Annotated in this window: 47 protein-coding genes (1 of these 47 cut by a window edge); 30 read left to right on the top strand and 17 right to left on the bottom strand. The window is 71.3% G+C overall.

Annotation, left to right across the window (positions count from 1 at the left end; genetic code table 11):
• On the top strand, window positions 1-859 hold the 3' portion of the coding sequence (locus ACN269_RS09615) for a ferrochelatase (RefSeq protein WP_421472121.1). The gene continues 194 nt to the left of window position 1, outside the view; only the last 859 of its 1,053 coding nucleotides appear in the window; its start codon lies beyond the left edge, outside the window; it ends in the stop codon at window positions 857-859.
• Window positions 852-1,631: an HAD-IIA family hydrolase gene (locus ACN269_RS09610; RefSeq protein WP_421472120.1), complete on the top strand. Its 780-nt coding sequence runs from the start codon at window positions 852-854 to the stop codon at window positions 1,629-1,631. The genes ACN269_RS09615 and ACN269_RS09610 overlap by 8 nt, the downstream gene beginning before the upstream one ends.
• A gap of 161 nt (window positions 1,632-1,792) precedes the next feature.
• Here the strand turns inward: ACN269_RS09610 and ACN269_RS09605 are convergent, their stop codons facing one another.
• Window positions 1,793-2,587, bottom strand: coding sequence for a hypothetical protein (locus ACN269_RS09605; RefSeq protein ID WP_421472119.1), 795 nt, complete (start codon window positions 2,585-2,587; stop codon window positions 1,793-1,795).
• A gap of 305 nt (window positions 2,588-2,892) precedes the next feature.
• Here ACN269_RS09605 and ACN269_RS09600 point away from each other — a divergent pair, with 305 nt between their 5' ends.
• Window positions 2,893-3,705 carry a DUF3097 domain-containing protein gene (locus ACN269_RS09600; protein WP_421472118.1) on the top strand — a complete coding sequence of 271 codons (813 nt, stop codon included), beginning with the start codon at window positions 2,893-2,895 and terminating at the stop codon, window positions 3,703-3,705.
• 50 nt (window positions 3,706-3,755) lie between these two features.
• Here the strand turns inward: ACN269_RS09600 and ACN269_RS09595 are convergent, their stop codons facing one another.
• Complete coding sequence (locus ACN269_RS09595; protein ID WP_421472117.1) at window positions 3,756-5,057, bottom strand: serine hydrolase domain-containing protein; 1,302 nt, start codon at window positions 5,055-5,057, stop codon at window positions 3,756-3,758.
• Window positions 5,058-5,155: 98 nt separating this feature from the next.
• Between ACN269_RS09595 and ACN269_RS09590 the strand changes: the two genes are divergently transcribed.
• From ACN269_RS09590 to ACN269_RS09575, 4 genes are all read left to right on the top strand, one after another.
• Entirely contained in the window at window positions 5,156-5,629 is a 474-nt protein-coding gene (locus ACN269_RS09590) for an NfeD family protein (RefSeq protein WP_421472116.1), read from the top strand.
• Window positions 5,630-5,634: 5 nt separating this feature from the next.
• Window positions 5,635-6,741 (top strand): SPFH domain-containing protein, encoded by a 1,107-nt coding sequence (locus ACN269_RS09585; protein WP_421472115.1) that lies wholly within the window; start codon window positions 5,635-5,637, stop codon window positions 6,739-6,741.
• Window positions 6,742-7,048: 307 nt separating this feature from the next.
• Window positions 7,049-7,819 (top strand): hypothetical protein, encoded by a 771-nt coding sequence (locus tag ACN269_RS09580; protein ID WP_421472114.1) that lies wholly within the window; start codon window positions 7,049-7,051, stop codon window positions 7,817-7,819.
• 192 nt (window positions 7,820-8,011) lie between these two features.
• A complete protein-coding gene (locus ACN269_RS09575; RefSeq protein WP_421472113.1) occupies window positions 8,012-10,210 on the top strand; it encodes a transglycosylase domain-containing protein in 2,199 nt (732 codons plus the stop codon).
• A 135-nt stretch (window positions 10,211-10,345) separates the two neighbouring features.
• Here the strand turns inward: ACN269_RS09575 and ACN269_RS09570 are convergent, their stop codons facing one another.
• Window positions 10,346-10,708: a DUF1330 domain-containing protein gene (locus ACN269_RS09570; RefSeq protein ID WP_421472112.1), complete on the bottom strand. Its 363-nt coding sequence runs from the start codon at window positions 10,706-10,708 to the stop codon at window positions 10,346-10,348.
• A 126-nt stretch (window positions 10,709-10,834) separates the two neighbouring features.
• On the opposite strand from ACN269_RS09570, the gene ACN269_RS09565 reads away from it, so the two are divergent.
• A complete protein-coding gene (locus ACN269_RS09565) occupies window positions 10,835-11,434 on the top strand; it encodes a TetR/AcrR family transcriptional regulator (protein WP_421472111.1) in 600 nt (199 codons plus the stop codon).
• Between the two features lie 109 nt (window positions 11,435-11,543).
• Here the strand turns inward: ACN269_RS09565 and ACN269_RS09560 are convergent, their stop codons facing one another.
• On the bottom strand, window positions 11,544-13,391 hold the full coding sequence (locus tag ACN269_RS09560) for a thiamine pyrophosphate-requiring protein (protein ID WP_421472109.1): 1,848 nt from the start codon (window positions 13,389-13,391) through the stop codon (window positions 11,544-11,546).
• Window positions 13,392-13,500: 109 nt separating this feature from the next.
• Here ACN269_RS09560 and ACN269_RS09555 point away from each other — a divergent pair, with 109 nt between their 5' ends.
• From ACN269_RS09555 to ACN269_RS09545, 3 genes are read left to right on the top strand one after another with little or no spacing between them, the layout of a single operon-like run.
• A complete protein-coding gene (locus tag ACN269_RS09555) occupies window positions 13,501-14,313 on the top strand; it encodes a TrmH family RNA methyltransferase (protein WP_421472108.1) in 813 nt (270 codons plus the stop codon).
• A 28-nt stretch (window positions 14,314-14,341) separates the two neighbouring features.
• Window positions 14,342-15,793: an argininosuccinate synthase gene (argG, locus tag ACN269_RS09550; protein WP_421472107.1), complete on the top strand. Its 1,452-nt coding sequence runs from the start codon at window positions 14,342-14,344 to the stop codon at window positions 15,791-15,793.
• Window positions 15,794-15,836: 43 nt separating this feature from the next.
• Window positions 15,837-17,519 (top strand): PucR family transcriptional regulator, encoded by a 1,683-nt coding sequence (locus tag ACN269_RS09545; RefSeq protein ID WP_421472106.1) that lies wholly within the window; start codon window positions 15,837-15,839, stop codon window positions 17,517-17,519.
• A 329-nt stretch (window positions 17,520-17,848) separates the two neighbouring features.
• Here ACN269_RS09545 and ACN269_RS09540 read toward each other — a convergent pair whose 3' ends face one another.
• A complete protein-coding gene (locus ACN269_RS09540; RefSeq protein WP_421472105.1) occupies window positions 17,849-19,198 on the bottom strand; it encodes a hypothetical protein in 1,350 nt (449 codons plus the stop codon).
• Window positions 19,199-19,246: 48 nt separating this feature from the next.
• On the opposite strand from ACN269_RS09540, the gene murD reads away from it, so the two are divergent.
• The 7 genes from murD to ACN269_RS09505 all read left to right on the top strand — a co-directional run bounded on the left by murD (window position 19,247) and on the right by ACN269_RS09505 (window position 26,572).
• A complete protein-coding gene (gene murD / locus ACN269_RS09535) occupies window positions 19,247-20,596 on the top strand; it encodes a UDP-N-acetylmuramoyl-L-alanine--D-glutamate ligase (RefSeq protein ID WP_421472104.1) in 1,350 nt (449 codons plus the stop codon).
• A 71-nt stretch (window positions 20,597-20,667) separates the two neighbouring features.
• Window positions 20,668-21,432 (top strand): protein phosphatase 2C domain-containing protein, encoded by a 765-nt coding sequence (locus ACN269_RS09530; RefSeq protein WP_421472103.1) that lies wholly within the window; start codon window positions 20,668-20,670, stop codon window positions 21,430-21,432.
• Between the two features lie 206 nt (window positions 21,433-21,638).
• On the top strand, window positions 21,639-21,995 hold the full coding sequence (locus tag ACN269_RS09525; protein WP_421472102.1) for a hypothetical protein: 357 nt from the start codon (window positions 21,639-21,641) through the stop codon (window positions 21,993-21,995).
• Window positions 21,996-22,057: 62 nt separating this feature from the next.
• A complete protein-coding gene (locus ACN269_RS09520) occupies window positions 22,058-23,071 on the top strand; it encodes a UDP-N-acetylmuramate dehydrogenase (RefSeq protein ID WP_421472101.1) in 1,014 nt (337 codons plus the stop codon).
• 321 nt (window positions 23,072-23,392) lie between these two features.
• The gene (locus ACN269_RS09515; RefSeq protein WP_421472100.1) at window positions 23,393-23,689 is read left to right on the top strand and encodes a CATRA system-associated protein; all 297 of its coding nucleotides are present in this window, start codon (window positions 23,393-23,395) and stop codon (window positions 23,687-23,689) included.
• Complete coding sequence (locus tag ACN269_RS09510) at window positions 23,686-25,167, top strand: CATRA conflict system CASPASE/TPR repeat-associated protein (RefSeq protein WP_421472099.1); 1,482 nt, start codon at window positions 23,686-23,688, stop codon at window positions 25,165-25,167. The genes ACN269_RS09515 and ACN269_RS09510 overlap by 4 nt, the downstream gene beginning before the upstream one ends.
• Window positions 25,168-25,204: 37 nt before the next feature.
• The gene (locus tag ACN269_RS09505; RefSeq protein ID WP_421472098.1) at window positions 25,205-26,572 is read left to right on the top strand and encodes a hypothetical protein; all 1,368 of its coding nucleotides are present in this window, start codon (window positions 25,205-25,207) and stop codon (window positions 26,570-26,572) included.
• On the opposite strand, the gene ACN269_RS09500 is transcribed toward ACN269_RS09505, so the two are convergent.
• The 3 genes from ACN269_RS09500 to ACN269_RS09490 are packed head-to-tail and all read right to left on the bottom strand — an operon-like array spanning window position 26,565 to window position 30,894.
• Entirely contained in the window at window positions 26,565-28,892 is a 2,328-nt protein-coding gene (locus ACN269_RS09500) for a hypothetical protein (protein WP_421472097.1), read from the bottom strand. The two genes, ACN269_RS09505 and ACN269_RS09500, sit on opposite strands and share 8 nt — an antisense overlap.
• Window positions 28,889-30,052 (bottom strand): VWA domain-containing protein, encoded by a 1,164-nt coding sequence (locus ACN269_RS09495; protein ID WP_421472096.1) that lies wholly within the window; start codon window positions 30,050-30,052, stop codon window positions 28,889-28,891. The genes ACN269_RS09500 and ACN269_RS09495 overlap by 4 nt, the downstream gene beginning before the upstream one ends.
• Entirely contained in the window at window positions 30,049-30,894 is an 846-nt protein-coding gene (locus ACN269_RS09490) for an AAA family ATPase (protein ID WP_421472095.1), read from the bottom strand. Before ACN269_RS09490 ends, ACN269_RS09495 begins: the two co-directional genes overlap by 4 nt.
• Before the next feature lie 409 nt (window positions 30,895-31,303).
• Between ACN269_RS09490 and ACN269_RS09485 the strand changes: the two genes are divergently transcribed.
• The 5 genes from ACN269_RS09485 (at window position 31,304) to ACN269_RS09465 (ending at window position 36,751) form a co-directional block, all read left to right on the top strand.
• Window positions 31,304-32,188, top strand: a complete 885-nt coding sequence (locus tag ACN269_RS09485; protein WP_421472094.1) for a hypothetical protein — start codon at window positions 31,304-31,306, stop codon at window positions 32,186-32,188.
• Between the two features lie 69 nt (window positions 32,189-32,257).
• Window positions 32,258-33,142: a hypothetical protein gene (locus ACN269_RS09480; RefSeq protein ID WP_421472093.1), complete on the top strand. Its 885-nt coding sequence runs from the start codon at window positions 32,258-32,260 to the stop codon at window positions 33,140-33,142.
• On the top strand, window positions 33,139-33,855 hold the full coding sequence (locus tag ACN269_RS09475; RefSeq protein ID WP_421472092.1) for a hypothetical protein: 717 nt from the start codon (window positions 33,139-33,141) through the stop codon (window positions 33,853-33,855). Before ACN269_RS09480 ends, ACN269_RS09475 begins: the two co-directional genes overlap by 4 nt.
• Before the next feature lie 101 nt (window positions 33,856-33,956).
• The gene (locus tag ACN269_RS09470; RefSeq protein WP_421472091.1) at window positions 33,957-35,255 is read left to right on the top strand and encodes an aspartate aminotransferase family protein; all 1,299 of its coding nucleotides are present in this window, start codon (window positions 33,957-33,959) and stop codon (window positions 35,253-35,255) included.
• Entirely contained in the window at window positions 35,252-36,751 is a 1,500-nt protein-coding gene (locus ACN269_RS09465; protein WP_421472090.1) for a CoA-acylating methylmalonate-semialdehyde dehydrogenase, read from the top strand. Before ACN269_RS09470 ends, ACN269_RS09465 begins: the two co-directional genes overlap by 4 nt.
• A 130-nt stretch (window positions 36,752-36,881) precedes the next feature.
• Here the strand turns inward: ACN269_RS09465 and ACN269_RS09460 are convergent, their stop codons facing one another.
• On the bottom strand, window positions 36,882-37,868 hold the full coding sequence (locus tag ACN269_RS09460; protein WP_421472089.1) for an N-acetylglucosamine kinase: 987 nt from the start codon (window positions 37,866-37,868) through the stop codon (window positions 36,882-36,884).
• 205 nt (window positions 37,869-38,073) lie between these two features.
• On the opposite strand from ACN269_RS09460, the gene ACN269_RS09455 reads away from it, so the two are divergent.
• Genes ACN269_RS09455 through ACN269_RS09435 form a run of 5 tightly spaced genes read left to right on the top strand, consistent with a single transcriptional unit; the run spans window position 38,074 to window position 43,095 of the window.
• On the top strand, window positions 38,074-39,027 hold the full coding sequence (locus ACN269_RS09455; RefSeq protein WP_421472088.1) for a MurR/RpiR family transcriptional regulator: 954 nt from the start codon (window positions 38,074-38,076) through the stop codon (window positions 39,025-39,027).
• Window positions 39,024-39,773 (top strand): sugar isomerase domain-containing protein, encoded by a 750-nt coding sequence (locus tag ACN269_RS09450; protein ID WP_421472087.1) that lies wholly within the window; start codon window positions 39,024-39,026, stop codon window positions 39,771-39,773. The genes ACN269_RS09455 and ACN269_RS09450 overlap by 4 nt, the downstream gene beginning before the upstream one ends.
• A 26-nt stretch (window positions 39,774-39,799) precedes the next feature.
• On the top strand, window positions 39,800-41,239 hold the full coding sequence (gene ngcE, locus ACN269_RS09445) for an N-acetylglucosamine/diacetylchitobiose ABC transporter substrate-binding protein (RefSeq protein ID WP_421472086.1): 1,440 nt from the start codon (window positions 39,800-39,802) through the stop codon (window positions 41,237-41,239).
• An 18-nt stretch (window positions 41,240-41,257) separates the two neighbouring features.
• On the top strand, window positions 41,258-42,166 hold the full coding sequence (locus ACN269_RS09440) for a carbohydrate ABC transporter permease (protein ID WP_421472085.1): 909 nt from the start codon (window positions 41,258-41,260) through the stop codon (window positions 42,164-42,166).
• Entirely contained in the window at window positions 42,166-43,095 is a 930-nt protein-coding gene (locus ACN269_RS09435; protein WP_421472084.1) for a carbohydrate ABC transporter permease, read from the top strand. Before ACN269_RS09440 ends, ACN269_RS09435 begins: the two co-directional genes overlap by 1 nt.
• 6 nt (window positions 43,096-43,101) lie before the next feature.
• Here the strand turns inward: ACN269_RS09435 and ACN269_RS09430 are convergent, their stop codons facing one another.
• A complete protein-coding gene (locus ACN269_RS09430) occupies window positions 43,102-44,793 on the bottom strand; it encodes an ABC transporter ATP-binding protein (RefSeq protein ID WP_421476245.1) in 1,692 nt (563 codons plus the stop codon).
• 50 nt (window positions 44,794-44,843) lie between these two features.
• A complete protein-coding gene (locus tag ACN269_RS09425) occupies window positions 44,844-46,565 on the bottom strand; it encodes an ABC transporter ATP-binding protein (RefSeq protein WP_421476243.1) in 1,722 nt (573 codons plus the stop codon).
• Between the two features lie 123 nt (window positions 46,566-46,688).
• Between ACN269_RS09425 and ACN269_RS09420 the strand changes: the two genes are divergently transcribed.
• Together ACN269_RS09420 and ACN269_RS09415 are read left to right on the top strand one after the other, a co-directional pair.
• Window positions 46,689-48,374, top strand: a complete 1,686-nt coding sequence (locus ACN269_RS09420; protein ID WP_421472083.1) for a bifunctional 3'-5' exonuclease/DNA polymerase — start codon at window positions 46,689-46,691, stop codon at window positions 48,372-48,374.
• Between the two features lie 350 nt (window positions 48,375-48,724).
• The gene (locus ACN269_RS09415) at window positions 48,725-49,318 is read left to right on the top strand and encodes a nucleotidyltransferase family protein (RefSeq protein WP_421476242.1); all 594 of its coding nucleotides are present in this window, start codon (window positions 48,725-48,727) and stop codon (window positions 49,316-49,318) included.
• Between the two features lie 6 nt (window positions 49,319-49,324).
• Here ACN269_RS09415 and ACN269_RS09410 read toward each other — a convergent pair whose 3' ends face one another.
• The 6 genes from ACN269_RS09410 to ACN269_RS09385 all read right to left on the bottom strand — a co-directional run bounded on the left by ACN269_RS09410 (window position 49,325) and on the right by ACN269_RS09385 (window position 57,300).
• On the bottom strand, window positions 49,325-50,731 hold the full coding sequence (locus ACN269_RS09410; protein WP_421472082.1) for a GH1 family beta-glucosidase: 1,407 nt from the start codon (window positions 50,729-50,731) through the stop codon (window positions 49,325-49,327).
• Entirely contained in the window at window positions 50,728-52,968 is a 2,241-nt protein-coding gene (gene yicI, locus ACN269_RS09405; protein WP_421472081.1) for an alpha-xylosidase, read from the bottom strand. The genes ACN269_RS09410 and yicI overlap by 4 nt, the downstream gene beginning before the upstream one ends.
• Window positions 52,965-53,846, bottom strand: coding sequence for a carbohydrate ABC transporter permease (locus ACN269_RS09400; RefSeq protein ID WP_421472080.1), 882 nt, complete (start codon window positions 53,844-53,846; stop codon window positions 52,965-52,967). The genes yicI and ACN269_RS09400 overlap by 4 nt, the downstream gene beginning before the upstream one ends.
• A 1-nt stretch (window position 53,847) precedes the next feature.
• Complete coding sequence (locus ACN269_RS09395; RefSeq protein ID WP_421472079.1) at window positions 53,848-54,816, bottom strand: carbohydrate ABC transporter permease; 969 nt, start codon at window positions 54,814-54,816, stop codon at window positions 53,848-53,850.
• Window positions 54,817-54,883: 67 nt separating this feature from the next.
• Entirely contained in the window at window positions 54,884-56,188 is a 1,305-nt protein-coding gene (locus ACN269_RS09390) for an ABC transporter substrate-binding protein (protein ID WP_421472078.1), read from the bottom strand.
• Window positions 56,189-56,274: 86 nt separating this feature from the next.
• The gene (locus ACN269_RS09385; protein WP_421476241.1) at window positions 56,275-57,300 is read right to left on the bottom strand and encodes a LacI family DNA-binding transcriptional regulator; all 1,026 of its coding nucleotides are present in this window, start codon (window positions 57,298-57,300) and stop codon (window positions 56,275-56,277) included.
• Window positions 57,301-57,671 lie beyond the last annotated feature (371 nt).

Below are 57,671 nucleotides of genomic sequence, written 5' to 3'. Positions count from 1 at the left end.
CCGCGCCGACTTCGCGGCGCACGGTGTGGACCTGCCCGTCTACTGGGGCAACCGCAACTGGGACCCGATGCTCGCCGACACCGTCACCCAGATGCGCGACGACGGCGTGACCCGCGCGCTGGCCTTCGTCACCAGCGCGTACGGCGGCTACTCGTCCTGCCGCCAGTACCAGGAGGACATCGCCGCCGCCCGCGCCGCCGTCGGACCGGACGCGCCGGTGATCGAGAAGCTGCGGCAGTTCTGGGACCACCCCGGGTTCGTCGAGCCCCACGTCGACGCGGTCCGGGCCGCCCTCGCCCAGCTCGACCCCGCGAAGCGGGACACCACCCGACTGGTGTTCACCGCCCACTCCATCCCCACCTCGATGGCGGCCAACGCCGGCCCGCACGGCGGCCGCTACGAGGCACAGCTGCGCGAGACCGCCCGGCTGGTGGCCGCGGCCGCCGCCCCCGACCTGGCGTACGACCTGGTGTGGCAGAGCCGGTCCGGCCCGCCGCACGTGCCGTGGCTGGAACCCGACATCAACGACCACCTCGACGCGCTCGCCGAGAGCGGCGTCACCGCCGTGGTGGTCAGCCCGATCGGGTTCGTCTCGGACCACCTGGAGGTGGTGTGGGACCTGGACACCGAGGCCCTGGAGACCGCCAAGCAGCTCGGCCTGGACTTCGTCCGGGCCGGCACCCCGGGCACCGACCCGCGCTTCGTGACCATGGTCCGGGAGTTGGTCACCGAACGGACCGACCCGGACGGCGCGCAGCTGCGCCGCCACCTCGGCGACCTGCCCAGGTGGGACACCTGTCCCACCGTCTGCTGTGTACCGACCCGCCGACCGACGCCTGCTGGGGGCACCGATGCATGACCGCAAGCCCGTGCAGAGCTGGCTCACCGACATGGACGGCGTGCTGGTGCACGAGGGCCAGCCGGTGCCCGGGGCGCCGGAGTTCGTCAACCGGCTGCGCGCCTCCGGCAAGCCGTTCCTGGTGCTGACCAACAACTCGATCTACACGCCGCGTGACCTGACGGCCCGGTTGAGCCGGATGGGGCTGGACGTGCCGGAGGAGTCGATCTGGTCCTCGGCGCTGGCCACTGGCCAGTTCCTCGCCGACCAGCGGCCGGGTGGCACCGCGTACGTCATCGGCGAGGCCGGGTTGACCACCGCGCTGCACGCCGTCGGGTACGTGCTCACCGACTTCGCCCCGGACTACGTGGTGCTCGGCGAGACCCGCACCTACAGCTTCGAGGCGATCACCAAGGCGATCCGGCTGATCAACGACGGGGCCCGGTTCATCTGCACCAACCCCGACGTGACCGGCCCGTCCGTCGAGGGCGCGTTGCCGGCCGCCGGCTCGGTCGCCGCCATGATCTCCAAGGCGACGGGGGTGGAGCCGTACTTCGTCGGCAAGCCCAACCCGATGATGATGCGATCGGCGCTGAACACGATCAACGCGCACTCGGAGACCACCGCGATGATCGGTGACCGGATGGACACCGACGTCCTCTGCGGCCTGGAGGCCGGGCTGGAGACCATCCTGGTGCTCACCGGCATCAGCAGCCGTACCGAGGCCGAGCGCTACCCGTACCGCCCGTCCCGCATCGTCAACTCGGTCGCCGACCTACTCGACGAAATCTAACCCCCGCCCTCGCCCCGCGCTCCCGCTGTGCCTGTTCCCGCCGATCTTGCACTTGCTGTCGTCGGTATGGGGCGTTACGTCCTTTAGGTCGCAGCAGAAAGTGCAAGATCGACGCGGTGCGGGGCGGGGCGGGGCGGACGGGACGGCGCGCGGCGGGGCTGTTAGGGGCGTAGGGGGGCGTTGCAGGCGGCTACCAGGGCCTGGCGGCAGGCTGCGGTGAGCGGGCGGAGTGCCGCGTCGCGCTGCTGGGCCTCGTAGTTGTTGATCGCGCCGCCCGGGGCGGCGTGCCCGGCCAGCGCCAGTACACGGTCCAGCACGGCCGCTCGGGCAAACAGCCGGCGGGCCCGCGGATCGAAGCCCGGTGGCAGGTCTGTGGTGCCGTCGGGGCGGCGCAGCGCGGCCAGCGCACCGGCCAGCTCGGGCCGCCACTGGGCCACGTCGAGCCGGGTCAGCACGGCGGTCGTCTCGGCTAGCGCGGCGGCCAACTCGGCCTCCGCCTCGGCGGCCCCGGGCAGCGACAGCGAGGCGGCCGGCGCGTCGGCCGGCAGCGGGTAGACCCGCCACAGCACCGTCTCGAAACAGTCGCCGGAGCCGGAGGTGTGACTGCGTACCTGCGGAATCAGGCCCAGCCCGCCGGCCACCACCGCCTCGCCCGCCAGCAGCGCCGCTCCGGCGAAGTCCCCGGGACCGGGCAGGCCCCGTGGGTCACCCGGCGCGGGCAGCACCAGCCGGATCTCGTCGGGTGACAGCTTGGCCAGGGTGGGCAGCGCGGCACCTAGCGGGACGTCGGTCCAGGTGCCGGGGGCGTCCGCGACGAGGTGCTCCTCGTCACCGGCGATGGCGTCGGCGACCTCGTCGTACGGCACCAACCCGGCGCGCCACGCGCGCACCCAGGCAACGAACCGGCTCGACCGGCGCGGCGCAAGGGTGGCCGCGCCCGTTGCGGGGGTGGACATGCCGAAAGGGTACGTGGTGATCGGTGGCCCTGTCTCGGCTGCCGCTCCGGCCGCCCTGCCTGCCCCGAACTGCCCCCTTCGCCCCGTCCCATGCCTCCCTGCCCCACCCGCCTCCACCCCTGACCCCCCACCCCCAAGTAAGTCGATCAAGGAGTTCTGGTGCCCGATTGCCCGCGATTGGTGGCGCTACGTGCACCACCACAACTCCATGATCGACACGGTGGGGCGGGGTGGCGGTGGGTCGGGCGGGGTGGTGGCGGTGTGTCGGGGTGGGTGGGTCGGGGGTGCGGGTTAGCGTGATCGACATGGCGGGGCGATATGGCGAGGACGTGCTGGCGGGGGACTGGCGGCGACGGAAGGTCACTCCCGAGGTGGACGCCGAACCGGATCTCGTGGTGGAGGACGCCGACTCCGGCTTCTGCGGCGCGGTGGTGGGTTTCGAGGCCGGCGCGGTGGTGTTGGAGGACCGGCACGGCAAGCGGCGCAACTTCCCGCTGCTACCGGCGGCGTTCCTGCTCGACGGCCGGCCGGTGACGTTGCGCCGCCCGGCCCGCGCACCGGTGCCGGCGGCCCGTCGGCGGACCGCCTCCGGGTCCGTGGCGGTGGAGAACGTTCGTGCCCAGGTCGCCAAGGCCAGCCGGATCTGGGTCGAGGGCATCCACGACGCCGCGCTCGTCGAGCGCATCTGGGGCGACGACCTGCGGATCGAGGGCGTGGTCGTGGAGCCGCTGGACGGCATCGACGACCTGGACGCGGCGGTGCGGGACTTCGCCCCCGGTTCGACGCGACGACTTGGCGTGCTCGTCGACCACCTGGTGCCGGGCAGCAAGGAGAGCCGCATCGTGGCCCGGGTGACCTCGCCGTACGTGCTGGTGACCGGGCATCCGTACGTCGACGTGTGGCAGGCGGTGAAGCCGGCGGCGCTGGGCATCGCGGCCTGGCCGGTGGTGCCACCGGGGCGGCCCTGGAAGGAGGGGGTCTGCGCGGCCCTCGGGGTGGCGGAGCCGGCCGACATGTGGCGGCACATCCTGTCCCGGGTGAACAGCTTCGCCGACGTCGAGACTCCGCTGATCAACGCCATGGAGCGTCTGATCGACTTCGTCACCGAGCCGGCCTGACCGCTTGGTCCGCCGTGACCGCCCATCGGCGCCCAGGGCCGGGCGACGGGTCAGGGGGCCTGGTCCGGGCTGCGCGTGAAGACGAATGTGGCGATGTCGATGGCCGTCGCCCGTCCGGCGTCGTCGCGCAGCACCGACAGGATCTCGCCGTCCTCGGGGCCGGAGCGTCCCCGCCAGCGGTCCGTTCCCTCGGCGGTGAACCGGCTCACCCGCTCACCGCGTACGTGGGCGACCAGGTCACCCGCGTCCCAGCTCAGGTCCAGCGAGGTGCCCATCCACCACCAGCGACCGGTCAGTTCGGCCACGTCGGCAGCGGGCGCCGTGGTGGGCGGCCGCCATGGCTGGCCGACGGTCGGCTCGGCGTCCAGCACGGTGGTCAGCAGCCGACGGCCGAGTGTGGTGATCGGGAAGCCGTACGAGTTGGCGAAGCCGACCACGGCGGTCCGGGTGGACCGGTGGACCACGAGGGCGGCCACGTATCCGGGCATCGAGCCGCCGTGCCCGACGTACACGCGTTCGCCGTCGCGGTAGAGCTCCAGGCCCAGGCCGTGCCCGCCGGTCCAGGAGTCGAGGTCGCTGATCACCACGGGGGCGCACATCTCGGTCAGCGTCTCGGCGGCCAGTACCGACGGGTCGGGGTCGGCCAGGAACGCGGCCCAGCGGCCCAGATCCTCGATCGTCGACCAGAGTTGCCCGGCGGGGGCCATCGCGCCGGTGTCGGTACGGGGTTCCTCGCGCAACGTGTGGTGCCACGGGTGGACGACGTAGCCGCGGGCGTACGGCTCGGTGGCCGCGTAGGTGGTGCGGCGCAGAGACAGTGGGGTGAGGATCCGCTGGTCGAGCAGGTCTGCCCAGGGCGTTCCGGTGTGCCGTTCGAGCAGCCCGCCGAGCAGCCCGTACGCCAGATTGGAGTAGTGGTACGTGGTGTGCGGCGGGTAAGCGATCTTGTCGGCGGTGACCCCGGCGAGCAGGGTCGGCAGGTCGACGCCTTCGGCCCGCTCCCACCAGTCGCCCTCGGGTTCGCGTTGGATCCCGCTGGCGTGCCCGAGGAGTTGGCGCAGGGTGAGCGCGCCGAGGCCGGTGCCCGGCAGGTGCTGCTCCAGCCGGTCGTCGAGAGCCAGCCGGCCGGCGTCGCGCAACTGCATGATCAGGGTGGCGGTCATCGTCTTGCTGATGGAGCCCACCCGGTACTGCAGGTCCACGTCCGGCCGCGGGTGCTCGCCGGCGACGGCCAGGTGCGCCAGTGCGCCGTCGCGGACCACGCCCACCACCAGCGACGGGACGTGGCCGTCGGCCTGAGCCTGGGCGACCCGCGCGTCGATCTGTCGGGCGGTCTCGGGTAGCAGGGTCAACGGGTCTCCTCGGGTCGGACCGCCGCCGGATGGGCCTCGCCGAGCCTACTGATCTTCCTGGGGAGGCCGCGCGTGCATTTGCGTGTCACGATCGTGGGGTGGACGCCGTGGTGTGGATCGTGCTGGGTGTGGTGCTGGCGGTCGCCGAGATCTTCACGACGACCCTCTTTCTGATCATGTTCGGGGTCGGCGCGTTCGCCGCTGCGGGCGCTGCGGCCCTGGGCGCGCCGGTCGCCGTGCAGGCGCTGGTCTTCGCGGTGGTGTCCGCGCTGAGCCTGGTGGTGGTCCGGCCGGTGATCAAGCGGCACGGTCGGTCCGCGCTGGAGAGCGGTGAACAGCCGTTCGGCGTGGAGGCGATCGAGGGCTCCGCGGCGCTGGTGCTGGAGCGGGTGGACGCCGAGCACGGGCTCGTCAAGATCGACGGTGAGTTGTGGAGCGCCCGGTCGTACGACACGACGCAGACTTTCGAGCCCGGTCAGCGGGTGCGGGTGATAAAGGTCCGGGGCGCGACCGCCCTGGTGTGGCAGGACGACGTTTCTTCCGCCGGCGAGCTGCCGGAAGCGAGAGGGTGAACGGGATGACGATACTCGGGGTGCTGGTGATCGCGGTGGCGCTGATCGCCGTGATAACGCTGGCCAAGGCGGTGCGGATCGTGCCGCAGCAGCGGCATGACGTGGTGGAACGGCTCGGCAAGTACAAGCGCACCCTCAGCCCCGGTCTCAACCTGTTGGTGCCGTTCATCGACGCGGTCCGTACCAAGGTCGACATGCGCGAGCAGGTGGTCAGCTTCCCGCCGCAGCCGGTGATCACCTCGGACAACCTGGTGGTCTCGATCGACACGGTCCTCTACTTCAAGGTGGTCGACCCGGTCCGGGCGACGTACGAGATCTCCAGCTTCCTGCAGGCCATCGAGCAGTTGACGGTGACCACGCTGCGCAACGTGATCGGCTCGCTCGACCTGGAGCGGGCGCTGACCAGCCGCGACGAGATCAACCGCCACCTCTCCGGGGTGTTGGACGAGACGACCGGCCGCTGGGGCATCAAGGTGACCCGGGTCGAGATCAAGGCGATCGAGCCACCGGCCAGCATCCGCGACTCGATGGAGAAGCAGATGCGCGCCGAGCGGGACCGCCGCGCCGCGATCCTCACGGCCGAGGGACACAAGCAGTCGCAGATCCTCACCGCCGAGGGTGAGAAGCAGTCCGCGGTGCTGCGGGCCGACGGTGACCGGCAGGCCCGCATCCTCCAGGCCGAGGGTCAGGCGAAGGCGATCCGGACGGTGTTCGACGCGATCCACCAGGCGAACCCGAGTCAGAAGGTCCTGGCGTACCAGTACCTGCAAGCCCTGCCGCAGATCGCGCAGGGCAGCGCCAACAAGGTCTGGATCGTTCCGGCCGAGCTGACCAAGGCCCTGGAGGGCATGGGTGGCGCGCTCGGTGGGCTGAGCCAGATGGTGGGGGATCTGCCCGCGCCGGAGGCGGCCGACCACGCGAGCCAGGTCGAGCGCGAGGCCGCGGAGGCGGCGCAGGCCGCGGCGGCCGCCGCACAACAGATCCACGACGAGGTACGCGTCGCCGAGGCGCAGGCCACCGGCGGCAACAAGCCGCAGGGGTTGCCCGCGCCGGAGCCGGTCGCCCCGGAGAGCCTGGTCAACGACCCGACCGACCAGCGCGAGCGCGGCTGATCCGTCGCACGGTCCGCGTGGCGTGGGCCGCCGCGCGGAGCCGAGTGCCGGGTCAGCGCGGGCGGCGCCGTCGAGTGAGCGCGGCTGGCGGCGTCGGGGAAGCGCGGCTGGCGGCGTCGGGGAAGCGCGGCTGGGCCGGCGCGGGCAGGGCCGGGTTCCGGACGCCGGCCGGCTGCCGAGGTAAATGCGAGAAAGGCTCATGGGGCGCTCCGACGCCTGCCACGATCGGTCCTAGGACGGGTGGTGACCAGGCAATCGGGGCGCCCCGGCGCGTCTCGCACCGCTCGTGGACGAGCGAGGTGAACGCATGAAGGATCCGGCGAATCGGATGTGGTCCTCGGCACCGGTGCCCGGCGCGCACGATCCGGTCGCGCCGCTGGGCTCCCGGCGCAGCGGCGGCGGCTTCGGCGTACTGCCCTTCGTCGGCGAGCCCACTCCGCTCGCGCCCGCCACGAACGCCAGTTGGGCCTGGTCGGTACGTCGGTTCGCCCGGGCCGCGGTGTGGCTGCTGCCCGCGTACGCCATCCTCTACGGCGTGGTGGCGATGGCCAGCGACGGTGGGGTGGGCAACGACCCCTATCCGGCGGACGGCCAGGCGGTGTACCTGATCGGCTGGGTGGCGGCGGTCTGGCTCGGCCTGCTCGCGCTGCTGGCCCTCACCGGCCTGCTGGCCGCGACCCGCAGCCGCCGGGTGGCCGCCGCCGGGCTGCTGGTCAGCATCGCCGGCACGGTGCTGATGCTGCCGTTCGCCGGCTTCGAGGAGCAGACGCCGGTCTTCGGCACCACCGCGCGGTCGCTGGTCCTGCTCGGCGCGACGTTCTACAGCGTGGGGTGGTTCCTCACCGGGTGGGCGGTGGCCCGCTCGGGCACCTTCAGCCTCGGTGACGGGGTCATGCTGATCATCGCCGCGCCGCTGCTCGGCCTCGGCGGCGCCCTGATCGGGTCGCTCCAGACCTTCGGCGCGATCTTCGTGCTGATCGCCGGCATCGGCATCGGCTACCGCTCCGGCCGCCTGATGCCCCGCGAAACCGCGAGAGACGCCGCCTCAGCAAGCGTAACGACAACCCCAACCCCCTGACCCACCCACCCACCCACCCACCCACCCACCCACCCGGGTGATCATGAAGTTATTGCCCTCGATCTCGGCGAGTCGGGGCAATAACTTCATGATCAACGGGGTGGAGGGCTGGGGGACGCCTGGTGGTGGGGGGCCGTGAAGTTCGTAACAGGGGGTGGTCGGTTGGCGTTATTTGTGGCAATCCTGGGTTGCATGGCCGCCCCCCGCTCGCCGCTGTCGCGGCTGTTCACCGTGCTGCTCGCCGGCGTGTTGGCCGGGCTCGTCCTGGCCGTCGCCGCGCTGCCGGGCAACCTGCTGGTCGGGTTCACCGCCCGCGCCGCGCTCGGGTCGTACGCCGCGCTGCCGGCCTCGCTGAAGACCCCGGCCACGCCGCAGCGTTCGTACCTGTACGCCAACGACGGCAAGACGCTGCTCACCACGTTCTACGACGTGAACCGGACGGATGTCGCGTTGGCGGACATCGCCCCGGTGATGCGGCAGGCGATCGTGGCGGCGGAAGACCGGCGGTTCTACGACCACGGTGGCGCGGACCTGCGCGGCCTGGCCCGGGCGCTGGTCGCGAACGTCAAGGGCGGCGGCACCGAGCAGGGCGGCTCGACGCTGACCATGCAGTACGTCCGGAACGTCCTCAAGACCGACCCGACCCGTACCGCCGAGGAGCGTGCCGCGGCGACCGACCCCACCATCGGTCGGAAGATCCAGGAGATCAAGTACGCGAGCGCGCTGGACAAGAGCCTCGGCAAGGACGAGATCCTCGACCGGTACCTCAACATCGCCTACTTCGGCTCCGGCGCGTACGGGATCGCGGCGGCCAGCCAGCGCTACTTCGGCAAGGCGCCGGCGCAGTTGACCCTCGCCGAGTCGGCCCTGCTCGCCGGCCTGGTGCAGTCCCCGGACGCGTACAGCCCGATCGGCGGCGACAAGGACCAAGCACTGGCCCGCCGGTCGTACGTGCTGGACTCGATGGTCGCCACCTCGGCGATCACCGCCGCGCAGGCCGCCCAGGCCAAGGCCGAGCCGCTGGCCCTGCACCCCACCGCCCAGCCCAACGGCTGCACCGCCGTCGCCCAGGGGCACGACGACTGGGGCTACTTCTGCGACTACCTGCGCCGGTGGTGGCTGACCCAGCCGGCCTTCGGGGCCACCCCCGCCGAGCGGGAGCAGGCCCTGCGCTCGGGCGGCTACACCGTCGTCACGTCGCTCGACCCGAAGATCCAGGCCACCGCGCAGCAACAGGCCACCAAGGTCTACGGGTACGACAACAAGCGCGCCCTGCCGATCGCGGCCGTCCAGCCGGGCACCGGGCGGGTGCTCGCCATGGCGGTCAACCGGCACTACAGCCTCGCCGACAATCCGGCCGGGCAGGCCAACTACCCCAACACCGTCAACCCGCTGATCTCCGGTGGCGCCAGCGTCGACGGGTACCAGGCGGGCTCGACGTTCAAGCTGTTCACCATGCTCGCGGCGCTGGAGTCGGGCCGCACCCTCTCCACCGGGTTCGACGCCCCCGCCAAGCTCCCCACCCGGTACCCGGCCGAGGGGCCGGGCAGTTGTGACGGCCACTGGTGCCCGGCCAACGCCAACCCGGACTGGATGGACGGCTACCGGATGATGTGGGACGGCTTCGGTCGTTCGGTGAACACGTACTTCGTCTGGCTGGCCGAGCAGGTGGGCCAGGACAAGGTGGTCGAGATGGCGCAGCGGCTCGGCATCACCTTCCGCGCCGACACGGACGCCGCCTTCGCCAAGAACAACGCCGCGAACTGGGGATCGTTCACCCTGGGCGTGGCCGCCACCACCCCGTTGGACCTGGCCAACGCGTACGCCACGGTGGCCGCCGAGGGCACCTACTGCACGCCGGTGCCGGTGGTCTCGGTGACCGACGCGAAGGGCACGAAGGTGCCGGTCGGTGAGCCGTCCTGCAAACGGGTCCTCGACGCCGACGTGGCGCGCGCCGCGACCGACGCGGCCCGCTGCCCGGTGGGTCAGCAGTCGCCGTACGGGCAGTGCAACGGCGGCACCGCCACCGGGGTGAACGACATCCTCGCCGGTCGACCGGTGGCCGGTAAGACGGGCAGCTCGGAGGAGAACGCCACCGAGACGTTCGTCGGCTTCACCCCGCAGGTGGCCGTCGCCGGCATCGCCGCCAACCCCGACGACCCGACCGACTCGGTGGGTTCGGCGGTGCAGAGCAAGGTGATCGACGCGGTCGCCCGGGTCATCGCCACCGCCGTCAAGGGTCAGCCGGAGAAGGCGTTCACGCCGCCCAGCAAGGAGTTGGCCGGCGAGCCCCGCCGCCCGGTGGAGCGCCCGGCGGTCCCGAAGCGTGAGCAACCCCCGGCCGAGGACCCCCTGTCCCCGCTGGAGCGCTGGCTCAACCGCCGGGGCTGACCCCCGGATTCAGCGGCGGCCTGGCCCACCTCGGGCCGGGCCGTCGTGCTCCGTCCACCGGTCCGGGGGTCACGACACTCCGAGGTCACCGCCAGGCTCGGCGGTGACCTCGGAGTGACCGGCGTCTGAGCAGCCTCAGATGTTGGCGGAGGCCGCCGAGATCGCGGCGCGCACCTGCTGGGCGAAACCGGCGACGGTGAAGTCCGGAGCCAGGCTGTCGACCAGGATGATGTCCGAGACCGCGTTGTTCGTGCGGAGCGGGAGGATCGCCCGGTATTCCGGCGAGTTGTACCACTTCTCGGCGTCGGCGCGGGTAGGGAACTCCATCAGGACGACGGAGCCGGGCCAGGCCCCCTCGACCACGTCCACGTCGCCCTGGGCGAGCCACTTGCCGCCGTACGGGTGCACGGTGGCCTCGACCTGCTCCAGGTACGACAGCCCCTCCTCGTTCGGGATGCCGCCGGGGATGCGCAGGTGGTTGATCAGGTAGGTGCTCACGGGGTGTCTCCAACCCTCGAAATTAAGATGACGCGCATAATCTAACCGAGGTCGGCGGCTGCGACAAGTTTTGGATTAGGTTCATCTTCTATAATTCAGGGGTCGACCGGTGGGAGGGGAAGCGCGATGGGCAGGACGTCACGTGCCGAAGCGGCGCGGCACCGCGAGGAAGTGGTGGCCGCCACCTCGAGACTGCTCCGGGAACGCGGCGCGGCGGGCATGAGCGTGCAGGACCTCATGGGTGCCGCCGGGCTGACCCACGGGGGGTTCTACAAGCACTTCAGCTCGAAGGACGAGTTGTTGGGCATCGCCGCCACGACGGCCTTCGGCGAACTCCTGGCCCTGCTGGACCAACTCTCCGCCGACCTTCCCGATCGGTCGGAGGCGCGGACCGCGCTGCTGCGGCACTACCTGTCACCCGAGCATCGCGACACACCCGGCACCGGATGTGCCAACACCGCGCTGGCCGCCGACGCCGCCCGGTCGCCCGCCGACAGTCCGCTCCGCGCGTCGTACGCGGTGGGTGTCCAGGAAACCGTCAGGCGATTGGCGGACATCGAGGACGCGCCCGGCGAAGACGCGTCCGAGGCCCGCCGGATGGCGCTCGTCGATCTCGCGACGATGGTCGGTGCGCTCACGCTGGCGCGCGCGACGGCCGACACACCCCTGTCCGACGAGATCCTCCAAACCGCCCAGGAAGCCCTGTCCACCCCGCCCAACCCCTAACGCCCCACCACCCCGCGATCTTGCACTTTCGGTTGCCGATCCGTCGCTTCTGTAGCGCTCTGTCCCCGCAGAAAGTGCAAGATCGCGGGGGAGTGGGGTGGGGGCGGGGTCAGCGTTCGCGGCGGCGGGGGCGGTAGCTGGCGATGGTCGCGGGTAGGCCGCGGCGGATGATGCCGGCCCAGTCGGTGTCGCCGCGCAGCACCGCCGCCGCCGTCTTGCGGGCCTGCTCGGCGGTGAAGTGCGGCGGCAGCATCAGCTCGGCCGGGTCGACCAGCGCGTTGATGACCACCGGGCGGTCGGCGGCGAGTGCCCGCTCCCAGACGCCCGGGACCTGATCCGGCGAGTCGACCAGCTCACCGCGCAACCCGAGCACCTCGGCCCACTGGTGGTAGCCGATGTCCGGGAGCTGCTGGCTGTCCGGGAACATCGGCGTCCCCTCCGAGGAGCGCTGCTCCCAGCTGACGAACGCCAGGTCCCGGTTGTTGAGCACCAGCACCACGAACCGTGGGTCGGCCCAGCTGCGCCAGTACTTCGCCACCGTGATCAGCTCGTTGACGCCGTTCATCTGCATCGCCCCGTCGCCGATCATCGCGATCAGCGGCCGGTCCGGGTGGGCGAACTTGGCGCTCAGCGCGTACGGCATCGCGCCGCCCATGGACAGCAGGGTGCCGGAGAGGCTGGCCAGCATCCCGGGCCGGACCTGCACGTGGCGGGCGTACCAGGCGGTCGCCGTGCCGCAGTCCACGGCGAGCATCGCGTCGTCGGGGAGCCGGTCGCTGAGGGTGCTGAACAGCAGTTGCGGGTTGACCGGGTCGGCGCTCTGCTCAGCCAGGTCACGCTGGGCGCGTCGCCAGGCCGAGGTGGCCTCGGCGATCTCGGCCCGCCAGGCGGTCGGGCCCGGACCGGGGCCCAGCTCGTCCAGCAGCGCCCGCAGGGTGGGGCGGGCGTCGCCGGTCAGGTTCACCTCGGTCGGGTAGCGCAGCCCGAGCTGCGTACCGTCCAGGTCGATCTGCACCGCGCGGGCCTGGCCGGGCGGCGGGTAGAACTCCGAGTACGGCATGTTGCTGCCCACGATCAGCAGCCGGTCGCAGCCGGTCATGAGCTGCCAACTCGGCCGGGTCCCGAGCAGCCCGATCGCGCCGGTCACCCACGGCTCGCGGTGGTCGACGGTGGCGAAGCCGAGCAGCGCGGTGGCCACCCCCGCGCCGAGCCGGTGGGCGACCTCACGGACCTCCTCCTCGGCTCCGAGCGCGCCCTGCCCGACCAGCATGGCCACCCGCTCGCCGCCGCGCAGCACCTCGGCGGCGCGGCGTAGGTCGGCCGTCGGCGGGACGGTGGGCGTGCTGCTCGGCACGTTGCTGGTCTGGTAGTAGCCGTGCGCGTGCGGGGGATCCACGATGGCCGGCTCGTCCTGGATGTCCGAGGGGAGCACCAGCGCGGTGACGGTCCGCCGGGCCAGCGCCGTGCGGCACGCCCGGTCGACCAGGTGGCGTACCTGCGCGGGGTGGTCGAGCTGGGCCAGGAACGCCGCCGCCACGTCCTTGTAGAGGGCCAGCAGGTCGACCTCCTGGTAGTAGCCACCGCCCTCGGCGGTGACCGCCGTGTGCCCGACCAGGGCGACCACGGGTTGGTGGTCGAGTTTGGCGTCGTACAGGCCGTTGAGCAGGTGGATGGCCCCGGGGCCGCTGGTCACCAGCGCGCAGCCCAGCGGCCCGCCGCCGTACTTGACGTGCGCGGACGCGGCGAACCCGGCGGTCTCCTCGTGCCGCACCTGGACGAACTGGGCGCGTTCGTTGGTGCGTTGCAGGGCGGAGGTGATGCCGTTGATGCCGTCTCCCGGGTAGCCGAAGTAGCGGCGTACGCCCCAGCTGAACAGGCGGGAGACGATGTGGTCCGCGACGGTCGGACGGCGGGGCAGGGTGCCCCCTTCGGCCGCTGCCGTGTCCTCTGCGCTCACCTGGCTGGTCCTTCCCGTCGAGTCCGGTTACCCGACCGGTCGTTCCCTTTCTCGACCGGACAAAACACCACGTCCGGGCGGCTGTCGCCCCGTCCGGCAGAATCGTCGGGTGCCCGTCCACCAGATCACCGACCCCGACGACGACCGGATCGCCGACTACCGCGCGCTCACCGACGTCGAGCTGCGCACCCGCTGGGAGCCTCCGCACGGCCTGTTCATCGCCGAAGGCGAGCTGGTGCTGCGCCGGGCGTTACGTGCCGGCTATCCGGCCCGGTCGTACCTCGTCGACGCCAAGCGCGTCGACCAGCTCGCCGACCTGGACACCGGCGACGCGCCCGTCTACGCCGCCACCCAGGACGTGCTGGAGAAGGCCACCGGCTTCCACGTACACCGGGGGGTGCTGGCGTCCTTCCACCGCCGTCCGTTGCCGACGGCGGCCGAGGTGCTCGCCGACGCGCGCCGGGTGGTGATCCTGGAGGACGTCAACAACCACACCAACCTGGGCGCGATCTTCCGAGGGGCCGCCGCGCTGGGCGTCGACGCGGTGCTGCTGTCACCGTCCTGCGCCGACCCGCTGTACCGGCGCAGCGTGCGGGTGAGCATGGGCGAGGTGTTCGCGCTGCCGTACGCCAAGCTGGACCGCTGGCCGGCCGGCCTCGATGAGGTACGCCAGGCGGGGTTCAGCGTGCTGGCCATGACGCCCGCGCCGGACGCCGTACCCATGCAGCTGCTGACCCCGGCGCAGCGCGAGCGGGCCGCGCTGCTGCTGGGCGCCGAGGGTCCGGGCCTGACGGCGGCGGCGCAGGCGGCCAGCGACGTGCGGGTGGTCCTGCCGATGCGGCGCGGGGTGGACTCGTTGAACGTCGCCGCGGCGGCGGCCGTGGCGTTCTGGGAACTGGGCCGCGGCGATCCGCTTGCATGACCATGCGTCTTGTTGAATAATCTTCCCCGTGTCCAAGGTTCTCACCTCCCTGCCCATCGGCGAACGTGTCGGCATCGCCTTCTCCGGCGGCCTCGACACCTCGGTCGCGGTCGCGTGGATGCGCGACAAGGGCGCCGTCCCCTGCGCCTACACCGCCGACATCGGCCAGTACGACGAGCCCGACATCGGCTCGGTCCCCGGCCGTGCGCTCAGCTACGGCGCCGAGGTCGCCCGCCTCGTCGACTGCCGCGCCGCCCTGGTCGAGGAGGGCCTCGCCGCGCTGACCTGCGGCGCCTTCCACATCCGCTCCGGCGGCCGGGCGTACTTCAACACCACCCCGCTGGGTCGGGCGGTGACCGGCACCCTGCTGGTCCGCGCGATGATCGCCGACGACGTCCAGATCTGGGGCGACGGCTCGACCTTCAAGGGCAACGACATCGAGCGGTTCTACCGCTACGGCCTGCTGGCCAACCCGATGCTGCGGATCTACAAGCCGTGGCTGGACACCGACTTCGTCACCGAGCTGGGTGGGCGCAAGGAGATGTCCGAGTGGCTGCTCGAGCGCGGCCTGCCCTACCGGGACAGCACCGAGAAGGCGTACTCCACGGACGCCAACATCTGGGGCGCCACGCACGAGGCGAAGACCCTGGAGCACCTCGACACCGGCATCGAGACGGTCAGCCCGATCATGGGCGTGCGGTTCTGGGACCCGTCGGTGGAGATCCCCACCGAGGACGTCACGATCGGCTTCGACCAGGGTCGCCCGGTGACCATCAACGGCAAGGAGTTCGGCAGCGCCGTCGACCTGGTGCTGGAGGCCAACGCCATCGGCGGCCGGCACGGCCTGGGCATGTCCGACCAGATCGAGAACCGGATCATCGAGGCCAAGAGCCGGGGCATCTACGAGGCCCCCGGCATGGCGCTGCTGCACGCCGCCTACGAGCGGCTGGTCAACGCCATCCACAACGAGGACACCCTGGCCAACTACCACAACGAGGGCCGGCGCCTCGGTCGCCTGATGTACGAGGGCCGCTGGCTGGACCCGCAGGCGCTGATGCTGCGCGAGTCGTTGCAGCGCTGGGTCGGCACGGCGGTCACCGGTGAGGTGACGCTGCGGCTGCGCCGGGGCGAGGACTACTCGATCCTGGACACCACCGGCCCGGCGTTCAGCTACCACCCGGACAAGCTGTCCATGGAGCGCACCGAGGACTCGGCGTTCGGCCCGTCGGACCGGATCGGCCAGCTCACCATGCGCAACCTCGACATCGCCGACTCGCGGGCGAAGCTGGAGCAGTACGCCTCCCTCGGCATGGTCGGCGGCGCGGGCAGCGAGCGGATGATCGGGGCCGCGCAGGCGGCCTCCACCGGACTGATCGGCGCGATGCCGGAGGGCGGCGCGGAGGCGATCGCCTCCCGGGGTGTCGCCACCGCCGAGGACGAGGCGCTCGACCGCGCCGCCATGGAGTTCGGCGTCGACTGATCCGGTACCCGGCTGGTCGGGGTCCGAGGTCACGCACGGTAGCGTGTCGGCCGTGTTCCCTACCGTCCGTGAGGTTCTGGCCCTGGACCCCGTCCGCCACGGCGCTCCGCGCGTGGTGGCCGGGGACGCCGGGCTGGACCGACCGGTCCGCTGGGTGCACGTCGCCGAGGTCCCCGACATCGCCACCCTCCTCGGCGGCGGTGAGCTGGTACTCACCACCGGCATCGGCCTGCCGGCCGACGACGCGGGACTGCGCGCGTTCATCGGCGACCTCGCCGACGTCGGCGCCTTGGGGCTCGTCGTTGAACTGGGCCGCCGCTACGTCAGCGGCGTACCCCGGGTGATGATCGCCGCCGCCGAGCGGCGCGGCCTGCCCCTGGTCGAGCTGCGCCGGGCCACCCCGTTCGTGCGGATCACCGAGGCGGTGCACGCGCTGATCGTCGACGCGCAGCTCACCGAGCTACGGGCCGCCGAGGAGATCCACCAGCGGTTCACCGACCTCTCCGTCGAGGGCGCCGACGCGGCCGAGGTGATCCGCCAGGCCGCCGAGCTGTCCGGCTGTCCGGTCGTGCTGGAGAACCTGTCCCGGCAGGTCCTCGGGTACGACCCGGCGGGGGAGAGCGCGGAACTGCTGCTGGACGGCTGGGAGCAGCACTCGCGGCGCGTCCGGCCCGTCGGTCGCACCGCGTACGACCCGGACAGCGGCTGGCTGGTGACCGTCGTCGGCGCCCGGGGCCAGGACTGGGGACGGCTGCTGCTGCGTTGGCCGGCGAGCGGCGACCCGCCCAACGCCGCGCCGCCCAACCGGCTGAGCATCCTCGTCGAGCGGGCGGCGTCTACCCTCGCGCTGGGCCGCCTGATCCGCCGCGACGCCGAGGGGCTGGAGCGGCAGCTGCACCGCACCCTGCTCACCGCCCTGCTCGACCACTCCCGGCCGGTGGACGAGGTGGCGTTGCGGGCCAAGGCGCTCGGGGTGACGCTGGACCGCCGGCACCTGGTCGGCGTGCTGGTCCGCCACCGCGCCGACGACCCGGTCGCCGACGGTGGCCCCGAAGCCGGCCAGGCCCGGCTCCGCGACCTGTCCGAGGCCGTCGGCCAGGCGCTGCGGGAGGCCAAACTGACGGCGCTGACCAGCGCCGTCGACGACAACTCGGTGGGCGCGCTGCTGGCCCTGACCGACCCGGCCGCCGAGGACCGCGCACTGTCCGCGTTCGCCGAGGCCCTTCGTCGGGTACGCCTCGACGCCGCCACGGGCCGGGCCGCGTCCTTCGCGTCGGCCGGCGTGATCGTGGCCGCCGGGTCCGGGGTGAGCAGTCTGCGCGAGGCCCGCCGGTCGCTCGTGGAGGCGCGGCAAATCGCCGAGGCCGCCCGCCGGGATCGGCGTGACCTGCCCGTCTTCCGGCTGCCGCACGTGGGTCTGGCCGGTCTGCTGCACCTGCTGCGGGACGAGCCCCGACTCCAGACCTTCGTCGAGCGGGAACTCGGCCCACTGCTGGAGTACGACGCCCAGCATCCCCGGGAGCGGCTCCTGGACACCCTGCGCGCGTACCTGGAGCAGGGGCGCAACAAGTCAGCCGGCGCTGCCGCCGCGCACCTGTCCCGACCGGCCTTCTACGAACGCCTGGCCCGGATCGCCCGCATCCTCGACGCGGACCTGGACTCGGTGGAGACCAGCCTCTCGCTGCACGTGGCCCTGCTGGCCCTGGAAGCAGTCCGCACCCCGTGACTCGGACGTAGACCTACTTCCTCCCGGTCAGGGTCGCTTCGCGTAGTGGCGCGACAGGGACTACCCCCACACACGCATCCTTTGCTCTGCTTCAACCCAGGCAACAAGAATCTCCGGAACTGTTGCGTCCGCTGAAGCAGAGCAAAGGACGTGGGTGAGGGGTGGCCTACCCGGCTGCGGGCTGCGGGCTGCCGGCTGCGGGGCCTGCCCCGCCGCGCCACCGCCCCAAGCCGGCGATCAAGAGGTTGGCGTCAGGAAACTCGTCTTCCGTGACGCCAAGCTCTTGATCACCGCGAGCAAGCGGGGGCTGGGGCAGAGGGGTGGGTGGGTTAGGTGAGGGAGGTTAGGGCTTTTGCGTAGGTTGGGGGGATGTGGTTGGGGCCGCCGGGGGTGAAGACGTCTGACGTCGCCACGGCGGACCAGGCCGTTTCCGGGACGGCCTCCACCAGGGCCTTGATCACCGGGGCGTCGCGCCACTGGTCCTGCTCGGCGAGCAGGCCGAGGGCCACCACCGACTCCTCGACCTCGCCCACGCACTCGAACGGCTTGTGCCCGTCCACACCCAGCAGCTCCCGGTAGCCGGGGATCTGCTCCGGATCGGCGAGCATGTCGCCGCCGAAGATGTGGGTGACCCGCTCCCGGGGCATGAACGGCGCCATGGCCAGGAAGACGAACCGGCACTTCGGGCAGTCGCGGCACCAGCGCTCGGACGCGTCGCGCAGCTTGAAAGCCTGGTTGCAGCTGGTCACCACGTCGTCGTACCGGGTGAACTCGGCGAACAGCCGGGCGATGTGCAGCTCGGACAGCGACCGCAGCAGGGAGAAGTACGGCTCGGTGAGCCCGGCGTGCTCCGCCAGCGCCCCCCGCAGCAGCCCCTCGGCCTCGACGCCCTTGGACCACTGGTGGTTGATCTCGTGACCGTCCCAGATCAGGTTCGGGTCGGACGCGGAGCGCTCGTTGGACATCACCACCGGACCCAGCCCGTGCAGCACGGCGGTCGCCACCGCGATCAGGGAGTTGATGGCGGTCACCGGGATGTGGCCGTTCAGCGCCCCGGCGGCGTTGAGGTCGAACAGCACCGGGTCGATCCGCCGGCGGGCGGCGAGCGGGGTCAACCCGGACGCCTCGTTCACGGAGACGATCACGTGGTTCGGGTTCACCGAGAACGGCACCGGGTCCAGCTCGGCGCGGCGCAGCGCCTCCAAGCTCACGATCGAGTCCTTGCCACCGCCGACCGCCGAGAGCGGGCGACGGTCGGAGTTGTCGTACACCCGGGCCGGCGTCACCTCACCGGCCGGCACCTCCGGACGCAGTTCCAGCACGTACGGCAGCTCGTTGCGGTACGCGTACTCGGCGAGGCCCTTGGTGTAGACGGCCGTGACGTAGTCGACGGTGGCCGCGCCCAGCGGCGCCGGCAGCACCAGCCGGGGCGGCGCGGCGGCCTTGTAGTAGCTGACCCCGGCGACGAGGTGCAGCACCTCCAGCACCCGGTTGAGGGTCGCCACCGTCTCGTCCGACGGCGGCTCCGCCGGCAGCGGAAGCGTGATCACCTCGGTGAACCGCTGCTCACCGGCCGGGCCGGTCAGCGCGTAGTCGAACAACACCTCGCCGGTGGCGAAGTCGATCGAGTAGGACGGGAAGGTGAAGGCGTCCATCCGCCGCAGTTGTCCGTTAGGCACAGGTCATACTAGTCCGAGCCCGCCCGCACACGAGCAAGGAGATCACAGGTGCACCTGGCTGACCTGCGCGGACGCTCGGTGGCCGTCTGGGGTACAGGCCGTGAGGGCGTGGCTGCGGTCACCGCCGTCGCCGCGCACGGCCCGGCGAGCCTGGTCGCCGTGGACGACCGGACGAACTTCCTGTCGCTGCCGTGGGAAGGGTCGGTTGCCCAGGCCGCGCCCCTCGTGACCGGCGAAGAGGGCCTCGCGCGGCTGATCGCGGCGGACGTGGTGGTCCGCTCTCCCGGGGTGCCGCAGACGCACCCCTGGATAGCTGAACTGCGCCGACGTGGCATTCCCATCACGCAGGGCACCGCGCTGTGGATGGCCGATCACGCGGCCCGCACCGTCGGGGTCACCGGCAGCAAGGGCAAGAGCACCACCTCGAGTCTGATCAGTCATCTGCTGAACGCCGTCGAGCGGCCGAACCTCTTCGGTGGCAACATCGGTGTGCCGACGCTGGAACTGCCGGACGCCGATCTCTACGTGCTGGAACTCTCCAGTTACCAGTGCAGTGACCTCACCGACTCGCCGCGCGTCGCGGTCGTCACCGCGCTCTTCCCCGAACACCTGGACGCGCACGGCGGCGAACGGGAGTACTACCGGGACAAGCTCAACCTGATCGCGCACCGCCCGGAGACCGTGGTCGTCAACGGCTCCGACCCGCGGCTCAGCGCGGAGCTGGGTGACCGGCCGGTGGTACGGGCCTGTCTGCCCGACACCACCCACGTCGACACCGGTCCGGACGGTACGCCCTGGTTCCAGTTGCGCCGCCAACCGCTGTTCCCGCGCGCCGTACTGCCGCTGGTGGGGCGACACAACGAGAGCAACCTGTGTGTGGCGCTGGCCGCGCTCGACGCGCTCGGGGTCGACGTGGTCGCCCGTAAGGACACGCTGGCCGTGGCGATCGCCGAGTTCCAGGGCCTGGCGCACCGGCTCGCCGAGATTCCCGACCCGTCCGGCCTGACGTTCGTCGACGACACCCTGGCCACCAGCCCGTACGCCGCGATGCACGCGATCGACGCGTACGACGGGCGGCCGTTGACGGTGATTGTCGGGGGCAACGACCGGGGGGTGGACTACACCCCGCTGCGCGATCACCTGGCGGAGCGGGAGATCGCCGTCATCGGGATTCCCGACAGCGGCCCCCGGATCGTCCACGCGCTTGACGGGCTGCCCGGCGTGCGCTGCGAGATCGCCGACGATCTGACGGCCGCCGTCCGGCAGGCGCGGAAGATCACCCCGGCCGATGGCGTCGTGCTGTTGTCGCCGGCCGCGCCCAGCTATGGTCAGTTCCGCAACTACGAGCACCGTTCGGAGGTGTTCCGCGAGGCCATCGCGGAAACCCTGGCCGGCTGAACGGAGATCCTCCCGACGTCCGTCAGCTTGAGCGGGCTGCCGTCCCCGCGCGGCCCTGGGATGAGGACGTCTTGGACTTCGCTGTCGCCACCGCCCCCGGGTCGGACCGGCCGAACGAGGACCACGTGGTCGTGGCGGCCGACCATGCGATCGTGCTGGACGGGGTCACGCAGCTGCCCGGTCTCGACACCGGCTGCGTGCACGGCCCCGTGTGGCTCGTGCGGCAGTTGGGCGATCGCCTGTCCCGGGCATTGACGGCCGGTCCGACGGAGCCGCTGGCCCTGATCTTGGCGACCGCCATCGAGCAGGTGTGTGACCAGCACTCGGACAGCTGTGACCTGTCCAATCCGCACAGTCCGTCATCGACCGTCGCCATCGTGCGCGCCCAGGGTGAGCAGGTGGACTACCTGGTGCTGTGCGACTCGTCGGTGGTGTTCGAGAACAGGGACGGCCTCACCGTCGTCCATGACGACCGCACCGACACTCTGCCGGCGTACGACCGGCACACGGTGGGCCGCGTCCGCAATCGGCAGGGCGGCTTCTGGGTGGCGTCGACCGACCCGGCCGCGGCGGCCGAGGCCGTGACCGGCAGCGTGGCGTCGTCGGGGCTGCGCCGGCTGTTGCTCTGCACTGACGGGGTCTCGCGGCTGACCGAGTTCTTCCAGCTCAGCTGGGCCGACGTGTTCGGTATCGCCGAGCGGTCCGGACCCCGCGCGGTGATCGATGCCGTCCGCGCGTACGAGACCGGTAGGCCGGATCTGCTGGTGCGCCCGGGACGCGGTCCGGTCAAGCAGCACGATGACGCCACGCTCGCCGTGCTCCGCCGTCCGGCCTGATCGGACTGTCCGTTCGCGTCATTCGTATTGACGGATTTACGACGCCATCATTGCGGGAAAAGGCGGGCGACGATGCAATACTGCGGTTCTCACCTGTGGGGGACCATCACCCCGCGACATCCGCCGCCCACGCGAATGTCTCGGCATCGTGGTCCAGGCCGGTTCGACGGGATGTGCCAGCTGTGATCGAGGAAACGGGCAGTCCGATGTCCTCCGACGACCTGTACCGGATGGCGGCGATGGACGCCAAGACGTTGCAGGACCGGATCTTGACGGCGGCCGGAAATGGCATCGACGTCAGCGATGGACGTCCTGCGGCGCGGGCGCTCGCGGAGGGCCTTCTCGCTGTCGTGCAGGACTACCTCGAACGGACCTCGAACGAGCACGACGTGGAGCTGTTCCTCGAAGTGAACGGCACCGAGCCGAGCGATGTCACGTCCTGGCCGGTCACCATTCTGGCGGGCCTCATGATGCGACGGATCCCGGTGGCCGACCGGCATGCGATGGGTGAGCGGGCGGTGCAGATCGCCGGCCGCCGACTGCGGGCGGCGTTCGGGTCCTGACCTACCCGGGCGACCCGAGGCAAGTGACAGGCCTCGGTTGAGCGGGTCAGTAGGCTGGCACGGTGACTACCACGTTTGCGGATCTGACCACGATGCGGGTCGGTGGTCCGATCGGTCGCCTGTACGTCCCCACGACCATCCCCGAGGCGGTGGACCTCCTCCAGCGGGTCGCCGCCACCGCGGATCCGCTGCTGGTGATGGGCGGCGGATCGAACCTGGTGGTGGGCGATGTCGGCTGGGACGGAACGGTCATCAAGATGGCCACCTCGGAGTTCGACATCGACGGGGAACTGCTGACCGCCGCCGCAGGGGTCGAGTGGGACCGCGTGGTCGCGGCCGCCGTCGACGCCGGGCTGGCCGGCCTGGAGGCGCTGTCCGGGATTCCCGGCCTGGTGGGTGGGACGCCGGTGCAGAACGTCGGTGCGTTCGGCACGGTGACCTCGGACGTGCTGCACTCGCTGTCCGTCTACGATCGGCAGACCGGCCAGGTCGAGCGGTGGACCCCGGACCGCTGTGGTTTCGGCAGCCACCGGCAGTCCGTCTTCAAGCACAGCGACCGGTGGGTGGTGCTGGAGGTGACGTATCGCCTGCGCCGCGGTGGGCAGTCCGGGCCGATCGAGTACGCGGAACTGGCCAGCCGGCTGGGCATCGCGCCGGGCGGCACCGCCGCCCCGTCCGACGTACGCGAGGCGGTGCTCGCCCTGCGCCGTGGTCGCGCCATGGTGCTCGACCCGGACGATCACGACACCTGGAGCGTGGGCTCCTTCTTCATCAACCCGGTGCTTCCCGAGGTGCCGGACAGCGCGCGCGGCTGTCCCCGCTACCCCGACGTCAAGGGCGTCAAGTTGACCGCGGCGTGGCTGATCGAGCGGGCCGGCTTCCCTCGCGGATACGGCACCGAGTGGGGCGACGGCACCGTCGCCCTGTCCAGCCGGCACACCCTCGCGGTGACCAATCGGGGCGGGGCCACGACGTCGGAGATCATGAAGTTCGCCGCGCACATCCGGGCCGGGGTCGAGGCGCGTTTCGGCATCCGCCTCAATCCCGAATGCGATCTGGTGAACTGCTCCTTCTGAATGCTCGGAGCGGACGCGGTGTCGGTTAGCCGACATGATGGCCAGCCGGCGGCAGCGTCGACCGCGGCCGTCGGCTCCTATCCGGCTGCTGACCCTTGTTGACCTGCACTTTCGAATGCCGTGCGCGGGACTTCGATGATCGTCCTACGCTGATCGGACGGCCTTTTCCGGCCGGATCGGATGACGGCTGGGCAACCGTTTCGGGGCCGGGTCGGCGCTGACGGGCGACTCTCCCGTAACCACGTCTGAATATCATTGCTGTCGATGACAGATAATGGTGCAGTTGAATCACGTCGAATCCTGCAATACGCCATCGAGGCGTTGGACGACGTCCGCGAGTCCCAGCTGTCGCCCGAGAAATGGGAGCTGTTCGGCGACTACGTAACGCGGATGGACGCGGCGCTGGATCAGCACGACCTGGCCGAAATCCAGCGGTGTCGACAACGGATCGAGGCGCTCGAGACGCTACACGACGCCAAGGCGAAGCTCGGGGGCGTGCCGAAGGTGCCACCGTCGAAGGTGCCGCAGCCGGCCGCGAAGCGGCAGCAGGCCGACCGGCTGACCGAACGATTGAAGAAGGGTCAGGATCCCGGGGCGACCGCCGGTCGGCCGCGATGAGGCTGCACAAGTACGCCCTGCACGTGTACACCTACTTCCACGGGCATTGGGATGCTCCCACGGCCGACCGGATCGTCACCGCCTGTCGCACCCTCGGCCTCACCGAGACAGCCGACCTGCCCCGCGTGCCGACCCGCACACCGCGCGCCGTGCAGTCGCTCACGGACCCTGCCCCGCATTCGGACGACCGGGACCGCACGGCGGTCTGGCAGGCGCTGCGGTACACGACCACCAGCCTCGACGCCTTCCTGGTCTGCCTGGCGCCACCGGACGGCTCCGCGGACTGGCGTGACCTCGACCGGGACTGGCGACGGGCGGCGGGCGAGGCCACCGACGACGACTGCACCGGTCAGGTGCGGCTGTTCTACGCGCTCTACGGCGGCGACGGGGCCGAGGCGGATCTCGTCGCCGCCGCGGACGCGGCCCTGCCGGACGGCCTGGTCGTCGCAGCTGACCAATTGATCGAACCGGTTCCCGGTTGCTGTCTCTGGGAGGTCCGGTCCACCGACCCGGACCGGCTCGAACGCGTCCTCGTGCTGCTCGCCCCCACGTCCAAGGAACAGGTGAGCGACTCCTGGGTGTGGCCGAACGGCGACGACCGGCTCCGGCCGCTGCCCGGCTACCTCTGGGAGATGGCCAAGATTCGGCACGAGGCCCGCCGCTTCGCCGAGCGCCGCTCGCAGGACCGGCAGAGCCGGTTGCACGAACTCGCCGCACGCGTGGAACGCAGCGAGCGGACGTATCCGGAACCGAGCCGGGCTCGGGAAGAGCGGCTCGGCAGGCTCCGGCGCGAGACGGCGCTGGGCGCCGCCGAGGAGGCCGACCTGCGCATCATGTCCCGGACGGTGCAGGCGGCGGAGCACGACGCCCGCGCCACGCTGCTCGACTGGGCCGACATCCTGGCGGTCCGGGGCCGCCACGCCTGGGTCGAGGGCCTGGTCGGTCCGGTCGCCGCGGACCGGGACTATGTGGCCTGGCTGCTCAGCGAGATCGACGACGCCACGGACACGGCGCACAACACCGTGGCCTACGCCGAGTCGATGGCGCAGATCGGCGCGGCAGACCTGGAACAGCGGCTGCGGGCTCTCGGCGAGCGCAACGAACTGTTGACCGCCGTGCACACCTCGGTTCTGGCCGCGGTCGGTCTGCTGCTCGCCGCGTCCCAGTCGCTCGGGTTCGACTGGCCGATCTACGCGTCGCTGCAGGCGCCGTTCATCGTCTCGGTGGCCGCTGGCGCGCAGCTCCTGCTGCTCGCCGCCGGGCTCCGGTCGGCCCGCTGGCGGCGGTACGGGATCGGTCTGGCCATGGCCGGGGCCGCGGCGTCGGTGGCGTGGTTCGGGACGACCCTGGCGCTGCGCTGGCAGAGCGGACACCCGCCGACCGTACGGACCACCGTGGCGTGGTCCCTGGCCGCCGCGGTGCTGGCGTTCGCCGGCTGGCTCACCTGGCACATCAGATCACAACGCGAACTGCGCTGACCCACGCCAACCCCTGAGCACGACCCGAGGAGGACCAGTGAACGTGATGAGCGCCGAGCGGCTGGAGGAGCTCTGCCTGGCTCTTCGTCGTCGCCAGAAAGAGTGCGACGACGAGATCGTGGCCGCCATCGAGGCCGACGCGGCGGCGTACCGCCGGGACCCCGCCCCCCAACTGCCGCCGGAGGACGTCGCGGAGTTGCTGCCGCTGATGGGCTGGCTGATGTACGAGGCGTCCTGGTCTGCCGTGCAGCGAATCCCGAACGGGTTCACCGAGACCGGGGGTGAGGCACTCGCGCGGGCCCGGGAGAAGCACGAATGGGTGCTGCGGATCGCGAACGCGTCCCGCGCCCTGCCCTGGCCGGAGTTCGCCCCGCGGGCGTTGGGTGCGCTGCGCGCGCTCGCGCTGGCCGAGTCGAAGGGGGACACGCAGGAGTCCTACGACCGGGCCCAGGACCTCCACCAGGAGGCACGCGAGCGGCACGGGAGTTATCTCACCTACCACCGGGAGAATCGCGGCATCTCCCGGGCGAGCGACGAGATCCTGGTCCAGCTGTGGCTGGCGGAGACGGGCACCGCCTGCCGCATCGCCGAACGGGTCATCGACCGGTGGGCCGAGGAGTTCGCGGCCGACGACCCCGAAGCGGACCGGCAGCGCCGCGAGGAACGCGTCCAGATCGTCTTCAGCGACCTGGCCGAGGGCGCTGCCCGGGGAGAGGAGGCGCTCGCGGTGGCCGAGCGCGTCGCGGAGCTCGGCTTCGTCGATGAGCCGACGAAGGACGAGCTGTTGATGCCCACCAGCTTCGTGAATCCCGGGATCATGACCGCGCGGGCGGTGCTGCTGATGCTGGCGCTGTCCCCGGAGATGCAACGGCTCGGCTACTTCCCGCTCGGCGACGACGACTCCTGGGACGACAGCCGCAAGAAGCTGCGTGAGCGCTTCGACAGCGCCTACGAGTACATCGAGAGGCCCGTGTTCAACAGCAGGAACGAGCCGCAGGAACCGCGCGGGGACCTCAAGCTCGCCGTCGTGCAGACACGGCTGGCCGCCGCGCTGCTCATGCCGGGTCGCCGTCTGCCCAGCCGGCTGACGTTCGCCCCGTGCGTGCGGCACGAGGTCCTCGACGACGACGCGATCGAGGCCATGTCGGCCTGGCTGACGGAGGTGGCAGTCGACCGCAACGGCCAGGAGAAGCAGCGCAGCACGCTACGCGGGTTCGGCGGAGCGATCATGCCCAACTTCTTCGACGGCGTCGAGGAGTGCCGCGTGGCCTTCGGTGGCGAGCCCGGCTACCGCGACTGGCGTGCGCGTTGGTTCATCCTCGACAAGTATGCCGCCGAGGCGGGCCGCGGGGAGCGGTTGTCGGCCATCCTGGGCCAGCCCGTGCAGCGGACCCGCCCTATCTGACGTAGGCGTTGAACAACGCCCAGTTGGCCTCCGGCTCGTCGATGAAGTGGAGTTGCGCGAGCCGGAGGGCCTGGTCGAGCCGGAGCGCGGCATGCTGCCCGTCGGACGATCGGATGAGCCCCACGAGGTGGGCGGCCATCCGGCTGGTGGGCAGCCTCGCCACCTCCTCGATCGCGGCGGCGACGCAGCGCCCACCGCCGGTCAGCACGGCCACGACGAGGCCGACCGGCTCGATGTCCGCCACGTTCGTCACCGCTCCGACCTCGCAGGACACCAGCAGCGTCGACGCCGGCCAGCGCAGAGCCAAGGCGTACGCCGCCGACAGGTGGCCACCGGTGTCCACTTCCTCCGGCAGGAGCAGGTGCTGATCGAGACCGTGACCCGCGCCGTGCGCCTTGACGTGGATCAGTCCACAGTCGAGGTCGCTACGCAGCGCCGTGGTGAGCCGCGGAAAGGCGTTCGGCGTGGACTGCCGGCCGTCGAGGGAGCAGAGAGTCAGCAGGATCCGGTCCTCGTCGAACGTCAGGCCCCACGCCTCCCGGTCGACCGAAGCGCCCGCCTCGTCCGGCGACACCACCCGGACCAGCGCCGGGCCGGTCACCGCCGGCGGCGGCGCTTCGGACAGACACGTGAGGACCGGGGTCTGCGTCAGCAGGGCCTTGCGCACCAGCCGGGTACCCTGCCGGTCGAGCGCGAGTGCCGCCCAGGGCAGCAGGCACAGCTCCTGGTGTGCCGAGATGACCAGCTCCAGCGGTTCGTCGGTGACGGCGTCGAGCAGGTGGCGCAGCTCGGCCGGCAACACCCGGCAAGCCAGCAGGTACCAGTCAGGGCGACCCAGGGTGAGGTCGAGCGAAGCCTCTGGATCCCGCGCCCGCCGGCCCGAGACGTAGTCGGTGAGCTCGGCACCCGGATCGAATCGTTCGAAGGTGACGCCCTCGTCCGGCCTGATCAGGGAGCGGTACCAGTTCGTTCCGGTGTCCAGGCTGTCCGGGAGGCCGGCGAAGTCCAGCGCGTAACGGGTTCCTACCGCCCGGCGCAGGGCGGTCAGGTCCGTCGGGGTGGGCAGTGTCATCTCGGCGAGGATCGGGTTGACCCGCTGCTCGATCCGGCGGTGCAGCGTGGCCAGTTTGTCGTCCTGCTTTTCCCGCTGCCGGCGCGCTGCGTCCGTGTCCACGGCGCGGCCGGTGACGTCATCGGCCGGGTCGACCTGCTCGGCGCGGAGCACCTCGTCGATCAGGCCCTGTAGTTGTAGAGGCAGCAACGACATCTCGGCGCGCATCTGTGCGGCCAGCCCGGTCTGCTTGGCGGCCAGGCAGACCCGCAGCCCCACCTCGGCGGCCCCCGGACCGCGCAGCGCGTCGGCCAGCAGCGCGATGTCGCCGTAGACCCGCCGGAACGCCGTCGACAGCGGCGTACGGGCCCGGGAGATCACTCCCCACCGGCCCCGGATCCGCTCGGCCACCTCCAGGGCCCGTGCCGCGAGCGTGACCGCGTGGTCGTTGTCCTGCTGCGTAAGGGCCAGCAGTTCGGCCAGGGTGAGGACCAGCGAGAGTTCGTAGACGTCGTGGCGGGTGTCGTCGACCCGGGACTGCTCAAGGTGCTCCAGCGCCGCTGTCATCCGGGCGACGGCGCGTGCGGCTTCGCCGGCAGCCTGATCTGCCAGCGCGAGGATGTATCCGTAGCGGTGCCGGGTCGAGTAGAACTGGGCCTCGGACGTCTCCCAGTAGGACTCCAGCTCGCCGAGCGCGCCGTGGACCTCCGCGGTCTGGCCCAGCTCGAGCAGGCAGGCACCGGCTTCGAACTGGATGTCGCCGGCCCGTGGTTCCGCGCCGGAGTCGAACAGGGAATCGGGATGCTGGGCCATGGCCAGGGGCAGCGCGTCGGCGGGCCGTCCGGACGCCCGGAGGCTGCGGATGAGCCGGTAGGTGACCGTCACCTCGGCCCACCGGTCGCGGGGCGTCTCGTCCGAGCGAAGCTCGTCGAGCGCCTTCTCGTACAACGCCTCGACGTCCGGAGTCGAGGGCAGGGGGTAGCCGAGAAACGCGCAGAACCTCAGGATCGTGGCGGCGTTCGCGTTGCCGTTCTTGCGGAAGGACCAGTCCCGGTCGACCTGCCCCGTCCACCGACGCCGGGTCCGCGCCTCGACGAGGTACCGCTCGACCGCGGCACTCAGCAGCTCCTCCTCGGTCTCGTACACCCGCGCCCGGTGGTCGTCCTTCCGTACGATCACCAACGCCTGTTCGGCATCGTGGGCGAGCCGCAGCATGGTGTCTCGGGTCAGGGCACGGCGTACCGCGTCGTCGGACAGAGCCTGGGTCATGCCGGGACACTCCATTTCCTGAACTCGCGATGACGTGGGCAGTACGGGCGGCAGGCGGGGCAGGCCAGCAGGCCGGCGAGGGAGCGCAGGGCGGCCGCGTCGGGTGTGGGGACCAGTTGGACGTACGGGAGGCTGTCCCGCAGCGCGGGCGCGTACGGAGCGAAAGTGGGCTGACCGGCCCTCGGATGGCCCCAGATCACCCGGTGGGCCAGCCGGGACAGCCGGCTCACCTGAGCCCCGAGGGGTGCCGCCGGATCGGCCCTGCCCTCCCAGCCGTCGGAGACGATCACGAGGTTCGCCGACCGCACCATGCGGTGTCCTCCCCAGACCCGGCCGAAGGCGGTGACGGCGCTACCGAGCCGGGTGCCGGCGTCCCAGTCCACGTGGCGGGCGGCCAGTGCGTGCATCGCCGACTGGGGGTCGCGCGTCCGAAGCTCGCGGGTGATCCGGTCGAGGCGGGTGCCGATGGTGAACACCTCGGTGGCCAGCGGCGCGGCGGCCACCGCGGCGTAGCCGAACCGCAGCAGCAGACCGCGGTGGTCCCGCATCGAGTGACTGAGGTCGAGCAGCAGGACCAGGCGGCGCCGGGCGTGCAGGCGGCGGTGGTACGACAGGCGGGTCGGCTCGCCCGCGCTGCGCATCATCGTCCGGGCGGTGCGGGACACGTCGACGTACCGCTTCCCGCCCGCCGCGCGGCGCATCGTGCGGCGCAGCGGAACGGCGCTGCCGAAGGCGTGGATGAAGGACTCCAGCTCGGCGCGGTCGGCGGGGGTGAGCGCCCACGGTGGGCGCGGTGCCAGGCGCTCCTCAGACCCGGCCCGGGAGCGGTCTGTTCCGGAGGCATCCCCGTCCTCGGTGGGCTCCTCACCCACCGCCCCGCCGTCCGGCTCCGGAGTTCGTGGCACCGGCACCACCGGGTTGGCGGACCTGACGGGACCGAACCAGGCGGTGAAGGCCGTGTCGAAGATCGGCAGGTCCTCGCGCCTCGAACAGAGGGTCACCCGCATAGCCCAGTAGATGCCGTCGAGGTCGAGATTCGGGTACGCGCCGAGCGCACGTAGCGCGGTGGACACCCGCGATACCTCGATCGGAAGGCCGTCGGCGCGTAGCCGGCGGGCGAACCCGACCAGATCTGCGACCGGGTCGGGACCGATCGTCATCTGGCCGCCCGCAGAACGCCTCGGACGACGTCCTCGTCCTCGCGTTGCTTGACCAGTACGCCGAGCGCGTCGTCGGCGGCATCGGCGACGGTACTCCGGCCGAGAACGACGGCCGCGCGGGCGAAGGCGATGGACTCGGCGACGCCGGGTGGCCGGATCAGCGGCAGTTTCCGTAACTGTTGCATGGCGTTGGCAATCTGCTCGGCCAATGGTGTGCCCGCGACCTCCGGGACGTTGCGCCGGATGATCTCCGCTTCGTTTTCCACGTTCGGATGTCCGACCCAGTGGTAGACACATCGCCGTTTGAGTGCCGCGTGTACTTCGCGGGTGCCGTTCGACGTCAGTACGACGAAGGGCGGCTCGTCGATGGTGATCGTCTTGTAGTCGGGAATGCTGAGAGTGTCGCCCTCCAGCACTTCGAGCAGGAATGCTTCGAACTCGTCGTCGGCTCGGTCGATCTCGTCGATGAGCAGCACCGACGGCCGCTCCTCCACGGCCCGGAGAATCGGCCGGGCGATCAGGAACTCCTTGCGGTAGATCGACTCACCGTCCGGTGTGGTGCGCAGGTGCAGCAGTTGCCGGGCGAAATCCCACTCGTAGAGGGCCTGGGAGCGGTCGATGCCGCTGTGGCACTGCAACCGGATCGGCTCGACGCCCAGCATCTCGCCGACCTTCTTGGCCAGCACGGTCTTTCCCACCCCGGGATCGCCTTCGAGGAACAGCGGAAGCTTGAGCTTCCTCGCGAGGAAGACCGCTGCCGAGAGCCCGGGCTCGGCCAGGTAGTTCAAGCTCGCGAGCTCCTCGGCGATCCGTTCCGGAGTGGAAAAGGAAGCGTTCGGCATCGATCGAGATTCGGTCAGCGCCGCACGTCTGTCGATCCTATGAACGGGTGAGCGAGTTTGCTGATCGACCGACCGGGTCCTTCCTCGTCGGACGCTCGGAGGTGAGCGCGGTTCATGATGGTGGTCGGTGGTATGTCGCGAACCGAATGGCGCGGAACGGGCTCCGTCGTTTCCCGAATCCCGCCTGACCGGCTGGAATACGGGACCGTCCGACTTCGTCGACGGCCGTCGCTCGTCATGTCGTCTAGAGTGCGAGTCGCGCGGTCAGAAGTCCCGGGCCCGTACGCCAGGAGTTCCGGAAAGGAGAAGCATGGCCGGCTTCGCTGCTGTCGCCCTTCCGACTTGCGAACCGAACTTTCGCCCAGATGCCGCAGCCGAGGAGATTCTCGGCTGGGCCTCCTCACCGCCGATGCGCGCCCTGGTGCAGGAGTACGGCGGCACGCTGCCCGCGGCCGAGGTCGGTGAACTGCTGGCCTGGCTCGACGCGTTCTCCGAGCTGCACTGGGACTTCCGCAAGCAGGGCAATGTGGAACGTGACCAGGTGACGGCACCGACCTTCGACCCCCGTCGTACGGCGCTGGTGCGGGAAGTGGCGACGGCACTGCGTCTGGTCGAGGCCGCGGACCCGCCACGGGCGAACTACGACCACCTCCTGGTCCTGGGTGGCCTCGGGCGGGCCTGCCTGCAACGCACCGAGTACGCCGCCCGGCTGGTTCGCGACGGCGTCGTGACGGTCGGCCAGGTGGCGGCGCTCGGCAGCTTCCGGCCGCTGACCGAGGCCGAGACGGCGCTGCCCGGCCTGGCCGACAGCCGGTTCGAGATGGACGCGATGGACGTCGGTGTGCGGGCCGCCTTCGGTCTCGCTGAGCCCGCGCTGTGCGAGTCTTCCGACGACCTCGGTACGCACCGGTCCTGGCAGGTCCGGACCTATCGGGCCGAGGACCAGCCTGACGTGCACGTATTCGCCGCGCCGTCCAGCGAACCGGAGCAGCGCCGGGCCAACACCCCCGACACGTACGAGTTCTGGGCCCAGCGGTCCAGCCTCCGGTCGACCGATCGGATCCTGGTCGTCACGTCCCCGATCTATGTGCCGTTCCAGCACAGCGACGCGATCCGCATGCTGGCGGCACGGCACGGGTGCGGGATCGACACCATCGGCTTCGATCCGGCGCGGGCCACCGTGCCACTCGCGCCCGGCGCCACCAACCCGGACCGTTATCTCCAGGAGATCCGGTCCGGAATCCTGTCGATGCAGCGGCTGCACCGAGCGTTGGCCGGCAGCCTGGCCGGTTGACGGCGACCGTGTCCTCCCGCTGTTGTGGCTGGTCTTTACGCTGGTCGCAGCGGCTGAGGGGGGACTTCGATGACCCGTGACGTGGTGCGCCCGAGGCGCAGGGGTGGCGCCTCCGCGAGCGGTTTCCTCCGTCTGGTGGCGCACGCCGACCCGGTGGCGCTGGTCGGCATCACGTTGTCGATCACCCTCAGCGTCGTGCTCGACCTCACCGGCGCGGCCTCGGGCGTGGAGTCGCTGTTGGCCGGCCTGATGGGCATCACCATCTCGCTGCTGGTGGACTCGCTGGCCCGCGCGGAACGCCGGTTCCACCTGCGGATGCTGCTGGACGGTCCACCGTGGCTCGCGCACACCGCCACGGAGGTGGCCGCGTCCATGCGGGAGGCCACCGAGCAGCACGCCGGTACGCGGGTCGCGGTGGAAGCGCAGCGCCGCTACGAGCAGTTCCGGCTGGAGGCCGAGCAGTTCGCGCAGGGGCGCATCATCCGGCGTGGCGACGAGGACGAGGACCTGCTCGGCGCGACCCGCGCCTGCGTTCACCGGCTGGACGCGTTGACGAACGTGATGCCGCGGGCGAGTGGGGAGCTGAGTTGGTGGCGTAGCGAGATCGGCCGTCGCTACTGGGAGGCGAACGTCGAGGCCCTGCGACGGGGCGTCCGGGTCACCCGGGTCTTCGTCTACGCCACGCTGACCGAGGAACTGTCCGACCTGGTCGGTCGGCAACGTGCGGCCGGGGCCCGGGTGGGTCTGCTGCCCTTCGGCGCGGTGGGCACGCACCTGCTCGTCAACCTGACGTTGTGGGACTCGTCGAGCTGTTGGGAGGCCCGGATGACCGCCCACGGCGAGATCGGCGAGAACCAGTTCTCCGTCAACCGGGCCGACGTCGAGCGACTGACCCGGGTGTTCGACGCCTGCGCGAGCATGGCCACGTTCGAGGACCCGACGCCGACGCCATGACGTGGAGTGCCGTCCTGCTGGTGACGGCCGTGGTCTGGGCGGTGAGCGTGATCCGCTCGGTACGGCTCCGGGCGCTCGTCTACAGCCTGCCGTTGCCGATGACGCTGGCCCTGGTCACCACCGGGTACGACGTCGACGGCGGCCAGGTGCTCGGCGTGCTCGGGCTCAACCTGTTCTTCGTCACCGTGGCCCTCACCCACCGGCGGCTGCGCTGGCCCATCCTGCTCGCCGACGGCGCGGGGATCGCTGTCTACGTGGCGCTGAGCGCCGGTCTGGTGGCCGTCGACGTCCCGTTCGAGGCGGCCCTCGCCGGCACCCTCCTGCTCTGGCTGGCGGCCATGCTGCTGCGACGCCGTCGCGCCCGACCGGTCACCGGCACCGCTGACGGGTCAGCCGCAACAGGGCTGCCGGTGCTGCTCAAGCTGGTGGTGATCTTCGTGGGGGCGATCCTCACCGCGCTGCTCGGGACCGTGTTGCGGGAGATGGTGGTGACGTTCCCGTACTCGGGGGTGCTGGTGGCCGTCGAGGCGCGACACCAGTTGTCCGAGTTCACCGGGCACTTCACCCGCAACAGTCTCGCGCTGGTCGCCTTCCTCGCCGCGTACCACTACGTCCAGGACGTCTCGACGGCCGGCGCGCTGGGGGCCGGTTGGGTGGCCTTCGCGGTGGTCGCCGCCGTCCTGCACCTACCGCGACGCCCGCGCGCGGCGTGACTGTCAGCTCGTACCCGCTCTGCGCTACACCCTGTCAGTTGTCCGTACCGGTCGGCGGTGGGAGCGTGCGGTATCCACGAACGCCGCTGAAGGGTGCCACGATGACCGACGACCTGCTGGCCCGGCACCGGGCCGTTCTCCCACCCTGGATGCCGCTGTACCACGCCGAGCCGATCGAGCTGGTGTCCGGCTCCGGCCGCCGGGTCACCGACGCGCAGGGTCGCAGCTACCTGGACTTCTTCGGCGGCGTGCTGACCAACATGATCGGGTACGACATCCCGGAGATCCGGGAGGCCGTCGAGCGGCAGCTCGCCACGGGCATCGTGCACACCTCGACGCTCTACCTGATCCGCCAGCAGGTCGAGCTGGCCGAGAAGATCGCCGTGCGCTCCGGCATTCCGGACGCCCGGGTGTTCTTCACCAACTCGGGCACCGAGGCGAACGAGGCGGCGTTGCTGTTCGCCACCAACCACCGCCGCTCGCACCAGGTCCTGGCGGTGCGCAACAGCTACCACGGTCGGTCGTACGCGGCGATGGGCGTCACCGGCAACCGCACCTGGTCGGCCAGCGCGCTCAACCCGTTGCAGGTGGCGTGGCTGCACTCCGGTGACCGGGTACGCGGCCTGCTGGCCCGGTTGAGCGCCGACGAGCGCCTCGACGCGGCCGTGGAGGACCTGCGCGAGGTGTTGGCCACCCAGACCTCCGGCGACGTGGCCGCGCTGATCGCCGAGCCGATCCAGGGCGTCGGCGGGTTCGTGCACCCACCGGACGGGCTCTTCGCCGCCTGGAAGAAGGTCCTCGACGAGCACGGCATCCTGTTCATCGCCGACGAGGTGCAGACCGGCTGGGGGCGTACCGGGGAGCACTTCTGGGGCTACCAGGCGCACGGCGTCACCCCGGACCTGCTCACCTTCGCCAAGGGCATCGGCAACGGTTTCGCCCTGGCCGGGGTGGTCGGCCGGGCCGAGGTGCTCCAGGCGGTGCCGGGGATCAGCTTCTCCACCTTCGGCGGCAACCCGATCTCCACGGCGGCCGGCAACGCGGTGCTCGACTATCTGATCGCGCACGACCTCCAGGCGAACGCGGCCCGCGTCGGCGCGATCCTCGCCGACGGCCTGCGGTCCGCCGTGGGCGGTCTCGACTTCGTCGCCGAGGTACGGGGAAAGGGGCTCATGCTCGGTGTCGAGTTCGTCCGGCCGGGCAGCGGCGAGCCGGATCCGGCGTTGACCAACCGGGTCTTCGAGGCGTGCCGCGCCGGCGGTCTGCTCACCGGCAAGGGCGGCCTCTACGGCAACGTGCTGCGGATGGGTCCACCGTTGACGCTCACCGAGGAGGAGGCCCGCGAGGGCCTGGCGATCCTCGTCGACGCGATCCGCTCGTCGGCGCGGGTGACGGCATGAGCACCGGCGTGAGCATCGGTCACTTCGTCGACGGCAAGCGGGTCGGCGGCACGTCCGAGCGGCGCGGCGACGTGTTCGATCCGGCCACGGGTCGGCGTACCGCCGAGGTCGAGCTGGCCTCGACCGCGGACGTGGACGTCGCGGTGCGGGCCGCCGCCCGCGCGGCGCGGTCCTGGCGCGAGGCGTCGCTGGCCCGGCGGTCCACCGTGCTGTTCGCGTTCCGGCAGCTGGTGCACGCCCGCCGCGACCGGCTCGCCGAGGTGGTCACCGCCGAGCACGGCAAGGTCCTCGCCGACGCCGCCGGCGAGGTGCAGCGCGGCCTGGAGGTCATCGAGTACGCCTGCGGCCTGCCCTCGGCGCTGCGCGGCGCGTTCAGCGAGAACGTCTCCACCGAGGTCGACTCGTACACGATCCGGCAGCCGGTGGGCGTGGTGGCGGTGATCTCACCGTTCAACTTCCCGGTGATGGTGCCGCTGTGGTTCGTGCCGGTGGCGGTGGCCTGCGGGAACGCGGTGGTGCTGAAGCCGAGCGAGAAGGACCCGAGCGCGGCGCTGCTGCTGGCCGAGTGGTTCGCCGAGGCCGGCCTGCCGGACGGGGTCTTCAACGTGGTGAACGGCGACGCCGAGGCGGTCGACGCGCTGCTGGACCACCCGGAGGTGCGTGCGGTGTCGTTCGTCGGCTCCACCCCGATCGCCCGGCACGTCTACCAGCGCGGCACCGCCGCCGGTAAGCGGGTGCAGGCGCTCGGTGGGGCGAAGAACCACATGGTGGTGCTCCCCGACGCCGATCTGGACCTGGCGGCCGACGCGGCGGTCAACGCCGGGTTCGGCTCGGCGGGGGAGCGGTGCATGGCGATCTCGGTGCTGGTGGCGGTGGAGCCGGTCGCGGACGCCCTGGTGGAGCGGATCGCCGCCCGGATGGCCGGGCTTCGTACCGGTGACGGCCGGCGGGGTTGTGACATGGGTCCGCTGGTCACCGCCGCGCACGCCGAACGGGTGCGCTCCTACGTGGACGCGGGCGTCGCGGCCGGAGCGGTGCCGGTCGTCGACGGGCGGGACGTGACGCCCGACGGCGACCCGGACGGTTTCTGGCTCGGCCCGACCCTTTTCGACCGGGTGACACCGGACATGTCGATCTACACCGACGAGATCTTCGGGCCGGTGCTCAGCGTCGTGCGGGTCGGCTCGTACGACGAGGCCGTGGAACTGGTCAACGCCAGCCCGTACGGCAACGGAACGGCGATCTTCACCAACGACGGCGGGGCGGCCCGCCGCTACCAGCACGAGGTGGAGGTGGGCATGGTCGGCATCAACGTGCCCATCCCGGTGCCCATGGCGTACCACTCGTTCGGCGGCTGGAAGTCGTCCCTCTTCGGCGACCTGCACGCCCACGGCGAGGACGGGGTGCGCTTCTTCACCCGGAGCAAGGTGGTCACCAGCCGGTGGCTGGACCCCCGCCACGGCGGCGTGAACCTAGGCTTTCCCACCCAGACCTGACCGATATCGATCATGCGTCGGTGTCACGTCGCCGCACCAAGATCCGCACAACATCCCTGAAACTGCCGCCTCCCGACGTGACGAGGCAGCAGTTTCAGGGAAGGTGCGCGGATCTTGGGTGCGCCAGAGGTCAGGGGGTGGGGAAGAGGAGGGCGTGCAGGGCTGCCGGGTCGGTGAGCTCGGGTAGGTCGCGGGCGGCGAGCCAGGCGGCCGCGGCGGCCCCGTCACCGGCGACGCGCAGGGGGGCCTGCGGCCAATGCCCCGCCATCTCCGTCCGAACGGCCGTGGCCAGCGGGGTGTCCGCCGTGAGCAGCCCGCCGCCGAGCACGATCGGCGTGACCGCGTCGGCGGGGCGGATACGGGTGGCGCTCCGGGCCAGGAGCGCGGCGGCCTCGGCGATCAGGGCGGTGGCGACGGGTTCGCCCTCGGTGGCGGCGGTGACGACGAGTGGCGCCAGCCGGGCGAGGTCGATCGGCGGTCGGCGGGTGACCGCCTGGATCGTGGCGTCCACGGTGTCGCGGGGCCGGGGGGCGACGGCGGCGCTGCCCACCAGTTCGGTGAGCACGGCCGCGCCCAGCGCACCGGGGGCGTGGCCGGTGTCCAGGTCGGCGAGGAGTCGGCGGACCGCTTCGCGGCCGAGCCAGAAGCCCGATCCGGCGTCGCCGAGTAGCCAGCCGTGCCCGTCGGCGACGCGGTCGAGCCGCAGGTCGACGACCTGCGCGGTGATCGCGCCGGTGCCGGCGATGAGGATCGTCCCGTCGGGTTCGGCGGTGCCGGAGGCGTAGGCGACGAGGGCGTCGCCGTGCACGGCGTACGGGCAGCGCAGGCCGGCGTCGTGCCAGGCCTGGTCGAAGGCGGCGCGTCCGGCGGGGTCGGCGAGCAGGCGGCCCGCGCCGGCCAGCCCGATGGTGCCGGCGGCCACCCGGGTCGGGTCGACGTCGGCGAGCGCGGCGCGCAGCGCGGTCAGCACCTCGGCGGCGGCCCGTTCGGCGCCGTGACTGGTGGGGTTGCCACCGCCGGCCCGGCCGGTGCCGAGGCGCTCGCCGGCGAGGGTCAGGGCGGTCGCCCGGGTGGACGTACCCCCGACGTCGAGACCGACCACGACGGTGTCGGACATCGGCACGGGCCTCCTTGCGCTGCGCGGTCATGGGCCTGTTCATGCTGGTCGGGACGGCCGCGTTGGGCAACTCCGCAGGACCCTGGAGGGTTGTGCGCCAGGTAACAGTTTGAAAACTTCGCCCACAGTCTTGACACGGAGGGCCGTTCAGTAAGAACTTTTACCACTAACAGTTAACAGTCTTTTCGGAAAGGTGAGGCGTCCCATGGTTGATCACGAGGTGGACACCGCCGCGGGGACCGCGGTGGTCGACGCCCACGCGATCGACCGGAGGAGCGTCGCCTCCGACGGGGTGCTGGCCCGGGTGCGCAACGGGCTCGGTGAGCTGACCGGCGCGCTACGCCGGGTCGCCGAGCACGTGCTCAGCGACCCCGAGGCCGCGGCGCGCTCGACCATCGTGGAGCTGGCCGAGCGCAGCGGCACCTCGCCGGCCACCATCACCCGTTTCTGCCGGGCCATGGGCTTCGAGGGGTACGCCGACCTGCGCCTCGGCATCGCCGCCGAGACCGGCCGGGCCCGCTCGGCCGGCTGGACCGTCGACATCGGCCGGGAGATCCAGCCGAACGACCCCCTCGCCCGGGTCCTCGACCAGATCATGGCCGCCGACACCCGGGCCATGCACGACACCGCCGCGCTGCTCGACCTCGGCGAGGTGGAACGCGCCGCCGTGGCGATCGCCGGCGCCAGCCGGGTGAACATCTTCGGAGCCAGCGGCAGCGCCCTGGTCGGCGAGGAGATGCAGTTCAGCCTGCACCGCATCGGAGTGGCCGCCTGGGCGTGGAGCGACGTGCACGAGGGGCTGGCCAGCGCCGCGCTGCTCGGCGTCGGCGACGTCGCGCTCGGCATCTCCCACACCGGCCAGACCCGGGAGACCATCGAGATGCTCGCCGAGGCGGGCAGCCGGGGTGCCACGACCCTCGCGTTGACCGGCTTCCCCCGCTCGCCGTTGGCCGAGCTGGCCGACATCGTGCTGCTCACGGCCAGCCAGGCGACCACCTTCCGGCCGGACGCGCTCTCCGCCCGCCACCCGCAACTGGTGGTGCTCGACCTGCTCTACATCGCCGTCGCCCAGCGCACCCACGACCGCGCCCACGCGGCCTTCCGGCGTACCGCGCAGGCCGTCGACGGACACAAGGCAGCGAAGGGAAGCCTGTCATGATCAGTGCACAGGGGTACGCGGACGCGGTCCGCCCGGTGCTCGACCGCCTGCTCGACTCGGAGGCCGACGGGATCACCCGGGCCGCCGACCTGATCACCGAGAGCCTGCGCGCCGGCGGTGTGCTCCAGGCGTTCGGGGCCGGGCACTCCGAGGCGTTCGCCGCCGAGCTGGTCGCGCGTGCCGGCGGGCTGGTCCCCACGAACCGGCTCTCGGTACGGGACCTCGTGGTGCACGGCGACGCCCCGCGCGACGTGCTCGCCGACCCGAAGCTGGAACGCGATCCCTCCATCGCCCACCAGATCTACGCGCTCGCGGCGCCCCAGCCGCGCGACGTGTTCGTGGTGGCGTCCCAGTCCGGCATCAACGGCTCGGTGGTCGAGCTGGCGGCGCTGGTCACCGAGCGCGGTCACCCGTTGATCGCGGTCACCTCGGTCGAGCACACCGCGCGGGTGGCGCCACGGCACCCGTCCGGTCAACGGCTCGCCGACCTCGCCGACGTCGTGCTGGACAACGGCGCGCCGTACGGTGACGCACTGCTGCCGCTCGAGGGCGGCGGCGCGGTCTGTGCGGTCTCCTCGGTCACCACGGCACTGCTGGCGCAGTTGCTGACCGCTGAGGTCGTACGACGGTTCCACCAGGCCGGGGAGGTACCCCCTATCTACCTCTCCGCCAACGTCCCCGGTGGGGACGAGCACAACATCGCCCTCGAGTCGCGGTACGCCGGACGTCTCCGGCGGACCGCCTGACCCGAATTCCACAAGGAGAGACGACGATGTCGATTACCCCCGAGCACCCGGCCGCGCTCGACCGCCGCACGGTGCTGCGTCGCGCCGCCGCCGTGGGCATGCTCGCCACCCCGGCCATCGGCCTGCTCAGCGCCTGCGCGACGAGCAGCGGCGGTGACAAGGACAACGAGAAGGCCGCCGAAGGCACCAAGAGCGAGAAGAACCCGCTGGGCGTCAAGGAGGACGCCCCGCTCGAGGTGATCATCTTCAACGGTGGTTACGGCGAGAAGTACGCGACCGACGTGCACGAGCCGCTGTACAAGAAGGCGTTCCCCAAGGCGGAGATCAAGCACCAGTCCACCCAGGCCGTCTCCACGGTGCTCCAGCCGCGGTTCGCGTCCGGCAACCCGCCGGAGTTCGTCAACAACTCGGGCGAGAAGCTGATCGACTTCGGCTCGCTGGTCGCCGACGGTCAGCTCCAGGACCTCACCGAGCTGTGGGACGCCCCGTCGGTCGACGACCCGGCCAAGAAGGTCCGCGACACCGTCGTGCCGGGCACCGTCGAGGCGGGCTCGTTCAACGGCAAGCCGTACGTGCTCTACTACGTCTCCACCGTCTTCGGCATCTGGTACTCGGGCAAGCTGTTCAAGGACAACGGCTGGGCGCCGGCGAAGACCTGGGACGACTTCATCAAGCTGCTCACCGCCATCAAGGCCAAGGGCATCACGCCGTACGGGTACGCGGGCGCGAACGCGGCCTACTACCAGTGGAACGTGATCCTCACCCAGGCCGCCAAGATCGGTGGCACGGACGTGCTGAAGAACATCGACAACCTGGAGGACGGCGCCTGGAAGCAGGACGCCGTCAAGCAGGCCGCCGCGGCGTGGGCCGAGGTCGGGGCGAAGTTCAGCGACAAGAGCTTCGAGGGGCTCAAGCACACCGACGTGCAGCTGCGGCAGAACCAGTACAAGGTGGCCCTGTACCCCAGTGGTGACTGGCTGGAGGGCGAGCAGAAGCAGGACACCCCGGCCGGCTTCGACTACCAGCTCATGCCGGTGCCGAGCCTGACCGCGTCGGACAAGCTGCCGGCCACCGCGCTGCGGGCCACCGCGGGCGAGGGCTACTTCGTCTCGGCCAAGAGCAAGAACCCCAGGGGCGGTCTGGAGTACATGCGCCAGATGCTGTCCAAGGAGGGCGCGAAGGGCTTCACCGAGGTGGTCAAGGCCCCGACCGTGGTCACCGCCGGCTCGGAGGGCTTCGCCTTCCCGCCCGGTGTGGCCAGCTCGCAGGCCGCGCTCAAGGCGGCCGGCCAGGACGTGTTCAACCTGTACTTCGACGGCTGGTACAAGGAGCTCGACACGGAGGCGCGCAGCGCCACCAATGAGCTGATGTTCGGCCGGATCAACGCGGACGCCTTCGTGGAGCGGATCCAGAAGCGCGCCGACGCGATCAAGAAGGACAGCTCGGTCGCCAAGTTCAAGCGCTGATCGATCGGAGCTAGGGTCATGCGGCACGGCAAGTATCCCTTCGTGGTCGGGTTCCTGTTCCTCCCGGTCACGCTGTACGTGACATTCGTGATCTGGCCCTACGCGCAGGCGTTCCAGATCTCGATGACCAACTGGCGAGGGCTCTCCGCCCCGCAGTGGGTGGGCTTCGACAACTACCGGAGGCTGCTCGACGACGGCGCCTTCTGGAAGGCGGTCCAGCACCACGGCGTACTGCTGCTTGCCCTGCCGCTGATCACGATCGCCATCGCGCTGTTCTTCGCCTTCCTGCTCAACGTGGGTGGCAAGAGCAGCGGCGGTCAACGCCAGGGGGTCTGGGGGGCGAAGTTCTACCGGGTGGTGTTCTTCTTCCCCCAGGTCCTGGCGGTGGCGATCATCGCGGTGCTGTTCCAGATGGTCTACCGGCCGAACGAGTCCGGGCTGATCAACGGTGTGCTGATGAAGTTCGGCCTGGAGCCGATCCTCTTCCTCATCAAGCCGAACCTGGCGCTCTGGTCGATCATCGCGGTGCTGGTCTGGCAGGCCGTCGGTTTCTACGTGGTGCTCTTCTCGGCCGGGATGGCCTCCATCCCGGGTGAGATCTACGAGGCGGCGGAGATGGACGGGGCGAGCAGGGTGACGCTGTTCTTCCGGGTCACCCTGCCGCTGCTCTGGGACACCCTCCAGGTCGCGTGGGTGTACCTGGGCATCGCCGCCTTCGACGCGTTCGCCATCGTGGCCGTGCTCTCGGTGGACGGCGGTGGCCCGGACGGCGCCACCACCGTCCTGGCCATGGAGATCTACCGCAACGCGTTCGTCTACTCGAAGTACGGCTACGCCTCCGCGATGGGCGTGGCGCTGTTCTTCCTCACCCTCACGTTCGCGGCGCTGACGCTGCGGCTCACCAAGCGGGAAAGCGTGGAGTACTGATGAACCCGCAGTCGACGCTGCCGCCGACGCCGGCGGCGCTACCGCCGAAGACCGGCGATCCGTCCGCGACCGGCGGTCGGCGGGGCAGGACCCCCCGTTCGGAGGTACGGCTCTTCGCCAGCCTCGGGCACATCGCGCTCGCGGTCTGGGCGGTGATCGTGATCGTCCCGATCCTGTGGACGTTCCTCGCCGCGTTCAAGAACACCAGCGAGATCTTCAGCAGCCCGTGGACGCTGCCCGCCGAGCTGCGCTGGGAGAACTTCGGCCGGGCGTGGACCAAGGCGAACGTCGGCAGGTACTTCCTCAACAGCGTCTTCGTGGTCGCGTGCAGCACCTTCGGCACCATGCTGCTCGGTTCGATGGCCGCGTACGTGCTGGCGCGCTACCGGTTCTGGGGCAACCGGGCGATCTACTACCTGTTCGTCTCGGGGCTGGCGTTTCCGGTGTTCCTGGCGCTGGTGCCGCTCTTCTTCGTGGTCAAGCAGCTCGGCATGCTGGACACCTACCAGGGCGTCATCCTGGTCTACATCGCCTACTCGCTGCCGTTCACGATCTTCTTCCTGGCCGCGTTCTTCAAGACGCTGCCGACCTCGGTGGCCGAGGCCGGGATGATCGACGGCTGCGGGCACACCCGGTTGTTCTTCCAGGTCATGATGCCGATGGCGAAGCCGGGCCTGATCAGCGTGGCGATCTTCAACATCATCGGACAGTGGGCGCAGTACCAGCTTCCGCTGGTGCTGCTCTCCAACGCCAAGGACAAGTGGGTGCTCACCCAGGGCATCGCCGACATCTCGGTCAACGCCGGCTACGAGGCCGACTGGTCCGGGCTGTTCGCCGCGCTGACCATCGCGATCCTTCCGATGATCATCGTGTACGCGGTGTTCCAGCGGCAGATCCAGGCGGGCCTCACCTCCGGCGCCGTCAAGTAACTCCGGTCACCGCGCGTCGGCGCGGGCGTGCCACGAGCGCCAGAGCGCCGCGTACGCCCCGCCGGCCGCGACGAGCTCGTCGTGGCTGCCGATCTCGGTGATCCGGCCGTCCGCCAGGACGGCCACCCGGTCGGCGTCGTGCGCGGTGTTGAGCCGGTGCGCGATGGCGATGACGGTCCGCCCCACGAGCACGGCGGCGAGGGCCCGCTCGGTCCGTCGGGCGGTGCTCGGGTCGAGAGCCGCGGTCGCCTCGTCAAGGATCAGCGTGTGCGGGTCGGCGAGCACCAACCGGGCCAACGCCACCTGCTGGGCCTCGGCCGCGCCGAGCTGTCGGGCGCCGTCGCCGAGCGCCGTGTCCAGACCGTCGGGCAGCGCGTCGAACCAGTCCGCGCCCACCGTGGCGAGCGCGGCGCGCATCTGCTCGTCGGTGGCGTCCGGGGCGGCGAACGCCAGGTTGTCGCGGACGGAGCCGATGAAGACGTGATGCTCCTGGGTGACCAGGGCGATCCGCCGTCGTCGTTCGGCCGGGTCCAGGTCGGTGACCGGGCAACCGCCGATGCTGACGACGCCCTGCCGGGGCGCGTCGATCCCGGCGAGCAGCCGGGCCAGCGTCGACTTGCCCGCGCCCGACGGGCCGACGATCGCCAGCCGTTCGCCGGGCCGCACCTCCAGGTCGATGCCGTGCAGCACGTCGTGGCCGTCGGCGTAGGAGAACCGCGCCCCGGCCACGACGAGCCGCTCGCCCCGCGACGTGGCCGTGACGCCGGGCGGCTCCGGCGGGACCAGCCCGACCCCGAGCACCCGGGCGTACGACGCGAACCCACGTTGCGCCTGCTCGGTCCACTGCAACAGCCGGTCCATCGGGTCGATGGCCTGTTGCAGGTAGAGCGCGGCGGCGACCACCGACCCGAGGGACACCAGGTCGACGGAGAGCAGATAGCCGCCGACCAGGAGCACCAGGGCGATCGGCAGGGGATAGCTGGCCTCGACCACCGAGAAGAACACGGTACGCAGCGCGAGCGTCGCCCGGCGGGCCTGCCACAGCCGGGCGACGCGGACGGTGCCGTACCGGACCCGGTCGTCGGCCAGCCGCAGCGCCTCGACCGTGCGGGCGCCCTCGGCGGTCGTTGTCAACGCCTCGGTCAGCTCGGCCGCCTCCGCGCCCTCGGTGAGGTACGCGGAGCTGGCCCGCCGCAGGTACCACCGGGTCACGGCCACGATCGACGGCAGACCGGCCAGCGCCGCGAGCCCGAGCAGGGGGTGCAGCAGGAACACCGCGCCGAACAGCAACGTCAACTGCACCGAGGCGATGACGATGGTGGGCGCCACGTCCCGGACCGTGGTGCCGACGGTCGCCACGTCGACCGAGCTGCGGGTCGCCAGGTCCCCGGCGCCGGCCCGCTCCACGACCGACACGGGCAGGGCGAGCGTTCGGTCGACGAACTGTTCGCGCAGCTCGGCGACGGCGCGTTCGCCGAACCGGTGGCCGGCGTACTGGGCGTACCGGGCGAGCAGCGCGTTCACCACGACGCAGCCGGCGATGGCGAGGGCCAGCCGGTCCACCGTCGCCACGCCCGCGCCGGCCGTGACCCGGTCGACGATGGCGCCCAGCAGCCACGGCGGGGCCAGCCCGGCGAGCGCGGCGGCGCTGTGCAGGGCCAGCACGACGCCGACCGCCCGGCGATGTCTGCTGATCATGTCCCGCAGGGCGCGGCGTACGGTGCCGCGGTCCGCGACCGGCAGCCGGCTCACCGGTGCGCCTCCTCGACGTCGGCGGGCTGCTCGTCGCTGCCCCGGGCCACCAGGTGCCGGTAGCCCGGGTCGTAGTCGAGCATTTCCTCGTGGGTGCCGGTGGCGGTGATCCGGCCCGCGCTCAGGTGCGCGACCTCGTCGGCGCGGCCGAGCAGCAGCGGCGACGTGGCGAGCACGACCGTGGTCAGCCCGGCCCGCGCGGTCCGGAGCCGTTCGGCGATCCGTGCTTCGGTGTGCGCGTCCACGGCCGAGGTGGGGTCGACGAGGATGAGCACCTCCGGCTCGGCGAGCAGCGCCCGGGCCAGCCGTACCCGTTGGCGTTGACCGCCGGAGAGCGTCCGGGCCCGGGCGTCCAGCGGAGTGTCCAGCCCGGCCGGCAGAGCGTCGACGATGTCGTCGGCCGACGCGGTCCGCAGGGCGGCGCGGACCTCCTGGTCGTCGGCCCCCGAACCCAGCACGTCGCGCAGCGTGCCGGCGAACAGGTACGAGTCGTGGTCGGCGACCAGGATCCGGGCCCGGACCTCGTCCAGGGCGACACCGGTCAGCGGTATGCCGCCCCAGGTGACGTCGCTGGTGACGTACCTTCCGAGCCGGTCGGCCAGCGCCACGGCCTCCGCCGGCTCGTCGGCGGCCACCGCGGTCAGTCGACCGGCCTTCACGGTCAGCCCGGTCGCCGGGTCGTGCAGGTCGGCGGGGCCGGTCGGGGCGGGCACGGCGTGCGGGTCGCGGGCGCCGGGGACCCCAGCCGGCCACCGGCGGCCCGGCCCACCGACGTCGTCCGGGCCGAGCCGGAGCAGGCCGGCGATCCGGCGGGCGGCGACCCGCCCCCGGATGAGCTGGTGACTGCCCTCCAACAGGAACCAGACCGGCACGATCAGCGTCGCCACGTAGCCGTACACGGCGACGAGTTCGCCGACCGTGACGTCGCCGGTGACGGCCATCCGCGCGGTCAGCCACACCACCGCCGCGAGGAAGAGGCCGGGGATGGCGACCGTCGCCGCGTCGATCCAACTGATCACCGCGCCCACGCGGTAGCCCTCGGCGCGCAGGGCCTGCGACCGGGCCGCGTACCGGCGGGCGAAGAGGTCCCGACCACCCACCCCGGCGAGCACCCGCAGCCCGGCCACGATGTCGCCGGACCGGGCGGTCAGCGCGCCCTGCTGCCCGCGGTAGACCGACTCGGCCCGTTCCAGCCGGCGCAGCAGCGGCCCGACGACGAGCGCGACCGCCGGCATGCCCACCAGCACGCAGAGCGCCAGCAGCGGCGAGATCGACCAGAGCACCACGGCGATGACGCCGTACGCGACGACCGCACCGACCCCGGGACCGGTCAGCGTCAGCACCTGCGCCGTCCACTCGATGTCGGACCCGCCGACGGTGGCCACCTCACCGGCGGCGGAGCGGCGCGGCAGCGCCGCACCGACCCGGGACAGGTGACGCAGCAGCACCTCGGCGGAGCGGGCCTTGGCGTCTTCCCGGATGAAGGTCATCGTGCGGTGCCGCATGATCCCCAGGTACGACAGCCCCACCCCGGCCACCACGATCGCCGCGACCCACAGGACCAGGGCGCGGGTGTCGCGTTCGCGCAGTCCGTCGTCGACGGCGCGGGCGATCAGGTAGGGGCGGACCGACAGCCCGACCATCCAGGCCGTGCCGATCAGGCTGCCGCGTAGCACCCGCGCGGGCTGGCGACGGGCCAGCCACCACAGGTACCGCATCGGACCGCGGGTGTCGGGGGTGCCGGGGTCGGGGTGCGGGATCTGGACGGGCACCTGACCACGCTACCGAGCGCCGCGCGGACCCACCGACCGGTTTTCCTGTCGGATGGGGGAGGCAGAATCATGTTCGTGCTGGTGGCGGTGGTGGCGGATGAGCAGGGCGGGGGAGAGTTGCGCCCGCTCGACGCCGCCGGCCGCCCCACCGGCCCGACCGAGACCGTCACCGACCTCGCGGCCGCGGTCGCCGCCCGGGAGGCGGCCGAGCGTCCGCGTTGGATCTGGGCGAGTGCGGGCACGATCTACCCGGCGCTGCTGCGGGCCGGCGTGCGGGTCGAGCGCTGCCACGACGTGGAGTTGACCGAGGCGTTGCTGCTCGGGCACGCCGGCCGGTGGGGCGAGCCCCGCGCGCTGGCCGCCGCCTGGGCCCGCCTGACCGGCGGGCCGGTGCCGGCCGACCCGCCGCCGCGCGCCGCCGCGCCGCCCGGGCACGGTCAGGGCGCGCTCTTCGACGCGCTGCCCGGTCCGCCGGGCCCGGGCATCGAGGCACTGACCCAGGTGTACGCCGATCAGCTCGCCCGGGTCGCCAGGACCGAGCACCCCGGCCGGTTCCGGTTGCTGGTGGCCGCCGAGTCGGCTGGCGCCCTGATCGCGGCCGAGATGGGCGCGGCCGGGCTGCCCTGGCGCGCCGACGTGCACGACCAGATCCTCGCCGAACTGCTGGGTGAGCCGTCTCCGGTCGGCGGGCCACCGCGCCGGTTGGCCGAGTTGGCCGCCCGGATCGCCGACGCGTTCGGCGTCCGGCGGCTGCACGCCGACTCCCCGGCCGAGTTGCTCAAGGCGTTCGCCAGGGCCGGCGTGGAGCTGCCCAACACCCGGGCCTGGGTGCTGCGCGGCGTGGACCATCCGGCGGTGCCATTGGTGCTCGAATACAAGGAGCTGTACCGGATCTGGACGGCGCACGGCTGGTCCTGGCGGGAGCAGTGGGTGCGCGACGGGCGGTTCCAGCCGGAGTACGTGCCGGGCGGGGTCGTCTCCGGCCGCTGGGCGACCCGTGGTGGCGGCGCGTTGCAGATTCCCAAGGTGATCCGTCGGGCGGTGGTGGCCGACCCGGGCTGGCGGCTGGTGGTGGCCGACGCCGGCCAGTTGGAGCCGCGCGTGCTGGCGGCGGTCTCCGGGGACGCGCGGTTGGCGGCGGCGGGTGGCGCCGGCGACCTCTACGCCGCGCTGGCCCGGGAGTCGTTCGGCGGTGACCGTCCCCGGGCCAAGGTGGCGTTGCTGGGCGCCATGTACGGGCAGACCGGCGGGGCGGCGGTGCCCGCGCTGGCGGTGCTGCGTCACAGCTATCCGACGGCGTTCGGCTACGTGGAGGCGGCCGCGCGGACCGGCGAGGCGGGCGGCCTGGTGCGGTCCTGGTTGGGTCGGACGTGCCCGCCGGGTGGCGTCGCGCTCGCCGACCCGGACGAGGGTCCGATCGACCCGGACGCCGCCGCCGACCGGCAGAGCCCGCGGGCGCGTGCCGCCCGGTCCCGGGGCCGGTTCACCCGCAACTTCGTCATCCAGGCCACCGCCGCGGAGTGGGCCTCCACGCTGCTGGCCACCCTGCGCGCCGAGTTGGCCGGCACCGACGCCGAGCTGGTCTTCTTCCAGCACGACGAGGTGATGGCGCACTGCCCCGCCGAGCAGGCCGAGCAGGTGGCGGCGGCGGTGCGCCGGGCGGGCGAGCGGGCCACCGCGCTGCTGTTCGGCGACACCCCGGTGCGCTTCCCGCTGGATCTGTCCATAGTCGACTGCTACGCGGACGCGGCCTGATCTGGCGGCCACCGCCCTGCCGTTGTGCCCGCACCGGATGTCGGACGAGGGCAAACACCCACGCACCGCCCCCTTTGCTCTGCTTCAACCGACGCAACGCTTCCGGACCCTCAGTGTTGCGTCGGTTGAAGCAGTGCAAAGGACGATCCGAACACCTCCGCCACCCCGGAGAGCGCCCGATGATCAATCGATCCACCGACACGGCCGTGCGATGTGTAACGGTTGCACTATTTTCCCTTTTCGCCCCGCCACCCGTGCCTGGCTCTCCTCGTTGCAGTGTCCGTAGGAGGGGCCGACCGGTCACGGTCGGTCCCGTGCTTGAGGGGGCCCAGCTGAACCGGATCGCAGGAATGATCATCGCCGCAGGTGGTGGACGCCGTATCGGCGGTCCCGAGGCGCTGCTGCACCAGGGCGAGAAGCCACTGGTCAACCAGATGATCGACACGATGACCGAGGCGGGCTGCGAGCAGATCGTGGTCGTGCTGGGCGCGGCGGCCGACCAGGTCCGGGAGACCGCCGACCTGGGCAAGGCCACCGTGGTGGTGAACAAGGCGTGGGGCACCGGAGTCGGCTCGTCCATCCGCGCTGGCCTGGCCGCGATGGACGACGCGGGCATCGAGGCGGTGGTGGTGGTGCCGGTCGACATGCCGGGCCTGACCGCGGCGGCCGTACGCCGGGTGGCCGCGCTGCCGTACCCGGACGTGCTGGTCTGCGCCACCTACGACGGGCTGCGCGGCTACCCGATGCTGTTCGGCCGCCGGCACTGGTCCGGCATCGCCACCCTGGCCAGCGCCGACGTGGGCGCGCGGCCGTACCTGCTGGCGCACAAGGACCAGATCGTCGACATCGCCTGCGACTCGGTGGCCGACGGCAGCCGGGTCGACAGCCCGGAGTTGATGGAGCTCTACGGCCTCACCGTCCCGCCGCAGCGGGCCGGGGTGTAGCGGCCGCTAGTCGGGCTGGTCCAGCTTTCCGGTGGTGGCGAGGCCGCGGTACCAGTGCGCGCTGTCCTTCCAGGTGCGTTCCTGGGTGTCGTAGTCGACCCGGATGATCCCGAACCGGCGGTCGTAGCCGTAACCCCACTCGAAGTTGTCCAGCAGCGACCACACGAAGTAACCGCGCACGTCGGCGCCCTGCGCGCGGGCGTCCGCGACCGCCGCGATGTGCCGACGCAGGTAGTCGATCCGCAGGTCGTCGTGGATCCGGCCGTCGGCCGACACCACATCCGCGAAGGCGGCGCCGTTCTCGGTGATCATCATGGGTTGGCCCGGGTGTTCGCGCTGGAGCCGCAGCAGCAGCTCGGTCAGCGCCGGCGGGTCGATGTTCCACCCCATCGCGGTGTACGGGCCGGGCTGCGGCAGGAAGTCGACGTCGTCGGCCCCCACCCACGGCGAGTGCGCCGACGCGCCGTGACCGTCGGCGTCCGAGCGGGCCGAGTGCCCGTCCCAGGCGCGGACCAGCGTGCTGGAGTAGTAGTTGACGCCCAGCACGTCCAACGGCACGGCGGCCACCTTCTCGTCGCCCTGCCGCACGAACGACCAGTCCGTGACGCCGGCCGTGTCGGCCAGCAGGTCGGCCGGGTACGCCCCGTTCAACATCGGCCCGAGGAACGCCCGGTTGGCCAACGCGTCGATGCGACGGGCCGCGTCGACATCCGCCGCCGCGTCCGAGGCCGGGCGGATGACGTGCAGGTTCAGCGTCACCGACAGCTCGGCGGTCGGCGCCGTCTCCCGGACCACGCGACCGGCCAGGCCGTGCGCGAGGTTCAGGTGGTGTACGGCCGCCAGCGCCGCCGCCGGCTCGGTCCGTCCGGGCGCGTGGACGCCGGAGCCGTAACCCAGGTACGCGGAGCACCACGGCTCGTTGAGCGTCGTCCAGGTGTGCACCCGGTCGCCGAGCGCGCCGACGATCCCCGCCGCGTACTCCTCGAAGCGCAGCGCCGTGTCCCGCACCGGCCACCCGCCGGCGTCCTCCAACTCCTGCGGCAGGTCCCAGTGGTACATGGTGGCGACCGGACGGATGCCGCGCTCCAACAGGCCGTCGACGAGCCGCGAGTAGAAGTCCACGCCGGCCTGGTTGAACCGGCCCGAGCCGCCCGGCTGCACCCGGGGCCAGGAGATCGAGAAGCGGTACGCCCCCAGGCCCAGCTCGGCGATGTGGTCGAGGTCCTGCGCCCAGCGGTGGTAGTGGTCGGCGGCCACGTCACCGGTGTCGCCGTTCAGCGTCCGCCCCGGGGTGTGGCTGTAGGTGTCCCAGATCGACGGGCCCCTGCCGTCCTCGTTGGCCGCGCCCTCGATCTGGTAGGCCGCCGTGGCCGAACCCCACAGGAAACTCTCCGGAAAGGCATCTGCCGTCACTGTCCTGCCACCTCCGTCCCGGCCACCACACAGTGGTACGCCGACGATTCACCCGCCACCAGTTCCGCCCTGGCCACGCCGTCGCGAAAACCTACCTCGAACTCCGCGCCGGCCCCCGAGCCGGGCGACGGAATCCGTACCCGCCGCCGCTGCCCCTCGGCCGGGGCGTAGAGGCACAGGCGGACACCGTCCGCCCAGTCGTAGTCGGGCCGGTCGGAGCGCGCGCCGAACGCGATGACCGCACCCGGCCGGGCGAGCACCGGCAGGCTGTCGAACTCGTGCTTCTCGGTCACCCAGGTCGGGCCGCTGAGCTGAGCGCCGGTCAGCAGGTGGGTCCAGGTCCCGGCCGGGACGTAGAAGGTGACCTGACCGTCGGCGCTGAGCACCGGTGCGACCAGCAGGTCCGAGCCGAGCATGTACTGCCGGTCCAGGTACGCGGCGGCCGGATCGTCCGGGAACTCCACGATCATCGGGCGCATCATGGGGATCCCGTCGCGGTGCGCCTCCTCGGCTGCCGCCGCCAGGTACGGCATCAGGCTGAGCTTGAGCCGGGTGAAGTGCCGCAGGACGTCGACGGCCTCCTCGTCGTACGCCCACGGGACGCGGTACGAGCCGGATCCGTGCAGCCGGGAGTGCGACGAGAGCAGACCGAAGGCGATCCACCGCTTGAACACGGCCGGGTCGGGGGTGCCCTCGAAGCCGCCGATGTCGTGGCTCCAATAGCCGAAGCCGGACGCCGCCAGGGACAGCCCGCCGCGCAGCGACTCCGCCATCGCGACGAACGTCGCCTCGCAGTCCCCACCCCAGTGCACCGGGAACTGCTGCCCGCCGGTGGTGGCGGAGCGAGCGAACACCACCGCCTCGCCCTCGCCGCGCTCGGTCTCCAGGAGCTCGAAGACGGCCTTGTTGTAGAGGTAGGAGTAGTAGTTGTGCATCCGCTGCGGGTCGGAGCCGTCGTGCCACACCACGTCGGTGGGGATGCGCTCACCGAAGTCGGTCTTGAAGCAGTCGACGCCCATGTCCAGCAGGACCTTGAGCTTGCCGGTGAACCAGGCGACCGCGTCCGGGTTGGTGAAGTCGACGAGCGCCATGCCGGCCTGCCACTTGTCCCACTGCCAGACCGAGCCGTCCGGATTGCGGACCAGGTAGCCGGCCCGGCGGCCCTCCTCGAAGAGGTACGACCGCTGGGCGATGTACGGGTTGATCCAGACGCACACCTTCAGGTCACGCTCGTGCAGCCGGCGCAGCATCCCCTCCGGATCGGGGAAGGTCGCCGGGTCCCAGACGAAGTCGACCCAGTGGAACTGACGCATCCAGAAGCAGTCGAAGTGGAACACCGACAGCGGCAGGTCCCGCTCGACCATCCCGTCGACGAACTCGGTCACGGTCTTCTCGTCGTACGACGTGGTGAACGACGTGGACAGCCACAGCCCGTACGACCAGGCGGGTACCCGGGCCGGTCGGCCGGTCAGCGCCGTGTACCGGCGCAGCACGTCCTTGGGGGTGGGTCCGTCGATGACGTAGTAGGTGAGCGACTGGCCCTCGACGCTGAACTGGTTCTGCGCCACGACCTCCGAGCCGACCTCGAACGACACGTGCTCCGGGTGGTCCACGAAGACCCCGTAGCCGGCGCTGCTCAGATAGAACGGCACGTTCTTGTACGCCTGCTCGCTGGCCGTGCCACCGTCGGCGTTCCAGATGTCGACGGTCTGGCCGTTCTTGACGAACGGGCCGAAGCGCTCGCCCAGCCCGTACACCGTCTCGCCGACGCCGAGGGCGAGCCGCTCGTGCACGTGCCGGCGGCCCTGGCCGTCGGTGACGATCCCGACGCTGCGCGCGGTGGACGCGGTGAGCAACCGGTCGCCGTGCCGGAACTGGACTCGCCAGCCGTCGACGAGCGCGACCCGCGCGGTCAGTTCGCCGGTGGTCAGCGACGCGGTGATGCCGGTGATGTCGACGGTGACCGGGTGGGCGCTGTCGGCGGTCAACTCGAAGTGCGGCTCGCGGGGGAGTCCGCCGCTGTGGTGGCCGATGGTCACCCCGATGACGCCGGGGGCGGGGGAGAAGAACCGCACGGTCACGACGGGCCGGTTCAGGGTGTCGCCGCGACCGGTGATCTGACCGGCCGGCGCGAAGACGGTGAAGCCGCTCTCGTCCGGCTCGACCGATTCCACCGCGCCGGGGCGCAGCACGCTGACCCCCGGGCGCAGTTGCCAGTACCCGTCGGTGAACTTCACTTCTCGGCTCCTGCCGTGATGCCGCGCGCCAGAGTGCGCTGGAAGATGAGGAAGAAGAGGATGGCCGGCACCAGGCTGATCAGCGCGCCGGCGTTCGTCGTCGGGGCGTCCATCAGACGGTCGCCCTGCAACGAGGCGAGCGCGACCGGAATGGTCTGCGTCTGGTTGTCGATCAGCATGACCAGCGGGATGAGGAACTCGTTCCAGGTCCAGATGAAGAAGAAGATGAGCAGTACGGCCAGGGTGGGCCGCAGGTTGGGGAAGACCACCCGCCACAGCACCGTCCACTTGCCCGCGCCGTCCAGCGCGGCGGCCTCCAGCAGCGAGCGCGGGAAGGTGCCCAGGACCGAGGCCAGCAGGTACGTGCCGAAGGCGCTCTGGATCACGGTGAAGATGATGATCACCGCGAGCCGGGTGTTGTAGAGGCCGACCTCCTTCGCCACGTAGTACAGCGGGTAGATCAGCGCCTCCTGCGGCAGCATGTTGGCCAGCAGGAACAGCCCGACGATCCAGAGCCGGCCGCGGACCCGCCCGATGCCCAGGGCGTACGCGTTGAGCAGCGACACGAGGACGCCGAGCACCGCCACGGAGCCGGCGATGAGCGCCGAGTTCCAGAGCTTGAGCGGGAAGTCGACCTCGTTCCAGTACGTCCGCAGGCCCTTGGTGTAGAACTCGCTGGGCCAGCTCAGCGGTCCGGCCGACGAATAGTCGCCGGGCGACTTGAACGCGTTGAGCAGCATGAACGCGAACGGCACCAGCATGACGAGCGCGCCGACGGTGACCAGGGCGAGCACGACCCAGCGGCCGACGCCGCGGTGGTGCCGGTCACGGACCGGCCGGCGCAGCGGTGTGGGTGCCGGAGTGAGCGTCACGGCCATGTCAGAACCCCCGGTCCCGGCGCTCGCTGCGCGCCTGCCACCAGATGAAGACCCCGGCCACCACGACGATGATCAGTGTGAGCACCGTGGAGATCGCCGAGCCGTAGCCGACCTGGAGCTTCTTGAAGAAGGTGTAGTAGGCGAAGTAGGACGGCACGTTCGTGGCGTTCTCCGGGCCGCCCCGGGTCAGCGCGAAGATCGGCCCGAACACTTTCAACGCCGCGATGGTGCAGGTCAGTGCGACCACGAAGGTCTCCGGCCGGATCTGCGGCAGGGTGATCGCCCGGAACCGGTGCAGCCAGTTCGCGCCGTCGACCTCGGCCGCCTCGTACAGCTCCGGGTCCACCCGCTGCAACGCGGCCATGAACACGACCACCGGATAGCCGATCTGCACCCAGATCATCACCGCCATCACCGCCGGCAGGGCGGTGTCCGGGTCGCCGAGCCAGTCGTGGCGCAGCGCGCCGAGGCCGAGCGCGTCGAGCAGGCTGTTGAACGCGCCGTCGGGACGCAGGATCCAGCCCCACACGATGCCCGCCACCACCACGGGCAACACCTGCGGGAGGTAGAAGGCGGCCCGCAGGCCGGCGGCGGTCCGCGGCTGGAACCGGCGGCCGATGACGTCGAAGAGCACCGAGGCGAGCAGCAGCCCGAGCAGGGTGGGCACCACCACCATCGCGACGATCATCGCCACGGTGTTGCGGAACGACGCCCAGAACACCTCGTCGTCCAGGAGCCGCTGGTAGTTGTCGAACCCGATGAAGGTGGGGTCGCCGATGCCCGACCACTTCGTCAGTGACAGGTAGCCGGTGCCGACCAGCGGCGCGCCGATCACCAGCAGGAACAGCACCGCTCCGGGGAGCAGGTAGAGCCAGTACGCCGCGCCACGGCCGCGAGGTCGGCGGCGGGGTGTCGGCGGGGTGGGCGTCGCCGTCGACGGTGTGCCGGCGACGGTCTCGGAGACTGCCATGGGAGATCCTTCCCGGCGGTGCGGGCGGGCGCTCCGGTCGTGCCGGTCGCGCCCGCCGCTCGCCGTGTCACTTGCCGGTGATCTCCTTGACGCCATCGGCGTACGGCTTGGCGATCGTGTCGAGCACCTGGTCCGGGGTCTTCGACCCGTTGATCAGGCCCTGGAAGCCGCCGACCAGCACGTCGTAGTAGCCGGGCACCGGCCAGTCCGGGTAGAAGGCCAGGCCGTCCTGCTTGCTGACCGTGTTGAAGTCCTCGATCAGCTTGCGGTCCTTCGGGTCGCTGATCTTCGAGGCGTCGGCCGCGATCGGGACGCCACCGTTGTTGCCGATCAGGTCCTGGACCTCCGGGCGCAGGGTGATGTCGATGAAGTCGTACGCCAGGCTCTTAGCCTTGCTGTTCGACGGGACCACCCAGATGTTGCCCGACGACCCGGCGTTCAGGGTGTTGCCGGGGAAGAGGAACGTGTCCCAGTTGGCCTTCATCTCGGTCTTGAACCGGCCGTACCACCAACTACCGGAGACGATCATGGGGGTCTTGCCGGCGATGAACGCGGTGCCCATGTCCTCGGCCTTGAGACTCGCCGAATTCTTGGCGACGTAGCCCTTGCGCACCCACTCGGCGAACGTCTCCGCGCCGTACTTGAGCGGGTCGGCCTTGAAGTCGACCGGGTTCTTGTAGAGCTGGTAGTTGTCGACGAACTGCCGGTCGGCCTTGGCGAGCGCCAACTGGTAGAAGAGCTGCCCGGCCGGGTACTCCGCGCCGGCCATGCCCAGCGGGGTGATCTTCTTGCTGACGAAGGTGTCCATCGCGGCGGTCATCTCGGCCAGCGTGGTCGGCACCTTCACGCCGTTACGGTCGAACAGGTCCTTGTTGTAGTACACCGTGACGTACTCGCCGTAGTTGGGCACGCCGAACCAGTTGCCCGACCCCATCACGCCCTTGTCGCTGTACCGGGCGGTGGTCTGCAGGCTGGGGCTGAGCTTGCCGGCCCAGCCGCGCTTGTCCGCCTCGGCACTCAGATCGGTGAGCAGACCCTGCGACGACAACAGGCCGGCCGTCGCGTTGCCCTTGTTGTACTCCATGATGTCCGGGCCCTCGGACGAGTTGATGATCATGCCGGCGTTCTGCTGGATCTGCTCGAACGCCTTGCGCTCGAAGCGCACCTCGACACCCGGGTGCTCAGCCTTGAAGATCTCGATCGCCTTGTTCCAGCCGACCCCCATCGCGCTGTTCTCGCTCTCGTAGTGCCAGAGCTTGAGGGTCTTGGCCCCGCTGTCGTCCTCGCTCTCGCCGCCGCCGCAGGCGGCCACGGTGGTCGTCGCGGTCGCCGCCAGGGCGATCGCCGCGACGATCCGGCGGAATCGCTGCATTGCTATCCTCCTCGTTGAGTATCGAGCCCGGTATCTCACTGGGCCCGTCGTCGCGTTGCCGCGCGACGGCGGGCCGTTCTTACTGGTCAGCCCCCATGGGGCCGGTCTGGTCGTGGTGCCGCGGTCGACCCCCGGATCTCCAGCACGCACGGCAGCAGTTGTTGGTGGCACTCGTGACCGGGCCAGTCCAGGTGGCGTACCAGCGCCTCGATCGCGATCCGGCCCAGGGCCGACCCGGGCGACGTCATCGCGGTCAGCGCCGGGGTGGCCAACTCGGCGACCTGCGGCGAGGTGACCATCGAGACCACCGACACGTCGTCGGGCACCGACAGCCCGCGCCCGGTCAGCTCGCCGAGGATGCCGAAGAGCGCCGTCTCGTTCATCGCCAGCAGGGCGGTCAGCTCCGGGGCCCGGGCGAGCGCGGCGGCCAGCGCCGCCCGCCCGCCGGCGGCGCTGTCCTCGGCCGGAATCATGATCGGTTCCAGGCCGTGGCCGGTCATGGCCGTGACAAACGCGTCCCGGGTACGCAACGCCGGGCCGTAACCGCTGGCCAGCGTCGCCGCCGAGTGGTTGACGTAGACGATCCGACGGTGCCCCAGGCCCACCAGGTGCGCGACGGCCTCCCGCACGGTCTGCTCGAAGTCGATGTCGACGAAGGAGAGCCCGCTGGCGTCGCCGGTACGCCCGATCAGCACCAGCGGCACCCCCGCCTCCTGGAGCACGGTGACCCGCTCGTCGGCGAGCTGCACCTCCATCAGCACCACGCCGTCGAGCATCCGCTGGCTGGCCAGCCGGCGCAGGTCGTCGAGGTCGCCGCCGCCGACCGGCGACAGCACCAGGTGGTAGCCGACGGCGCTGGCCGCGGCGGCGGCGCCGGTGACGAACGCGGTCTCGGTCGCGCCCAGGCCACGCTCGTCCATCGGCATCAGCAGACCCAGGATGCGACTGCGTCGGCTCGCCAACCCCCGGGCCATGGCGTTGGGCTGGTAGTCCAGCTCGGCCATGGCCGCGAGCACCTTGGCGCGGGTGGCCTGGGAGATCGGCCGGGCGCCGGTGAGCACGTACGACACGGTGCTCACCGAGACCTGCGCGAGGCGGGCGACGTCGTGCATCGTGGCCACCACGCACCTCCTCCGGCCCGGAGCGGACCCGCCTCCGAATGATCGTCGAAGCGTTTCGTCGAAACGTTTCGACAGACGCTAGGTCACGTGTTACGGCACCGTCAATAGCCGATGTCGAAAAGAAGTCCGAGCGGTCCGCATCGTCGCCGGCGCGACTCCCGGCAGGCAGCAAGTTCGGGGATGTTGCTGCTTCCGGCACGTCTGAGGCAGCAACATCGGTGATGTTGTGAGGATCTTGGGCGCGGGGCGCGTCGATCTTGTACTTTCTGTGCCGACAAAGCGGGCAAACCTCAACACTTCGTCAACCGAAAGTGCAAGATCGGCGAGAGTGGGCGGGCCTCCCTGCTCCTCAGCGGGCCAGC

The sequence above is a fragment of the Micromonospora sp. WMMD736 genome (genome assembly GCF_049179015.1).
Classification (GTDB): Bacteria; Actinomycetota; Actinomycetes; order Mycobacteriales; family Micromonosporaceae; genus Micromonospora.
The sequence above is the reverse complement of the archived record's forward strand: the minus strand, read 5'-3'. Positions and strand labels throughout refer to the sequence as shown.

Coding starts and splice junctions, on each gene's coding strand:
- ACN269_RS09510 (WP_421472099.1), top strand. CDS start 23,686: ATGAGGCTGCACAAGTACGCCCTGCACGTGTACACCTACTTCCACGGG.
- ACN269_RS09465 (WP_421472090.1), top strand. CDS start 35,252: ATGAGCACCGGCGTGAGCATCGGTCACTTCGTCGACGGCAAGCGGGTC.
- ACN269_RS09400 (WP_421472080.1), bottom strand. CDS start 53,846: ATGGCCGTGACGCTCACTCCGGCACCCACACCGCTGCGCCGGCCGGTC.
- ACN269_RS09455 (WP_421472088.1), top strand. CDS start 38,074: ATGGTTGATCACGAGGTGGACACCGCCGCGGGGACCGCGGTGGTCGAC.
- ACN269_RS09600 (WP_421472118.1), top strand. CDS start 2,893: ATGGCGGGGCGATATGGCGAGGACGTGCTGGCGGGGGACTGGCGGCGA.
- ACN269_RS09500 (WP_421472097.1), bottom strand. CDS start 28,892: ATGACCCAGGCTCTGTCCGACGACGCGGTACGCCGTGCCCTGACCCGA.
- ACN269_RS09565 (WP_421472111.1), top strand. CDS start 10,835: ATGGGCAGGACGTCACGTGCCGAAGCGGCGCGGCACCGCGAGGAAGTG.
- ACN269_RS09435 (WP_421472084.1), top strand. CDS start 42,166: ATGAACCCGCAGTCGACGCTGCCGCCGACGCCGGCGGCGCTACCGCCG.
- ACN269_RS09395 (WP_421472079.1), bottom strand. CDS start 54,816: ATGGCAGTCTCCGAGACCGTCGCCGGCACACCGTCGACGGCGACGCCC.
- ACN269_RS09605 (WP_421472119.1), bottom strand. CDS start 2,587: ATGTCCACCCCCGCAACGGGCGCGGCCACCCTTGCGCCGCGCCGGTCG.
- ngcE (WP_421472086.1), top strand. CDS start 39,800: ATGTCGATTACCCCCGAGCACCCGGCCGCGCTCGACCGCCGCACGGTG.
- ACN269_RS09475 (WP_421472092.1), top strand. CDS start 33,139: ATGACGTGGAGTGCCGTCCTGCTGGTGACGGCCGTGGTCTGGGCGGTG.
- ACN269_RS09460 (WP_421472089.1), bottom strand. CDS start 37,868: ATGTCCGACACCGTCGTGGTCGGTCTCGACGTCGGGGGTACGTCCACC.
- ACN269_RS09525 (WP_421472102.1), top strand. CDS start 21,639: ATGTCCTCCGACGACCTGTACCGGATGGCGGCGATGGACGCCAAGACG.
- ACN269_RS09430 (WP_421476245.1), bottom strand. CDS start 44,793: ATGATCAGCAGACATCGCCGGGCGGTCGGCGTCGTGCTGGCCCTGCAC.
- ACN269_RS09585 (WP_421472115.1), top strand. CDS start 5,635: ATGACGATACTCGGGGTGCTGGTGATCGCGGTGGCGCTGATCGCCGTG.
- ACN269_RS09495 (WP_421472096.1), bottom strand. CDS start 30,052: ATGACGATCGGTCCCGACCCGGTCGCAGATCTGGTCGGGTTCGCCCGC.
- ACN269_RS09390 (WP_421472078.1), bottom strand. CDS start 56,188: ATGCAGCGATTCCGCCGGATCGTCGCGGCGATCGCCCTGGCGGCGACC.
- ACN269_RS09440 (WP_421472085.1), top strand. CDS start 41,258: ATGCGGCACGGCAAGTATCCCTTCGTGGTCGGGTTCCTGTTCCTCCCG.
- ACN269_RS09415 (WP_421476242.1), top strand. CDS start 48,725: ATGATCATCGCCGCAGGTGGTGGACGCCGTATCGGCGGTCCCGAGGCG.
- ACN269_RS09385 (WP_421476241.1), bottom strand. CDS start 57,300: ATGCACGACGTCGCCCGCCTCGCGCAGGTCTCGGTGAGCACCGTGTCG.
- ACN269_RS09485 (WP_421472094.1), top strand. CDS start 31,304: ATGCGCGCCCTGGTGCAGGAGTACGGCGGCACGCTGCCCGCGGCCGAG.
- ACN269_RS09610 (WP_421472120.1), top strand. CDS start 852: ATGCATGACCGCAAGCCCGTGCAGAGCTGGCTCACCGACATGGACGGC.
- ACN269_RS09575 (WP_421472113.1), top strand. CDS start 8,012: ATGGCCGCCCCCCGCTCGCCGCTGTCGCGGCTGTTCACCGTGCTGCTC.
- ACN269_RS09425 (WP_421476243.1), bottom strand. CDS start 46,565: ATGCGGTACCTGTGGTGGCTGGCCCGTCGCCAGCCCGCGCGGGTGCTA.
- ACN269_RS09450 (WP_421472087.1), top strand. CDS start 39,024: ATGATCAGTGCACAGGGGTACGCGGACGCGGTCCGCCCGGTGCTCGAC.
- ACN269_RS09420 (WP_421472083.1), top strand. CDS start 46,689: ATGTTCGTGCTGGTGGCGGTGGTGGCGGATGAGCAGGGCGGGGGAGAG.
- ACN269_RS09470 (WP_421472091.1), top strand. CDS start 33,957: ATGACCGACGACCTGCTGGCCCGGCACCGGGCCGTTCTCCCACCCTGG.
- ACN269_RS09490 (WP_421472095.1), bottom strand. CDS start 30,894: ATGCCGAACGCTTCCTTTTCCACTCCGGAACGGATCGCCGAGGAGCTC.
- ACN269_RS09580 (WP_421472114.1), top strand. CDS start 7,049: ATGAAGGATCCGGCGAATCGGATGTGGTCCTCGGCACCGGTGCCCGGC.
- ACN269_RS09480 (WP_421472093.1), top strand. CDS start 32,258: ATGACCCGTGACGTGGTGCGCCCGAGGCGCAGGGGTGGCGCCTCCGCG.